The organism is Microcoleus sp. Pol10D4, from assembly GCF_036701555.1.
Classification (GTDB): Bacteria; Cyanobacteriota; Cyanobacteriia; order Cyanobacteriales; family Microcoleaceae; genus Microcoleus.
Map to the genome: position 1 here is coordinate 1 of NZ_JAUBRA010000022.1, position 57,671 is coordinate 57,671.

Annotated in this window: 54 protein-coding genes, 1 tRNA gene and 4 pseudogenes (1 of these 59 running past the window's edge); 31 read left to right on the top strand and 28 right to left on the bottom strand. The window is 44.8% G+C overall.

The genetic code is table 11. The annotated features are described in order from the left end of the window. The first annotated feature begins 253 nt into the window (after window positions 1-253). Together QUA36_RS13330 and QUA36_RS13335 are read left to right on the top strand one after the other, a co-directional pair. Window positions 254-1,024 (top strand): TerC family protein, encoded by a 771-nt coding sequence (locus QUA36_RS13330; RefSeq protein WP_333168514.1) that lies wholly within the window; start codon window positions 254-256, stop codon window positions 1,022-1,024. Window positions 1,025-1,169: 145 nt separating this feature from the next. Beyond that, window positions 1,170-1,341: pseudogene (locus tag QUA36_RS13335) on the top strand (Uma2 family endonuclease); the annotation flags it as partial. A gap of 113 nt (window positions 1,342-1,454) precedes the next feature. Here QUA36_RS13335 and QUA36_RS13340 read toward each other — a convergent pair. Then, entirely contained in the window at window positions 1,455-1,871 is a 417-nt protein-coding gene (locus QUA36_RS13340; RefSeq protein WP_333339595.1) for a hypothetical protein, read from the bottom strand. Between the two features lie 131 nt (window positions 1,872-2,002). Then, a complete protein-coding gene (locus QUA36_RS13345) occupies window positions 2,003-2,512 on the bottom strand; it encodes an HNH endonuclease signature motif containing protein (RefSeq protein WP_333457950.1) in 510 nt (169 codons plus the stop codon). Window positions 2,513-2,711: 199 nt separating this feature from the next. Here QUA36_RS13345 and QUA36_RS13350 point away from each other — a divergent pair, with 199 nt between their 5' ends. Both QUA36_RS13350 and QUA36_RS13355 read left to right on the top strand, forming a co-directional pair. Then, window positions 2,712-2,879 (top strand): element excision factor XisH family protein, encoded by a 168-nt coding sequence (locus QUA36_RS13350; RefSeq protein ID WP_333457952.1) that lies wholly within the window; start codon window positions 2,712-2,714, stop codon window positions 2,877-2,879. Next, the gene (locus QUA36_RS13355) at window positions 2,864-3,199 is read left to right on the top strand and encodes an element excision factor XisI family protein (protein ID WP_333457953.1); all 336 of its coding nucleotides are present in this window, start codon (window positions 2,864-2,866) and stop codon (window positions 3,197-3,199) included. The genes QUA36_RS13350 and QUA36_RS13355 overlap by 16 nt, the downstream gene beginning before the upstream one ends. Window positions 3,200-3,295: 96 nt before the next feature. Here QUA36_RS13355 and QUA36_RS13360 read toward each other — a convergent pair whose 3' ends face one another. Next, window positions 3,296-4,384, bottom strand: a complete 1,089-nt coding sequence (locus QUA36_RS13360) for an ABC transporter ATP-binding protein (protein WP_333457954.1) — start codon at window positions 4,382-4,384, stop codon at window positions 3,296-3,298. Window positions 4,385-4,510: 126 nt separating this feature from the next. On the opposite strand from QUA36_RS13360, the gene QUA36_RS13365 reads away from it, so the two are divergent. Further along, a complete protein-coding gene (locus QUA36_RS13365; protein WP_333457956.1) occupies window positions 4,511-6,232 on the top strand; it encodes an iron ABC transporter permease in 1,722 nt (573 codons plus the stop codon). Between the two features lie 29 nt (window positions 6,233-6,261). Further along, the gene (locus tag QUA36_RS13370) at window positions 6,262-6,783 is read left to right on the top strand and encodes a pentapeptide repeat-containing protein (RefSeq protein ID WP_333457957.1); all 522 of its coding nucleotides are present in this window, start codon (window positions 6,262-6,264) and stop codon (window positions 6,781-6,783) included. A 65-nt stretch (window positions 6,784-6,848) separates the two neighbouring features. Here QUA36_RS13370 and QUA36_RS13375 read toward each other — a convergent pair whose 3' ends face one another. The 3 genes from QUA36_RS13375 to QUA36_RS13385 all read right to left on the bottom strand — a co-directional run bounded on the left by QUA36_RS13375 (window position 6,849) and on the right by QUA36_RS13385 (window position 11,174). Then, on the bottom strand, window positions 6,849-7,898 hold the full coding sequence (locus QUA36_RS13375) for a Fe(3+) ABC transporter substrate-binding protein (protein WP_333457959.1): 1,050 nt from the start codon (window positions 7,896-7,898) through the stop codon (window positions 6,849-6,851). A gap of 767 nt (window positions 7,899-8,665) precedes the next feature. Then, window positions 8,666-10,141 carry a glycogen synthase GlgA gene (gene glgA / locus QUA36_RS13380; protein ID WP_333168507.1) on the bottom strand — a complete coding sequence of 492 codons (1,476 nt, stop codon included), beginning with the start codon at window positions 10,139-10,141 and terminating at the stop codon, window positions 8,666-8,668. A 304-nt stretch (window positions 10,142-10,445) separates the two neighbouring features. Further along, the gene (locus QUA36_RS13385) at window positions 10,446-11,174 is read right to left on the bottom strand and encodes an AIM24 family protein (protein WP_333457961.1); all 729 of its coding nucleotides are present in this window, start codon (window positions 11,172-11,174) and stop codon (window positions 10,446-10,448) included. 180 nt (window positions 11,175-11,354) lie between these two features. Here QUA36_RS13385 and QUA36_RS13390 point away from each other — a divergent pair, with 180 nt between their 5' ends. Then, window positions 11,355-12,851 (top strand): glycosyl hydrolase family 57, encoded by a 1,497-nt coding sequence (locus tag QUA36_RS13390; RefSeq protein ID WP_333457963.1) that lies wholly within the window; start codon window positions 11,355-11,357, stop codon window positions 12,849-12,851. A 201-nt stretch (window positions 12,852-13,052) separates the two neighbouring features. Next, window positions 13,053-14,424: pseudogene (locus tag QUA36_RS13395) on the top strand (IS4 family transposase). A 65-nt stretch (window positions 14,425-14,489) separates the two neighbouring features. Here the strand turns inward: QUA36_RS13395 and QUA36_RS13400 are convergent. Next, entirely contained in the window at window positions 14,490-14,789 is a 300-nt protein-coding gene (locus QUA36_RS13400) for a hypothetical protein (RefSeq protein ID WP_172191033.1), read from the bottom strand. Window positions 14,790-14,838: 49 nt separating this feature from the next. Beyond that, window positions 14,839-15,450: a DNA-3-methyladenine glycosylase gene (locus QUA36_RS13405; protein WP_333457965.1), complete on the bottom strand. Its 612-nt coding sequence runs from the start codon at window positions 15,448-15,450 to the stop codon at window positions 14,839-14,841. A gap of 20 nt (window positions 15,451-15,470) precedes the next feature. Here QUA36_RS13405 and QUA36_RS13410 point away from each other — a divergent pair, with 20 nt between their 5' ends. Beyond that, complete coding sequence (locus QUA36_RS13410; RefSeq protein WP_006633228.1) at window positions 15,471-15,593, top strand: hypothetical protein; 123 nt, start codon at window positions 15,471-15,473, stop codon at window positions 15,591-15,593. Window positions 15,594-15,763: 170 nt separating this feature from the next. Here the strand turns inward: QUA36_RS13410 and QUA36_RS13415 are convergent, their stop codons facing one another. Beyond that, entirely contained in the window at window positions 15,764-15,943 is a 180-nt protein-coding gene (locus QUA36_RS13415) for a hypothetical protein (protein ID WP_333457685.1), read from the bottom strand. Between the two features lie 121 nt (window positions 15,944-16,064). Beyond that, the gene (locus QUA36_RS13420) at window positions 16,065-16,250 is read right to left on the bottom strand and encodes a hypothetical protein (RefSeq protein ID WP_333457687.1); all 186 of its coding nucleotides are present in this window, start codon (window positions 16,248-16,250) and stop codon (window positions 16,065-16,067) included. Between the two features lie 284 nt (window positions 16,251-16,534). Here QUA36_RS13420 and QUA36_RS13425 point away from each other — a divergent pair, with 284 nt between their 5' ends. Continuing rightward, a complete protein-coding gene (locus QUA36_RS13425) occupies window positions 16,535-17,038 on the top strand; it encodes a hypothetical protein (RefSeq protein ID WP_333457967.1) in 504 nt (167 codons plus the stop codon). Between the two features lie 108 nt (window positions 17,039-17,146). Continuing rightward, entirely contained in the window at window positions 17,147-17,527 is a 381-nt protein-coding gene (locus QUA36_RS13430; protein ID WP_333168052.1) for a translation initiation factor, read from the top strand. Window positions 17,528-17,684: 157 nt separating this feature from the next. On the opposite strand, the gene QUA36_RS13435 is transcribed toward QUA36_RS13430, so the two are convergent. From QUA36_RS13435 to QUA36_RS13455, 5 genes are all read right to left on the bottom strand, one after another. After that, window positions 17,685-17,769, bottom strand: a tRNA-Ser gene (locus QUA36_RS13435). Between the two features lie 34 nt (window positions 17,770-17,803). Continuing rightward, on the bottom strand, window positions 17,804-18,721 hold the full coding sequence (locus QUA36_RS13440) for a TIGR04168 family protein (protein WP_333457969.1): 918 nt from the start codon (window positions 18,719-18,721) through the stop codon (window positions 17,804-17,806). Between the two features lie 265 nt (window positions 18,722-18,986). Next, a complete protein-coding gene (locus QUA36_RS13445) occupies window positions 18,987-22,304 on the bottom strand; it encodes an RNaseH domain-containing protein (RefSeq protein WP_333457971.1) in 3,318 nt (1,105 codons plus the stop codon). 2 nt (window positions 22,305-22,306) lie between these two features. Further along, on the bottom strand, window positions 22,307-25,720 hold the full coding sequence (locus QUA36_RS13450) for a pPIWI_RE_Z domain-containing protein (protein WP_333457973.1): 3,414 nt from the start codon (window positions 25,718-25,720) through the stop codon (window positions 22,307-22,309). Beyond that, window positions 25,710-27,224, bottom strand: a complete 1,515-nt coding sequence (locus QUA36_RS13455) for a restriction endonuclease-related protein (protein ID WP_333457975.1) — start codon at window positions 27,222-27,224, stop codon at window positions 25,710-25,712. Before QUA36_RS13455 ends, QUA36_RS13450 begins: the two co-directional genes overlap by 11 nt. A gap of 337 nt (window positions 27,225-27,561) precedes the next feature. Here QUA36_RS13455 and nadA point away from each other — a divergent pair, with 337 nt between their 5' ends. The 8 genes from nadA (at window position 27,562) to QUA36_RS13495 (ending at window position 33,922) form a co-directional block, all read left to right on the top strand. After that, window positions 27,562-28,530, top strand: a complete 969-nt coding sequence (nadA, locus tag QUA36_RS13460; protein ID WP_333261717.1) for a quinolinate synthase NadA — start codon at window positions 27,562-27,564, stop codon at window positions 28,528-28,530. Window positions 28,531-28,691: 161 nt separating this feature from the next. Then, window positions 28,692-29,309, top strand: coding sequence for a TIGR04282 family arsenosugar biosynthesis glycosyltransferase (locus QUA36_RS13465; protein ID WP_333261721.1), 618 nt, complete (start codon window positions 28,692-28,694; stop codon window positions 29,307-29,309). Window positions 29,310-29,731: 422 nt separating this feature from the next. Then, window positions 29,732-30,448, top strand: a complete 717-nt coding sequence (locus QUA36_RS13470; protein WP_333453448.1) for a TIGR04283 family arsenosugar biosynthesis glycosyltransferase — start codon at window positions 29,732-29,734, stop codon at window positions 30,446-30,448. Between the two features lie 114 nt (window positions 30,449-30,562). After that, window positions 30,563-31,072 carry a photosystem I reaction center protein subunit XI gene (locus QUA36_RS13475; protein ID WP_333168045.1) on the top strand — a complete coding sequence of 170 codons (510 nt, stop codon included), beginning with the start codon at window positions 30,563-30,565 and terminating at the stop codon, window positions 31,070-31,072. A 57-nt stretch (window positions 31,073-31,129) separates the two neighbouring features. Further along, window positions 31,130-31,246: a photosystem I reaction center subunit VIII gene (locus QUA36_RS13480; RefSeq protein WP_333042098.1), complete on the top strand. Its 117-nt coding sequence runs from the start codon at window positions 31,130-31,132 to the stop codon at window positions 31,244-31,246. 337 nt (window positions 31,247-31,583) lie between these two features. Continuing rightward, window positions 31,584-32,138 (top strand): hypothetical protein, encoded by a 555-nt coding sequence (locus QUA36_RS13485; RefSeq protein ID WP_333168043.1) that lies wholly within the window; start codon window positions 31,584-31,586, stop codon window positions 32,136-32,138. A 137-nt stretch (window positions 32,139-32,275) separates the two neighbouring features. Then, window positions 32,276-33,163 carry a hypothetical protein gene (locus tag QUA36_RS13490; protein WP_333168041.1) on the top strand — a complete coding sequence of 296 codons (888 nt, stop codon included), beginning with the start codon at window positions 32,276-32,278 and terminating at the stop codon, window positions 33,161-33,163. 186 nt (window positions 33,164-33,349) lie between these two features. Continuing rightward, on the top strand, window positions 33,350-33,922 hold the full coding sequence (locus tag QUA36_RS13495; protein ID WP_333261731.1) for a DUF2996 domain-containing protein: 573 nt from the start codon (window positions 33,350-33,352) through the stop codon (window positions 33,920-33,922). A gap of 242 nt (window positions 33,923-34,164) precedes the next feature. Here QUA36_RS13495 and QUA36_RS13500 read toward each other — a convergent pair whose 3' ends face one another. Next, a complete protein-coding gene (locus QUA36_RS13500; RefSeq protein WP_333168036.1) occupies window positions 34,165-34,986 on the bottom strand; it encodes an alpha/beta hydrolase in 822 nt (273 codons plus the stop codon). A gap of 85 nt (window positions 34,987-35,071) precedes the next feature. Further along, window positions 35,072-35,797: a lysophospholipid acyltransferase family protein gene (locus tag QUA36_RS13505; protein WP_333457978.1), complete on the bottom strand. Its 726-nt coding sequence runs from the start codon at window positions 35,795-35,797 to the stop codon at window positions 35,072-35,074. Between the two features lie 286 nt (window positions 35,798-36,083). Here QUA36_RS13505 and QUA36_RS13510 point away from each other — a divergent pair, with 286 nt between their 5' ends. From QUA36_RS13510 to QUA36_RS13525, 4 genes are all read left to right on the top strand, one after another. Continuing rightward, a complete protein-coding gene (locus QUA36_RS13510) occupies window positions 36,084-37,244 on the top strand; it encodes a pentapeptide repeat-containing protein (protein WP_333457980.1) in 1,161 nt (386 codons plus the stop codon). A 352-nt stretch (window positions 37,245-37,596) separates the two neighbouring features. Continuing rightward, complete coding sequence (locus tag QUA36_RS13515; RefSeq protein WP_333070018.1) at window positions 37,597-37,911, top strand: hypothetical protein; 315 nt, start codon at window positions 37,597-37,599, stop codon at window positions 37,909-37,911. A 129-nt stretch (window positions 37,912-38,040) separates the two neighbouring features. Continuing rightward, window positions 38,041-39,768 carry a succinate dehydrogenase/fumarate reductase flavoprotein subunit gene (locus tag QUA36_RS13520; RefSeq protein ID WP_333457982.1) on the top strand — a complete coding sequence of 576 codons (1,728 nt, stop codon included), beginning with the start codon at window positions 38,041-38,043 and terminating at the stop codon, window positions 39,766-39,768. A 315-nt stretch (window positions 39,769-40,083) separates the two neighbouring features. Beyond that, a complete protein-coding gene (locus QUA36_RS13525) occupies window positions 40,084-40,287 on the top strand; it encodes a hypothetical protein (protein WP_333457983.1) in 204 nt (67 codons plus the stop codon). Window positions 40,288-40,470: 183 nt separating this feature from the next. Here the strand turns inward: QUA36_RS13525 and QUA36_RS13530 are convergent. Continuing rightward, window positions 40,471-40,584: pseudogene (locus QUA36_RS13530) on the bottom strand (Uma2 family endonuclease); the annotation flags it as partial. 28 nt (window positions 40,585-40,612) lie between these two features. On the opposite strand from QUA36_RS13530, the gene QUA36_RS13535 reads away from it, so the two are divergent. Next, entirely contained in the window at window positions 40,613-40,837 is a 225-nt protein-coding gene (locus QUA36_RS13535; protein WP_096831014.1) for a hypothetical protein, read from the top strand. Continuing rightward, window positions 40,837-41,118, top strand: a complete 282-nt coding sequence (locus tag QUA36_RS13540) for a type II toxin-antitoxin system mRNA interferase toxin, RelE/StbE family (RefSeq protein WP_333457985.1) — start codon at window positions 40,837-40,839, stop codon at window positions 41,116-41,118. Before QUA36_RS13535 ends, QUA36_RS13540 begins: the two co-directional genes overlap by 1 nt. A 43-nt stretch (window positions 41,119-41,161) precedes the next feature. Here the strand turns inward: QUA36_RS13540 and QUA36_RS13545 are convergent, their stop codons facing one another. Further along, the gene (locus QUA36_RS13545) at window positions 41,162-42,025 is read right to left on the bottom strand and encodes a Uma2 family endonuclease (RefSeq protein WP_333457987.1); all 864 of its coding nucleotides are present in this window, start codon (window positions 42,023-42,025) and stop codon (window positions 41,162-41,164) included. Window positions 42,026-42,282: 257 nt separating this feature from the next. Beyond that, window positions 42,283-43,191, bottom strand: a complete 909-nt coding sequence (locus QUA36_RS13550) for a tetratricopeptide repeat protein (protein ID WP_333457989.1) — start codon at window positions 43,189-43,191, stop codon at window positions 42,283-42,285. Between the two features lie 580 nt (window positions 43,192-43,771). Between QUA36_RS13550 and QUA36_RS13555 the strand changes: the two genes are divergently transcribed. The 4 genes and pseudogenes from QUA36_RS13555 (at window position 43,772) to QUA36_RS13570 (ending at window position 48,433) form a co-directional block, all read left to right on the top strand. Further along, entirely contained in the window at window positions 43,772-45,016 is a 1,245-nt protein-coding gene (locus tag QUA36_RS13555; protein WP_333168015.1) for a hypothetical protein, read from the top strand. A 788-nt stretch (window positions 45,017-45,804) separates the two neighbouring features. After that, window positions 45,805-46,826, top strand: a pseudogene (locus QUA36_RS13560) (IS4 family transposase). A 76-nt stretch (window positions 46,827-46,902) separates the two neighbouring features. After that, window positions 46,903-48,030 (top strand): ISL3 family transposase, encoded by a 1,128-nt coding sequence (locus QUA36_RS13565; RefSeq protein ID WP_333458033.1) that lies wholly within the window; start codon window positions 46,903-46,905, stop codon window positions 48,028-48,030. Between the two features lie 37 nt (window positions 48,031-48,067). Further along, on the top strand, window positions 48,068-48,433 hold the full coding sequence (locus QUA36_RS13570) for a CHAT domain-containing protein (RefSeq protein WP_333458035.1): 366 nt from the start codon (window positions 48,068-48,070) through the stop codon (window positions 48,431-48,433). Between the two features lie 9 nt (window positions 48,434-48,442). Here the strand turns inward: QUA36_RS13570 and QUA36_RS13575 are convergent, their stop codons facing one another. Then, window positions 48,443-50,221, bottom strand: coding sequence for an SWIM zinc finger domain-containing protein (locus QUA36_RS13575; RefSeq protein WP_333457991.1), 1,779 nt, complete (start codon window positions 50,219-50,221; stop codon window positions 48,443-48,445). A 263-nt stretch (window positions 50,222-50,484) separates the two neighbouring features. Here QUA36_RS13575 and QUA36_RS13580 point away from each other — a divergent pair, with 263 nt between their 5' ends. Continuing rightward, window positions 50,485-50,727: a hypothetical protein gene (locus tag QUA36_RS13580; RefSeq protein ID WP_333457993.1), complete on the top strand. Its 243-nt coding sequence runs from the start codon at window positions 50,485-50,487 to the stop codon at window positions 50,725-50,727. A 60-nt stretch (window positions 50,728-50,787) separates the two neighbouring features. Here the strand turns inward: QUA36_RS13580 and QUA36_RS13585 are convergent, their stop codons facing one another. After that, window positions 50,788-50,973, bottom strand: coding sequence for a hypothetical protein (locus tag QUA36_RS13585; RefSeq protein WP_333451689.1), 186 nt, complete (start codon window positions 50,971-50,973; stop codon window positions 50,788-50,790). Window positions 50,974-51,279: 306 nt separating this feature from the next. Here QUA36_RS13585 and QUA36_RS31355 point away from each other — a divergent pair, with 306 nt between their 5' ends. After that, window positions 51,280-51,579, top strand: a complete 300-nt coding sequence (locus QUA36_RS31355) for a transposase (protein WP_445251243.1) — start codon at window positions 51,280-51,282, stop codon at window positions 51,577-51,579. A 303-nt stretch (window positions 51,580-51,882) separates the two neighbouring features. Here QUA36_RS31355 and QUA36_RS13590 read toward each other — a convergent pair whose 3' ends face one another. The 6 genes from QUA36_RS13590 to QUA36_RS13615 all read right to left on the bottom strand — a co-directional run. After that, a complete protein-coding gene (locus QUA36_RS13590) occupies window positions 51,883-53,367 on the bottom strand; it encodes a DUF697 domain-containing protein (RefSeq protein WP_333457995.1) in 1,485 nt (494 codons plus the stop codon). Window positions 53,368-53,565: 198 nt separating this feature from the next. Beyond that, entirely contained in the window at window positions 53,566-54,174 is a 609-nt protein-coding gene (locus QUA36_RS13595) for a Uma2 family endonuclease (protein ID WP_333457997.1), read from the bottom strand. A 279-nt stretch (window positions 54,175-54,453) separates the two neighbouring features. Next, a complete protein-coding gene (locus tag QUA36_RS13600; protein WP_333457999.1) occupies window positions 54,454-55,902 on the bottom strand; it encodes a slr1306 family protein in 1,449 nt (482 codons plus the stop codon). 31 nt (window positions 55,903-55,933) lie between these two features. After that, complete coding sequence (locus QUA36_RS13605) at window positions 55,934-56,098, bottom strand: hypothetical protein (RefSeq protein WP_333458001.1); 165 nt, start codon at window positions 56,096-56,098, stop codon at window positions 55,934-55,936. 54 nt (window positions 56,099-56,152) lie between these two features. Beyond that, window positions 56,153-56,575 (bottom strand): thioesterase family protein, encoded by a 423-nt coding sequence (locus QUA36_RS13610; RefSeq protein ID WP_333166772.1) that lies wholly within the window; start codon window positions 56,573-56,575, stop codon window positions 56,153-56,155. A gap of 275 nt (window positions 56,576-56,850) precedes the next feature. Further along, a protein-coding gene (locus QUA36_RS13615) for an ATP-dependent 6-phosphofructokinase (protein ID WP_333166770.1) crosses the window boundary here: on the bottom strand, window positions 56,851-57,671 show its 3' portion. 262 nt of this gene lie beyond the right edge of the window; the window shows 821 of its 1,083 coding nt (coding positions 263-1,083); its start codon lies beyond the right edge, outside the window — the gene reads right to left on this strand; the stop codon is at window positions 56,851-56,853.

The window sequence follows — 57,671 nt, forward strand, 5'->3', positions numbered from 1 at the left end:
TCAACATTAGAAATGAAGCCTTGCGGATTTTGGCGTTAGGAACTAGCGCTTCTGCCTGTGGAGGGGATGTAAGTCGATCTGGCAAAACTTCGGTTTTGTTGGACGCGCCGCCCCGTTGAATCAGGAAGCCAGCGCTGTACCAATGAAGTGGTCAGCGTCTGGTAGTTCACGTGAAGGTGACACTAATGTTAGACAGAGCGGGTAATTTGCGCTGCGCTCGACCCTTGCCAATCTTAGGTGCACAAAATAGTTAATGCTAGATCAATTTCTCGACGCTTCACCCAATTTTGGAGTTGACGGCTTTTTATTATTGTTGGTTTTGGTGGCTTTGGAGGCTGTACTTTCGGCTGACAACGCGATCGCCCTGGCCTCTATTTCTAAAGGTTTAGAAGATGCCAAGGAACAGCAAAAGGCTCTCAACTTGGGTTTGATCATTGCTTTTGTACTGCGGATCTTACTAATTTTAACGGCTACTTGGGTGATCCAATACTGGCAGTTTGAGCTGCTGGGTGCTCTTTACCTGCTGTGGCTTGTTTTCCAACATTTTACTTCAGATACAGACTCTGAAGGAGAACATCATGGGGCCAGATTTGCCACTGTGTGGCAAGCAATTCCCATGATTGCTTTTACGGATTTAGCGTTTTCTTTGGATAGCGTTACTACTGCGATAGCTGTTTCTGACGACACTTTTATCGTCGTAACAGGCGCTACTATTGGAATTATTGCCCTGCGATTCATGGCCGGGTTGTTCATCCGCTGGCTGGATGAATTCGTTCACCTAGAAAGTGCTGGTTACATCACAGTTGGGTTCGTGGGAATGCGGTTGTTAGTGAAAGTAATTAATCCAGATTTAGTTCCTCCGCAATGGCTGCTGATTTCCAGTATCGTCTTGATGTTTGTCTGGGGATTTTCTAAGCGTACTCCCGAACCAGTCGAGATTACAAAATCTCTAGAAATGGCTCTGAATCAGCCGGATTCAGAAGTTTCTGTGCCAGAAGCTCAAGGACAGAAGTCCGAAAATTAACATACTTTCCTTTGAATAAAATTAGCTTAAATCTGTCAAAACAACAAGATTGAAGGCTGGTCAAAACTTGCAAAAGCCTTTCATCCCGGTGACTTTAGTCTGGGGATGAAAGGCTTTTATTTTGTAATATTGTTTCCTTCACTAGCCGATCGAACTTATGGAACTAAACTTGGCCCTATGGGAAGGCAGTTACCAAAATCAGACTCAGCAATGGTGAGACTGGTGGGATAGCGAGGGGAATTGGTTGCTGACGGGGTTGGCGGCATATTGGCGATCGCGCAGAAGAGCAAACCCAACGGGATGCGATTCCCCTTTTGGAAAAAGCGATCGCGGCGATGGCAAAGAAAGATGAGGTTTCGCGGTTCAGGTTGCGGAAAGTTGAATGATGAAGGTTTTGGGGAGTCGGCAGATTGTTGAGACGGTTTTAATTTCAGTCTCGACTTACATTAATGCAACGAAGATATCCACCCTTCTCAAAACTGTACTCAAATTTATAAAAGCTAGAATTAAGAGCCTTATATTTAACTCCTTCCTTTTGACCATTAGCCCATTCAACGAAGTTATTCTCTACCCCTCGTCCGCCTGAAAAATAGAATGTGAATGCTATTTTTGCAATAAGCTTATCTCTACTAATTCGATCAGAAGCAAAAGTGTAGAAATTATTGTAAGTCGCACCAGCTCCACCAGCCGTCTCTAGGAGAAGTTCATAGCGTCCGGGCTTAAGCCAGATACCTTGAACTGTTGACTCACAATTTACTACTTTTCTCTCAACTGGCCTAGCTACTGCTCCAGTTACAGCATGAATAACCATGCAACTAGCGAGCGTAAAAATTTCTAATCTCTTCATTCTTCAACTTCTATCTATAATCATGATTTTCTACCATTGGCGTGGTTGGCGTTGGCAGCAAAGGAACAGCAGGAAGACGCTTCACCGTTCCGTTGCGGGAAAGTTGGGTTGCGTCAACGAACCTTATCTGTTTATTCAATGTCTTCTGCAACTTTCCATTTAGAAATAAACTGTTGTCCTTCTTCCGTTAATTCGTACCACATCCTTTCTCTACCTCTTGCTGACATTCTAATTGGTCTTTTGTCAGGTAGAGGAAGTAGTAGTTTATCTCGAATCAAAAACATCAATAGAATATCTGTATTTTTGTCATATGGAAGGTCAATGAATCGATCATCAGAATTATCAACAAAATCCTGTAAAATCCTACGCTCGTAATCACCATACCTGCTGTTTACGATAGAAAGATTATGCTTGTACATCTTGATTGATTTTCTGTCTATGTCACCGTCGTGCGCTTTTCTATGACAGTTAGGACACAGGGCTCTAAGGTTATCAAATTCGTGTTTTTGGCAAGTTTCCCAAGGAACGATATGGTGTATATCCACAGGTGTTTGTTTGCATGTAGTAATAGCGCATCTGTGTCCCGATTCCATCTTCACTTCTCTTTCCAAAGCTGCTGGTATTTTGGGTCTATTATTCATAATGCTTAGCCTAATTTATTCTAAAATTTACCAGATATTTTATTTCATGTCAATATCAACTCAAAAAAAAGGAGATTACGGCTGAAAACCTGATTATTTCGTATAGATTTGCAACTATGAGATGCGTCCGAGTTCGATTCACCATCAGTCATCAGCGAACCGGAAAAAACGATGTCTGCGTAGGCTTTTCCAATGGGCATTGGAAGGCCAAGAACCGGAGCGTCAGTTGTTTTTAGCTGTGAGCCAAGCCATCTACATTAAACACTTTCAAAAACCGATTTTTCAGTTAGCCGTCCAGCGAAATAAAATTAACTTATTAGTTTACGAACCAAGTCAAGAGGTGATTCTCCAATGGATAACTCACTAAGCTATGCAGACATCCTCAAAAAAACTCTGCAAGAAGCAACTCGCGCCCAACCGCGTTTACAGGCGATCCAGCTTTACCCCGTCTGTGATGTCGATTCGGGTCACTTTCTGATTCTGGCTACAGGCTGGGATAAACAGCGCTGGATTGACACGATTCTGTTTCATGCTCGTTTAGTCGATAATCAAGTTGTAATTGAAGAAGATAACTTCGAGGAAGGTCTAAGCCAAGCGCTGATTGCAGCGGGTATAAAAGCAGAGCATATCGTGACTACCCCCTTCCCTGACAACAGCGATAGACAGAAAACCTATCAGACAGTATAAGGAAGAAGGAAGAGGGAAGAAGGAAGAGGGGGAAACTGGGAGATGGGAAGAGGGGGAGGATTTTTTCCCAATTCCCAATTAGCAATTAGCCATTAGCTATGGCTTCGGCTTACCAACAAAGAAAGCTAAGGGAGAATTATCACCACAAGATAACCGAACTTTAGAACCAATGGGAAAAACATTTCCTGTGGTTGTGAGTGCATATAACTTTTCACCCGAAGGTGTTTTTAAACAATAACGATTTTCTCTGCCTAAAAATTGGCGATCGCAAACCACAACAGCCGAATCTTCATCTAAGTATAAACTCAAGTCTTCCTGCCGGATCATCAATTCTCCTTCAGTAGAAACATCACAAGGAACTTTTACAAATGAATCTTCTTTAACAGCAAAACAACCTACTTCTGTTTCCCAAAAATCCTGCTTTAGCGATGCAGACACAAAATTAGCTTGCGTCACAAACTCAGCCACAAATCGAGATGCTGGTTCTTGATAAACTTCCTCTGGAGTGCCAAACTGTTCTAATTCGCCTTGACGCATCACCGCTACCCAATCTGAAATCGAAAGTGCTTCTTCGCGATCGTGGGTGACAAATACACCAGAGGTTCCCGTTGCTTTGAGAATCTCGCGGACTTCTTGACGCAATCTTAGCCGTACTTGTACATCTAAATTACTCAACGGTTCATCTAGTAAAATAATCGCAGGTCTAGGGGCTAAAGCACGGGCCAAGGCTACTCGCTGTTGCTGACCCCCCGATAATTCATGGGGATAACGGTTTTCCAATCCTTCTAATCCCACCAACGCTAATGCTTCGGTGACACCTTTCTGAATATTATGCTTTGACTCTTTTCCTTGATGCGTCAAGCCAAAAGCTACATTTTTCGCGACTGTCAAATGGGGGAAGAGTGCATAGTCTTGAAACACCATACCAATGTCTCGCTGTTCCGGCGGCATTGACATATTAACACTCGCTACAGTTTTTCCTGCTAGAGCGATCGTCCCTGCTTGTAGCTGTTCAAAACCAGCAATTAACCGCAACAACGTTGTCTTCCCACAACCGGATGGCCCCAACAACCCCAGGATATCTCCCTGATGTAAGGTCAGGGTGACAGATGCCACCGCCGGTGATGCTGCTTGGGCATACTGTTTTGTTACACCATCCAAATGCAGAATTATAGGTCGAACCATTATTGCTATAAATAATCAACAACTTACTATTCTACAATAAACCAGTTTAGTGAGATAAATTGTCAGAAAGACTTGACAAATGTTTACACCTACTGATAAACTAGCAAGCTAGACTTTTTACTAGCGATGAAAAATTCCAAACAATCACTACAGCAAGCAGGAATCAGGACAATAGAATGGCGATCGACCTTACGCGGTCTATTCGCTAGTGGGTGGACTGTGGCAATTATCGCTTTAGCATTGCCGATCGCCATACCAGTTTTCAGTGTCTTATCCAGTATCTTTTTTGAAGCTAAAGATACATGGCAACATTTAACCGATACAGTTTTAACCCGTTATATCGTCAACTCTTTATTGTTAATGATCGGCGTAGGCTTTGGTGTTGTCGTGATTGGCGTAGGATGTGCATGGCTAGTAACAATGTGCCGCTTTCGGGCCAGTCGCGTATTTGAATGGGCATTACTGTTACCCTTAGCGGCCCCAGCTTATGTGCTAGCTTATACTTATACAGACTTTTTAGAATTTTCCGGCCCAGTTCAAACTGCTTTGCGTTATATTTTTGGCTGGAGTTATGGAGACTATTGGTTTCCTAACGTGCGATCGCTCCCTGGAGCAATCTTAATGCTAATCTTAGTTTTATATCCCTACGTCTACCTATTAACAAGAGTTGCATTTTTAGAGCAATCAACTTGTACGCTAGAAGCTAGTAGAATACTGGGCTGTAGTCCTTGGCGGAGTTTTATTACAGTTGCCTTACCAATGGCAAGACCTGCAATTGTTGCAGGTTTAGCACTGGCTTTGATGGAAACTCTCAACGATTATGGAACTGTTCAGTATTTTGGAGTTGATACTTTTACCACAGGTATTTATCGGACTTGGTTTGGTATGGGAGAACGAATTGCAGCCAATCAATTAGCGACGCTGCTATTATTATTTGTTCTGGGTTTGATTTTACTAGAACGCTGGTCTCGCAGTCGGACTAAATATTATCAAGCTAGCAGTCGCTATCGCAAACTGCAAACTTATCAACTTAAAGGAGTTAGGGAGATTTTAGCGGTAATGGCTTGTTTGATGCCGCTATTTTTTGGTTTTTTATTGCCAGCGGGTCTTTTAGTCAAGTTGACCTTAGCGAATTGGCAACTAACATTAGATGAACGCTTTTGGATATTTGCGCGTCATAGTTTAATTTTGGCAACACTGACAGCAATTTTAGCCGTAGTTATTGCCTTGATTATGGCTTATGGCTTACGCTTATATCCTAATTTAGGAGTGCAGTTAGGAACTAGAGTTGCGGCAATGGGCTATGCTGTACCTGGTTCTGTGATTGCAGTTGGAATTATGGTTCCCATTGGAAAATTTGACAATCTATTTGATAGTTGGATGCGTGAAAACTGGGGAATTTCTACAGGCTTGTTGTTAAGTGGTACGATCGCAGCTTTGGTATTTGCCTATATAGTTCGCTTCCTAGCTGTTTCTTTAAATGCGGTAGAGTCAAGTTTGAGCAAAATTAAGCCTAATTTAGATGATGCGGCGAGAAGTTTGGGTTATAGCCCGATGCAAACTTTAGTTACAGTTCATACACCAATGATGACGGGAGGTTTGCTAACTGCCATGATGTTAGTATTCGTTGATGTAATGAAAGAGTTACCTGCTACTATAATTATTAGACCGTTTAACTTTGATACCTTGGCTGTGCGAACTTATCAACTTGCCTCAGATGAGCGATTGGCTGAAGCTTCTGGCCCAGCATTGGCAATTGTTTTAGTGGGGATGTTACCTGTTATTTTATTAAGTTGGAAAATTGCGCGATCGCGCAAGTCTTCAACAGATTTAACGGTTAACAGTTAAAGGTTAACATTATCCCTTTACAAATCCAGATGATTAATAAAAATTTACCAATGTTTACCCGCACTACTGGCACAATCTTCTTATTACTACTTACTGTTTTTGTCACCTTTGGATGCCAAAAACAGGCGGCTGGTCCCCTCGAAACATTACAAAAAACTAAGCAATGTCCAGGATGTGATCTGACTGATACCAAGTTAAGTGACATTGATTTAACAAGCGCTAATCTCAATGGTGCTAAGTTGGAAGGGGCGATGCTAGAAAAGGCCAAACTTAATGAAGCCTTACTCGATAGCGTCAATCTCAAAGGTGCAAATTTAAAAGGTGCTTCTCTGGAAAAAGCAGGTTTATCTGCTGCTGATCTCACAAATGCTGATTTGAGTAATGCAAATCTCAAGGGGGCTTTTTTGCGAGGGGCAAAACTGAATAATGCCAATCTTAGTAATGCCGATTTAAGTGAAACTGACTTAAATAGTGCTGATTTGACGGGGGCAAACCTGACAGGGGCAAACCTGAAAGGCGCTATAATGCCGGATGGTAAAATTAAAAATTAAAGTGGATTGGATTCGGCGGTTTCAACCGCCGAATCACAAAGAGTAGCTTCTTGTTCAAAAAGCCTCTATTTCCATCCGGCGCGATCGGAAATCTTTAAAGCTTCGGGGTTATTTTTGCCATACACATCAGGGTTAAGAGGGTCAGATTTGAATGTACCAAAACTGGCAACTGCAGGATCGATCGCCACATTTGAAACCACAGGGTATTCGTAATTACTCCTGGCAAAAATTTGTTGCGCTTCGGGAGTGACTAGGTGTTCTAAGAATTTGATCGCGGCTGCTTTGTTACGGGAGGTTTTGACTACACCGGCACCACTAATATTGACGTGGGTACCGCGATCGCGCTGGTTCGGGAAAAATACACCTACTTTCGCTGCGATCGCCTGTTCTGCTGGATCTTTCGATTTCATTAAGCGAGCGACATAATAGGTATTAACAAGGGCAATATCGCCTACCCCATCAGCAACCGCCTTGATTTGCGCCGTATCATTTCCCTCTGGAGGACGCGCAAAATTAGCCACCAATCCTCGTGCCCAAGCTTCTGTTTTTTGAGCTCCATGAGCAGCTAACATAGCCCCAACCAGAGACTGATTATAGATATTAGTTGACGATCGCACTAAAACTTTGCCTTTCCACCGAGGTTCTGTCAGCGCCTCATAGGTTGACAATTGGGCAGGATTCACCTTGCTTTTGTTATAAACAATCACCCGTGCCCGGCGCGATAGACCAAACCAGAAACCTTGAGGGTCTCGCAAACTTGCTGGAATTGCCGATGTCAGCACTTTTGAAGAAACAGGTTGCAGGATACCGGCTTGTTTTGCCCGCCACAAACGCCCACCGTCAACCGTGAGGAAAACATCAGCGGGGCTATTTGCACCTTCACTTCTGATCCGTTCAATTAGTTGGTCAGCATCGGCTTCAACGAGGTTAACCTTGATCCCAGTTTTTTTGGTGAAGCTTTGGTACAACTCATTATCAGTGTCGTAGTGACGTGCTGAATAAAGGTTGAGAGTGCCGGTTTGGGCTGCGACAGGGGCTTTTTTGCTTAGTTCGCCCACTGCCACGACAGCCATTGCTGTACCGCTGGCAAGAAAAATACGCCGAGAAATGCTCATTGTTCTATAATGATAGATTTTTTCATCTGGTAATTGACATGATGGTCTATCTACAGCCATCTATAGTCATTGCTTTACTATATTAATGCAAGTAATTCTTATTTGATGATCAAAAGCGTAACTATTTTAGGGCTGACGCACTGGTGCCGAGAAATCCGGTCTCGACTTCGCTCCACCGGTAGTTTTTTCACGAAAAAACTTTGTGGTAGCCCGCAGATTAGGTAAAAAATGGGCTTTACACAATTTGAAGATGATTATTGTAGGGTGTCCGGCCTGGTCTGAAAATACACGCCTTCGGGCTCCTGGGCCCATCCCACAAAAAAATCAAAATAATGGCGTTATTATGCAACGCCAAAAAATTTATTTGCTTATGAAGGTTTTGATGCGTCCAGGACTGAATTTATGACACAGATTTTTGCTGACTAAGTATCACAACACTTGTTTGCAATAGGCATCTCCCAAAACTCCCCAGCCCTATCCCCTGTAGGTTTCTGACTGTCTGCTGTTTGAGGGCAGACAGTGCTTTTACTAATTGCGAGCGACAACAACCTCCAGAGGTTTTATTAGATTTAGCCCATAGGTAAATTTAAAAAGATTCCTTAAAAAACCTCGCGCCCTCAAAAAAAAGCAACAGCCATCTCCCAAGCGATTCGCGTCACCGCCATGTATCAACTACCCGAATTCTCGACCAGACTCAACAGCCACCAAGACCCTGGCTAGCAGTGCACACCCTACAGTTAGTAAGTTGCACACTGGCATCCTACGGATTATTTGTGTCTAATTAGCTCGTAAATTTCCACATAGTCTTTAGCTGGATAGTTCCACGAATTGTCACAATTCATGCCTTGAAGCATGAGTTTTTCAAATTCATCATGATAGTCATACCACAATCCGATCGCCCGATCGAGCGCCGACTCTAAAGCCGAGTAGTCGGTTTGGTAAAACACGTAACCGTTGCGTTCTTCCGGGAGGTGGCGGGTGTCGTAATCTCGATCGAACACAGTATTCACCAAACCGCCAACTCCCCGCACCACTGGAACAGTACCATACCTCAACCCGATCATCTGAGTCAGCCCGCAGGGTTCGTAATTACTGGGAACCACAATCATATCCCCACCCGCGTAAATTAAGTGCGACAGTTCCTCATTAAAACCTAATTCTAAATGGCAGTCTGGATTATCATTTAAAAACTGTCTTTCATGCTGGAAATGCGCGTTAATTCCAGCTTCCGTCGCGGAACCCAAAAGTACGAATTGCGCTCCCTTACTCAGAGAGTAATAAATTGCATGGTGGACGAGATGAACACCTTTTTGGTCGTCCAAACGACCGATAAAGGTAATAATAGGCTTGTCAGCATCGCGCAGTAACAGCCGATCGCGCAAAGCTTTTTTAGTTTTGGCTTTTCCTGCCAAATCTTCCTTAGTGTAGTGGTGCGGAATGTAGCCATCGGTCTCTGGATTCCACACATCGTAATCGATGCCGTTGAGCACCCCGCGAAACTTCTCTTGATACAAATGCAAAGTGTGGCCCAAACCGTAGCCAAACTCGCCGAGGTGAGCTTCCCAAGCGTGGTGCGGCGAAACTGTGGTGACAAAGTTCGAGTAAACAATGCCGCCTTTCATAAAGTTGATAGCAAAAGGGTTAAAGTTATCTCGCAGGCGATCGTACTCAAAATAATAATCCGGTCTGTGCAAACCCGTTGCTTGCAAAATATCGCTACCTCCCATGCCTTGATGTTTGAAATTGTGAATGGTATAACAGACTCGCTGATATTCCATCCAATTGTATTTGTAAATTTCAAACAGCAGGACTGGAACCAAACCAGTTTGCCAATCATGACAGTGAATCACATCGGGACGCTTGTTGCTTCTGAGCAAAAATTCCAAAGCGGCTTTGCTGAAAAATGCAAACCGCATATTGTCATCATTGCACCCGTAATAACAGCCGCGATTAAAAAAGTTATCTTGAGAGCGAGGTTCGATGAAAAAACACAACTGCCCGTGCACCCAGCCGCACAAGACATCACAGAGGATTTCGCCGCCGTACCAGGGCACAGCCAGATCCCGGTAGGCCTCGTGAAGTCCCCAAATGTGGTCATACCTCATGCAGTCGTACTTGGGTAGAATAACCTCGACGCAGTGGCCGGAATTCTCTAACTCCCGACTCAAACCGTAAACTACGTCGCCCAAACCTCCTGCTTTGATGACGGGGGCGCACTCCGAGGCAATTTGTACTATGTACATTTTTTTTTCTCGCTCCTGGATGAATCAAAAAAATATTTTCTTAACTTGACAAAGTATATGATTTCTCGGCAAATAAGCAAGTAGGCCATTGGGAATACAGGGAGATACGCGCAGCTAGCGAATGTTGAGATCGATTTGGGCGATCGGACTGTTGCTTAAAATACAGGTACGGACACGGCACTGCCGTGTCCCTGATGTGCCCAAGTGTAATCGCTCGCCTGTGTTTCCAGATTTTGCCAAAATCAAACTAATTGGTCAAATCCATTCCTTTTGAGCGATCGCATCTCCTGTCGCTGTCAATAACTCAACCCAAACCCATAGCATCATTTTCACATACTAATAATTTACCTTTCCCCTGATAATACCAAACATAACCCTCTCCACCGCCTTTGCCAAAATGACCTAATTTTCGATAATCTTCTTCAATCCCCTTGGTAAATCCTTTTACTAAATCGCAATCAGCTATCAAAGTTTCACCTTGTTTTAGTTCGACAATCTTAGCCGGTGAATTTGTAGCAGCTACAACAGTAGCTTGTTGCTCGCGCAAAGCTGTAACAGCAATTCTCCACCTACCGTCATTAGAAGCAGCCACTTGTCGGAATTTCAGTTTTTTAGCACCGATAACTACATTGTCCGAACAAAACTGAAATACACCATCATCAAATTCCCACTGCTCCCCATCCGACAGAGCGATCGGCATATAATGCAGGAAATGCCCTTTTTGTCTCGGTTCCAGTTTCACCGTACCAGTCCCTTGATATACGGGAGCGTTGTAATCCATTTCCGTTGTTAAAGATACCCACATATCTTTTAAACGGTTATCCGTTTTATAAACACCGGAAGTCAATTTTCCCATACACCAATGCAGCGCACCTTTTTGAATTATCACTCCCGAATTATTCAAGTTAATTTCCGCTTGCTGAACCAACGGAATATTTTTAGTGGGATGGTAAAATTTATTGGTTTCAGGATTGATGTTATTTTGGATGTACCACAAATCAGTCGGTTCCAAAACCTTGATTTCGTATTTCATAATTTACCTAGCCTATTTACGTGAAATGTGTTAAACATTTTACCCAAGATTAGGAGCTTCCGTACTCCCGGACTTATCTTGTGAAATTTATCTTTTGCAGAGATACTCTGCTACTGTTAAAGTATCTAGCTATCTTAGCAATAGCAGACAGCGCCCCTCCACAATTGTTGAGAAAAATTTATGCCTGCGATCGCACAATCTCCCAATTTACCCATTTTACAAGAAATCAACTCAGGATTACCCAATATTTGCGGCTCCGAAGCAGAAATTAATGCCGCAGCCAATAGCAACAAACCAATCTTTCTACCTACCACAAATCTGCGCCTGGAAAACATTCAAGCCGGATTCGCCTGCGCCCTGCATATGCACCAACCCACAATTCCTGCCGGTGCAAACGGCGAACTGATCTGCAATCTCCAGCATATGTTTGAACATCCCAACCAAGGAGATAACCACAACGCCGCAGTCTTTGCTTGGTGCTATTCCCGCATGGGAGAATTCATCCCACAACTGATTGCTGAAGGCTGCAACCCGCGAATTATGCTCGACTATTCGGGCAACTTATTGTGGGGATTGCGCCAAATGGGACGCGACGATATCTTTGATAATCTCAAGCGGATTACCTGCGATCCTCAATATCAACCTCACGTAGAATGGCTGGGGACAATGTGGAGTCACGCCGTCATTCCCTCAACTCCCATCCCCGACATCAAACTCCAAATTCAAGCATGGCAACATCATTTTGCAGCCATTTTTGGCATAGATGCCCTCAAGCGCGTCAAAGGTTTTTCACCCCCAGAAATGCACTTTCCAAATCACCCTGATACACTTTACGAATACATCAAAGCTTTGAAAGAATGCGGCTATCGCTGGCTGATGGTGCAGGAACATTCTGTAGAAAATCCAGACGGTTCGGGATTGTCGCAAGACCAAAAATATATTCCCAACCGTTTAGTTGCCCGCAATTCTCGCGGCGAAACAATCAGTATTACTGCTTTGATTAAAACCCAAGGTTCTGACACGAAATTGGTTGGACAAATGCAGCCTTATTACGAAGCAAAAGGATGCAATAAACAGCAAATTGGCAATGTCACAGTTCCTTCTTTAGTTACTCAAATTGCCGACGGCGAAAATGGCGGTGTGATGATGAATGAATTTCCCAGCGCCTTTGTCAAAGCTTGGCACGAAAACCGCGAACAAGGCGGGGGGAAATCCGGTGTTGTTGGTTTAAACGGCACTGAATATTTGGAGATAATTGAAGCGGCGGGGGTTAATCCTGATGATTATCCTGTTTGCCAGGGGGTTAACCAGCACAAAATCTGGCACCTAGTCGAGCCAGATAGTGCGACGCCGGAAAAAGTGGAAAGTGCGATCGCCCAACTCAAGCAAACAGACCACAATTTTCACATGGATGGTGCTTCTTGGACTAATGATTTGAGTTGGGTGAAAGGCTACGAAAATGTCTTGGAACCGATGAATCTACTCAGCGCTGCATTTCACAAAAAATACGACCCGCTGGTGCAGCAAGATGCCGCCGTTACCAAGCAGTTTGAATACCAGCAAGCTTTGCTTTACAATTTGTTGGTGCAAACAAGCTGTTTCCGCTATTGGGGACAGGGAACTTGGACTGATTACGCGCGCGAACTTTACAACCGTGGCGCTGCTTTAATGAAGTAGCAGAATTTATTGTAGGGTGCCCCGGAAACCAACTGTTTGAGCTTCCTCAAATATCAGCGTTGACGCACCCTACATCTAGAAAACTTTATTGATAAAGAGAGGACTAGAGTCCAATGGCACTGAAAAAGTGAGCAAAAAAAAATCTGTAAGGCAATATCTACATAGATAATTGCCTTACAAACCAAAATATCTCCCTCTAGTATGCCAAATCGTGCGTCCATTCTCAAGCAACAATTTTTACAGAGTGTCGCCTTACCCTGGAGAGAACTGCTACCAGACTCTCAAGTCCTTGAGCTGTTGGCCAACGAGAACGTGAGGTATTACAGCAGTGTCTACACACCGATAGTGACCTTATGGGCGATGGTATCGCAGGTACTAGATCCAGACAAAAGTCAAGCGTCAAGCAGTGAAGCGGATGAGTACCTGGCTGAGTGTAGCCGGAGTCAATCCTCCTTCCTCAGACACAGGGGCTTACAGTAAAGCTCGTCAACGACTACCCGAAAGACTCGTCCAACAGTTAGTACCTATAGTCGCAGAAGCTCTAGAAAAGCAAGTTCCAACAGAAAAACAATGGTGTGGATTGCGGGTGCGGGTACTAGATGGGACAACGGTGTTAATGAGTGATACTGCCGCCAATCAAGCCGAGTATCCGCAACACAGCAATCAAAAAACTGGGTGTGGATGGACGATCGCGAAAATGGTAGTGCTGTTTTCACTGCTGACAGGAGCAGTGGTATCGGCTGGTATTGCTTCGTTGGCGACGAGTGAGATTGTGATGAGCCGTTTGCTTTATGCAAATTTACTCCCCAACGATGTAATCTTAGCGGATCGAGCTTATGGTAATTATGTCGATTTAGTTTTGGTAAAACAGCAGGGAGCGAACGCTGTTTTTCGGAAAAATCATCTCCGTAAGACGGACTTAAGGGCGGGGAAAGAAGTTGGGAATTGGCGACCATCAAGTTGTCTGGGATAAGCCTCAACAGTGTCCGAAACACATGACTAATGAGGAATTTGAGGCATTGCCCTCTCATTTCATCGTTCGGGAAGTCTGAAGAGCGTATTCAACGCCGTGGCTTTCGAGAGGAACGTATTATTGTAGTCACAACATTGATGGATGCCAAACAATACAATGTTCAACAATTAACTCGGCTATATGGACTTCGCTGGTTAGCCGCTGAAGTCAATTTACGCTATCTCAAAACAACATTAAAAATGGAGATGTTAACAGCTAAAACTCCGGCAATGGTAAGAAAAGATATCTGGACACACTTATTGGCTTACACTTTATTGCGTACCATAATGTGGCAAGCGGTATCTTCGTCAGAAGATACCGCTTTTCAACTCTCATTCCAATCGACTCGGCAGCAGTTTAATCAGTTCTTGACGCTGTTGGCAACTACAGGAAAACGCCAACAGCGACAATGGCATCAATTGCTGTTGGAACAGGTGGCAACTAATTTACTCACGATGCGACCCGATCGTTCCGAACAAGCGAGTTTTGAAATGCAGACCGAAGCCGTATCCTCGAATGCAGGAACCTCGCTCTATCTTAAAAAGTAAACAGGCTAGGTGATTGAGACTTTTTCAGTGCCATTGGACTAGAGTCCTCACTACAAACACGAATTTATCAATTACTGTCTACATTTCCTGCATCAACCGCAAATAGTTTTGCCGCATTTGCGTCATATTTTCCATCATTCTATTAGCCATATCTTTCTCAACATCGCTCATTTGCTGCCAAAATAAAGCCGATCGCCTCGCCATAATTGCTTCTTCCCACAGCATCTCCAAAAGTTGCGCCGCCATTGGGTTTTCAGCATCGATAATCCCACACAATTGCTCGAAAGCCCGGTTGGCTTCGGTGTGACTGTTAACATCCTGAACCAGGCTTAGGCATTTTTTGAGTTGTACGATCGGATTTTCAGAAGAGTAAGCCATAATTTCACTAAGATAAGCGACAAAATTTACACTGATACCTTTGACATTACTAGAGTTGTGACACAGCCGTAGAGTTCCCTACATACCAGCGCCAAGGCAAATCCATTCCTTGAGAAATCCCGATCCGCGTAGTTTGCACAAAATTTATTGTACCCTCCTCCACAGCTTGCTGAAAGTGATCGCTCCGGTGTTCCAACCGCAGCGGTTGGTCTGCACCCAAGGGAAAACCGCTTAAAGTTCGATCGATCTGCAGTACCTTACACAGTTTGCCAGGCCCGGCGGCGAGGCGCGATCGTTTCTTCTCAGGAATTGCAGCGAATTCTTTGGGAACCACATCTACCTGCAAAGCTCGAATCAGCACACCACTAGCAACTCCCTCTGCATCCGTCACCACGTTAAAACAGTGATACATCCCGTAGATTAAGTAAACGTAGCTCATACCCGGAGGCCCGAACATCACCTCATTGCGAGGAGTTCGCTTTCGGTAAGCGTGACAAGCGGGATCTCCCGGGCCGTAAGCTTCGGTTTCGACAATAATTCCCCGAATCGTCTCGCCGTCAGGAAACTGCCGCACCAAAGTACAGCCCAGCAAATCTGGCGCTACGCTGGTAGATGGCCGCGCCAGCCAAAAAGATTCTACAATCTGAGTATTTGCACTCACTCAACAACAGCAGGTAAATTATGGACGTTAAGTTAGTTTTAGCAGTCTTGACAGCAGTTTTCACCGTTTGCTGTCTGTTCTTCGGTACAAAAAACGGATTCTACGATACTGACAAGTATCACGGTAACGGTTCTGCTCACTAATTTTAGGCGTGCAGTTAATTTATTAAAAAACCGCTGCCTGTTTTTCTGGCGGCGGTTTTCTTAGGAACCACAGAGGCCACAGAGGACGCAGAGAAAGAGACAAGAGAGAGCAGAAAGAATGAAAAGAAGTTGACAAATGATGAGACAGCAGATTGCTGTATTTGCTGCAATTAAGGATGAATTGTGCCATCTGGCATTTTAGCTTCTTGCAAGCTAGCATTCGAGAAGTCAGCGCATCCCATGAGGTTTAAACGCATTGTCGCTCCTCGATCCGTTGCTTTCATATTAAAACCAACTACTGCATTTTCTAGGTTATTCTGTTCTGGAACAGCGGTGACATTAAAATCCATATTTGCTTCTTTTTCATTAGCCTCAAGGTTGAAAGTAGCGACAATCCTGCACTAACTAAATTATTTAATTTCATAAATATCCGAAAAGCTGCGGCGGCTTTCTCTGGCTGTTAAGATAATTCTACAATAATAGTGCGATCGACCTCTCCAGAATTCCCACACTAAAATTGCAGGCATCTCCCACAAGCAGTCTGGCGCAATTAAACACCGCCGGACTTATAAATCCCGCCTCCTTTCCCTCGCCAGTGCTGCTTTGAGTTTCGGACTTGCCCCCTCCGTCTGCTTCACTTTGTTGTGAGCAGTCCACAAACGGAATTTATTCTTACCAGAAGGCGCGCATTTGCCTATACCTGCAGACTGAAATAAAAGAAACTTTATTTATATCCCTGGAATGAGCAAATCTTCGAGAGATTTGAGGATGATTAATATACAAACGCAATACCGTACCTGCGCTGTTAAGTTCTCAGCAACTACTTTGGTTAAAATTGCTTTGAGACAATTAATTTAATCTAAAAACGGTTGGCAGCAGCTCAGGTTCCTCAACCTCGCCAGAACACACCCTACCTATAATCCCGACAATTCGGAGCGGTAATGAACACAATCAAACCCGAACCCAAAAGATCGCGCTTCATGGCTCTGCTGCTGACAACGCTGCTGACCTTTCCCTTTGTGAGTGCTTGCGGTTCTGACGAGCGAACTTACGCTCCCCCGCCTCCTGTTGACGATACTCGCGCTGGAGGAGTGCAAACTAATCGCGCCCCCAATCCAACGCCCCAAGCGAGAAAAGGACTGAGCAATGCTCAAAAAGTAGGGATTACTTTAGCAGGAGCAGCCGCCCTTTACTACCTCTACAACCAGCACAAAAACAAGCAACAACAGGGGCCGCAGGGAAAATATTACCTTTCCAAAAACGGTCGCGTTTACTACCGCGATGCCCAGAATCGCGCTCACTGGGTAACGCCGCCGCCTGGAGGAATTAAAGTTCCGGAGTCCGAGGCAGCGCGTTACCGCGAATTCCAGGGGTACAACAACCAAAATACCGGTCGAGACCTTACTAGCTTGCCGGAAGCTACAAGTCCTGTTCCGGCACAGTAGTCTAAGCATTTGAGATTTTAGATTGCAGGTTCCGTGACTTTCAATTAAATCTGGGATTCCCAATCTAAAACAGTCGTTTTTCAACACATAAAAAAGAGGAACTTTATCATGGTAGACGGATTTTTGCGGAAGTTAAAAGATGCGATCGTCGGGCCAGACAGCGAGCAAGTCGATCCTAACGGGTATTACGAAGATGCCTCAAATCCCGGACAGTTCGGCAACCCGCGTCCGGCCAGCGAAGACCCCTACGGCGACCCGGCTGACTACGGAGAGTTCGGCAATGTGACTCCAGCCAGCGAAGACCCTTACGGCGACCCCGCAGACTACGCCGGTACCGACTACGGACAGTTCGGCAACCTGACTCCGGCCAGCGAAGACCCCTACGGCGACCCCGCAGACTACGTAGCGGACGCTGGAATGTTCGGCAACGTGAGTCCGGCCAGCGAAGACCCCTACGGAGACCCGGCGGATGAGGAAGGGTTTAGTTAACTCAGTTTGCTAGAAAAATTACCTGGTAAGCAACACCACCCCTGCGGGGGTGTTTTTTTGTTGCGAAATACCAAGAGTGAGCCAAAGATCAGCACAAAAGGGAACTCTTGAGGGGATAGAGAATCTGAAACCCTTAACGGACAAGAGAATTTTTAAACGGAGAGGGTGGGATTTGAACCCACGGAACCTTGCGGTTCACCTGATTTCAAGTCAGGCGCATTCGACCACTCTGCCACCTCTCCGGGCGCATAAATTTTATCATACCAGCAAATGTCTCTAACTACAAATAGCCGCAGATTCAGCGCGCCGATAAAGAATTTGTTCTCTTTCTACCGCGAAATCTTCGCCTACCCATACCAGAGACACTTCCGACACTGCTCCATTTTCGAGCAGGACGATCGAGAAATTCCGCAGTTTCGAGCACTCTCTCTCTACAATTCGCGGTACGCTGGCCGCATTCAAATAAACTGTACCCTCCGCACTCACCTCCAGCGACTTCCGCAACTCCTGCTTCGTGTGCCGCAGTTTGTGGTGCATATGACCAAAAGTTACCAGCGGTATGTGCTTTCCTGTGGTACGAGTTCGATCGATCGCCTCCGCAAAATCTGGGTCACCCCAATCCCCTCCCAACGGCTTCCAATCTCGCCCGCAGGGGTCTTCAGGAGCCTCTCCTAACCCCGTCGGGCCCGTGTGACCCAAAAAAATCACATTTTCGCAATCAGCCTCCGCCGCAGCCGCTGCAATGCGCCGCGCCGACTCCTCAAAACTTTCTACCCCAAACCACTCCGAGTAAAAATCCCCGTACTTCCACTCCGATCCCCCCCAAGTAAACGGGCGGCTTCCCACCACAGTTACGCCCAATTCGGGAAAATCCCGTTTCCCGTAACCGACGTGAGCTTCTCCCATTAAATCTAACTGCTGTTTTACCCAATTTTCTTGAGTGCGATCGTAAGGGCACTGACTCCGACCCCATTCTGTCGCCGTGTACCAAGCGTCGTGGTTCCCAAACACCGCTGCCTTCGGAATATCCAATTGGGCGATCGCCCGCACCACCTCCACCGACTCATTGCCAAAATCCCCCACAAACAGCACCAAATCAACGCCCAGATGCTTCAGGGCCTCGCCGTCTTCAGGTTCCCAGCGATCGTGAACGTCCCCCACCACCGCAATTTTGATAGATTTAGCTTTATTCATGTGATTTGTCATGTGCGATCGATCCCTAGCCCCTTCTTACTCAGCATAAGAAACAGCGACCAATTTTTGCACTCTCCCGCAGCATATTTTTGATTTGAGATTTGAGATTTTAGATTGGCTCCACTTTCTTCATCTTTTACTCCTAAGCGCAAAAATCCTCTCTCCCCATTGACATTGGAGGCGATTGCCCTGAAGTTAAGCCCGTTAATTACCGACTGCAACGCCCTAACACTCAACCGAGTAGGGACAGCAACCCTAGACTGAATTATTCCTCTAACTCTGGTTCCGCCTCCATTTGCTCATCTTCAATTGCAAATTCGCTGATATAGTCTCGCACAACTCGCTCGAAGAACAGGGTGGCCGGTAAGCTCGACCAGTCGCTGTAATGACCGAAACTATAGCGCAGAGATTCCACAAGCGCAGCAAGGCGATCGGGATTGTCATTTTCTTGTCGCAAGGTAACAACAATCTCAAGGGGATTGGGAGTTGTCCACTGACCCAAAAACGGCGGTTTGCTTGCGATTTGGTCAACTTTTAATTGAGCTTTATTTAAAAGTTTGCCTTGAGAATCATCACCTTTCTTGGCAGCTTCGTCAACTTTTAAATCAGCATTATTTAAAAGTTTGTCTTGAGAATCATCAGCTTTATTGGCAGCTACATTAATTTGTGTTGAGCGATAGCAACTTTGACCGCGTAATTTACCTGGTTTTTCATTTCTTACAGATAGATAAGCAACACAACCCGTTTGATTAGTTGCACTTAGTCGAAATAATCCCTTTACACTAGAGGCTGAAGGAATTTCAAGGGTTGAAGTCAGTTCTTTTTTTGTCCGCGTATCTTCCAGAGAAGTTTCTGTTAAATATCGGACTTTTTTATCGATAATTCCAGGGGCGAGGTCTTGGCGAATCCGAATCAGCCGCGCGCCTTTCCATTCTTGCTCCATGTGTTCGTACAAGGGGCTTCCCGACTTGGTTTCAAAATTAATCTGATTTGCATTCATCCTGGCATCGGCGAGCCAAGGCCAAAGTTGCGCGCAGTTGGAAGAATCAATCATCACTAATGGTTTATTTCCCTCGTCTACAGAATTGGAAATTATCTGCTTGACAAATTCCATGAAACGAAGTTGACGCGCCTCTTGTTTGTCAGCCAGTTTCACGGGAGAGATTTGGGAAATAAAGGCGATCGCATCAGAAAACTTGCTCCAAGGGCTGATTTGTAAATTATTACCCTTCTCATAGGCACAGCACAGTTCGCATTCACCTGTTTCCACCTTGAGGCGCATAGCAACTGGCAAAAATGTGTTGTCAATAAAACCGCGAGCGCGACCTTTCTGTTTGCGGACGATCGTAATTCCGATAATTTCTTTTGGTCTAGCTGCTACAGGAGTGTCTTTGAGCCATTTGTCAACCTTTTCCTTGACATCATCAATGCGGCCAGAATGAGCAGAAAGTAAGTCTTTTAGAGCAGCTTGCACTCGATGGGAAAAATCATCTAGTTTGAGAAGTTGTTTCTCCTTAGTTGTTTCAATCGGTAGCAGAAACTGCACGCAAGAACCAGCGATGTTAGCCAGTGCTTGACGGGAGGAGGGTTTATTCACCGAATCATCATGTTTCTTGTCTGGATACCATTCCCGCGCCATTACGACGCAAAAAGTTCGCTGTTTGCGTAAAGCCAGTTGTTTGACGATCGACTCCCAGGCTTCTATGCGGTGACGAGATCGCTCTTTTGCTGTCAAATTTGCACCGGGCAATGACTCTTTGGGCCCGTGAGTCTTTGCTGGCAAACGATTAGCCATGAGTTCGATCGTATCACCCCAGAGAACGCGAATCATAGCTTGCAGCATTTTTAATTCGGTTTGACATTGTTCTTCGTAAAAGACAACAAGCAACAGTTTTTCGTTAGGATATAGCCGACGCATAGCTTCTTGGTTAGCCTGAATTAAAGCTTGGAGTTCTTTTACCTGACACACCAATTCAAGGGCTTTTCTACCTTGGTAAATATTCTCTAACCTAAAATCGAGGTGTTTATTCAGCAAGCTATTTAACTCATCGTCCTTAAAGCTTTTTAGGTATTTGGGAGTAAAATCAGAACAGTCGTTTTTTTCGATAATTTCTAAAGCCGCACCTAACAGAGTAGGAAGATTAATCATGCGTGAAGCAGCTTGATTCTTTTTTAAATTGTGAGCTTCACCCTTCTTAAATTCCACTTCCGAGTAACTATCAAAAGGTTGAAAGCCAATAGGCTGGAGAATTTCGGCAATCTTTTCAAAAGCTTCTAATTTATCAATCTCCGGTACGCCTACCTTAATCCCATGTTTCCCTTCTTGCAATCCGTTGCGGTAAGTTAGCACTATTTGGCAGCTATCCGTTGAAGCTTTCCCCAATGCAATCTGAGAACCAATGTTTTGATTATCAGATATTTTCATCGGGAGTTTGAGCTTGCCGCGCAATGCTTCAAAATTCTTATCGATCGCCCAAAACCAATTTTTCTTTTTGTTCTGTGGATTTTTATCCTGTTTTTCGGATTGAGAAAGCACCGTGTAGCGAAAGGTGCGATCGCTGTACTCTTGAGAAAAGACAAAGCCGCTAATATTTGCTGAGTTATATTGTGCGGGTTTTAAGTCACTTAACCAGCGGCGTTTGGAAACATCTATCTTCAATAAAGGCTGATGCAAAGAAGGATAAGTTGCCACTTCTAAGGATACCACCAGACTGAATTTTCCCGTATGTTTTGGTAAAGTAATGGGATCGGTAATCAATTCTGCCGTTCCAGTTGTGAGACGCGCGCCGCTAGAGATAACCCGCTTCATTTTTCCTAGCCCCTGAAAAATCTCTTTTCCCGCGATCGCGCGAGCTACATAATCGACTAACACGCAATAATCATAAGTCTTTGTTGCCTGAGTTGTTCCTGTTGTTGCTGACCATTTCCAAGGTAAAACTTGAGACTCCAACGGCGTAATTGTTAACAACTCATTTCGATCGTGCAAATCTTCCAAACGGTCGATAACTTCTGAGAGTCCATCTATTTTTTTAGCAAAAGGTTTGATAAAATTGGTTATCCAATCATTGAGAATTGGACGTAAATTTTTCTGGGTCTCTTTTATTTTTTCGCTATTTAAGTAAGCAAATGGTTCGGGAGATTTTTCGATTTTGGAATTCAAATGAGACTTACTCAAACCTACATTCGACTGAATCCGTGCTGCGCTGTCAATTCCCAATTCTAACAAACCTAGCAGCGAGCAATAAGGGAGATTTTTACTAGCTGAATCGCCCTTAGCAGTAGCTTTTTGGATGGCTGAAAGCTCGTGCAAAGCAGTTTGCGTCCAAGCTAACGTCAAGCCTTTGACTATTACGGGCTCGATATTATCTGGCACGGTAAAAGCTAGGGTAATTTCTTTCAGACTCTTATTTGCAAGAGGAACGTAAAGAGTGTCTGAAAGCACAGGTGCTTCTGTTTCTTCGCCATCATATGATTCAATTTCATCAAACATTTCAGAGTTCATGGTTTCATCTCCAGTAATATTAGTTTCCTTTGCTTCAGCGTCGCGATCGAATTCAATTTTCTCAAAAATTTCGTCGTTCATGGTTACATCTCCAATAAAGGTGAAAAATCATCAAAATCGTCTTCTTCCTCTGTCAAACCTTCTGAATTCCGTAAACTTGGCGGGTAAACTATGCCATCAATGCGCCGCAGGGGATCGAGAAATGCACCGTAAAGTTCTTGATATATTTCTCGAATCACTGGATCGGGATGCTTGACGCATTCTTCTAAAATAATTCGCATCTGAACTAGCATACTGTCCCGCCCGGAGTCAGGTTCATTTTTAGTAGATTTAATTGCCCAAGCTGCATCGACAAAGTAAACTTGTACCGGACACCCATTTCGCATCCCGCGCCCGATCGTTTGCAAAATTCCCACCATCTGATTTGCCGTAAACGGTTTGAATAAATCTTCACCCAAGCGGCTAGCCATTAGAGGTTCGCGCAACAGTCGATTCGCCGTTTTCCATAGTTGTTTTCTCGACTGTTTCCAAGCATTAGAAATTGCAGGCAAGCCTTCTATTTCAGTAAAAACTCGACTGTCAAATTCTTGGGTAGCTTTGCCGGCGAGGCTGTACAAAAGTTGCGTATCGTCAGTGGTGGGGTGGGGACGGGTGAGGAAATAAATTGTGCCAATCGCTGCATCGAGTTGCCTATCTCCTTTGGTAAAAACAATATTCACGCCTCTACCGATCGCCAACATCGGAAAAATGATAATATCGCAAGTTTCATCATCTCCTAAAGCCTCGCACTGAGCCGTGGTAACGAAATCTGTGGGTTGCTCTCCAGGTTTGAGAAAATTAACAACTGCTTTGGTTCGTTTGCCGATTTCTGGATGGTAATCGTTGATAAACTTCTTAATGTTCCGAGCTTGTTCGTAGCTGTTAACAATTAAGGCAGCTTTGCGGTAAATACCATCTCGCACATCAAAATTGAGGATGGATTTGTAAATTTCAGATTTCTTGGTTCCTCCGCGTACCAGCAAGTCTACCATTTTTTCTAAATTGCTATCGCGCAGGTCGCCTGCACCGCTATATCGGAGAGGTTCATCGCCCCTTTCGCGATCTGGCAGCCATTTGAAGCGATAAATGCTCTTTTTGGGATCGTGTTCTGTTTGGCGCGGTTTCAGGAGATAATCCGGCCCAGAGTTAATGTGATAAGCAGGACTTGCTTCGAGAAATGAGGTAGCTGAAGTCATTAAAACTGCCGGTCCTGTCAGTTCGCCATCTGCCTCAAATAACTGATGAAAACGGTGCATTAACATCCGAGGCGCGCCCACAAAAATAATATAAGACAGTTCCACATTTCGGGCTTGAATTCGAGTAGTTTGTGCCGATTGGAAACTGTATTTTACCCCAGAAAAAGACCCTAAAATATTCTCAGGAATCAGTTGTCGCAGTTCCGCTGTTGCCGTTGATTCGACAATCGGTTCCCGAATCAGTCCTTCTGCTACCATTGTTCTAGTTTGCGGTACGATCCGCTGATAGCCTAAAATTACAAAAGTGACGCAAACAAGTAAGGTAATTGTATCCTGAGCTTCGCCTGATGCAGTGCCATCATTAAAACACAAAGGCAAAAACAATTTGGCAATTTCTTTGACAATATTGTCGCGCCGTTCGATCAGATTCTCTGCTAAATAGCGGCGAAAACAACGAATCTGAGTTTCCCACTGCTGTTTGAGGCTGTCGCAGTTTATTCCCAGCCTTTGAGCGCACAGATCCAGGTTGAGCCGATCGTGCGGTTCAATGCCAGTGCGATCGTAAAAAGCATGGTAAGCAGCCGTTTCCCAGAATTCTTTCAAGGCTCGACTTTTGCTAAATCCCTGTTTGACTTCCTCTTCGTCAAGGCGATCGCGTTTAGAAGTTTTCTCATAGCCATCCAACAAATCGCTGACAATTCTCAGAACGGTTAATAACTGATTCTCGTAGCGTTTGCCGACTGGCGATGAGGGCATATTTTGAACGGCAGTAATTAACGATGTGTTGTGATTGCCAAATTCTGCTAGGTCGCGGCTATAAAGTTCTACATCTCGATCGAACAATCGATAATTTTCGCCACGAGCAAAACGATTGTGAATTTGTTCTTGAATGACTAAATGGATAGATTCTTTCGCCCCGGAAAGTTTTAAAGTTGCTGCACCGTAAGCATCCAGATTTGATTGCACCATATCTGCTTCGTCAAAAACTACGACATCGAATGTCCGGGCAATTAATTCAAAATAACGAATGCGATCGCGAATGGCATGGGGTGGTACTGCCGTATCCATTGAGAGAACGTGGCCGACCCAAATATCGGCATCTAGCAAATCGCGGGGTGCTTTGTGGCGGCCGCACATCGTCCAAACCGGACAAAGATACTTTTTCATTTGCCCTTTTTTGCCACCGCTTTGTAAAATTTCATTGCAGGGTGCTTTACCAAATTCCCACATCGAAGTATCAGCAGTTGAAAAAGCAGGCAAGACGCAATTTAAGGCAAAAGTTTCTGCCTGTTCCAAACTATAGCCAAAGCCGCCATTTCCGCCTGATGCTGCGATCGCCTCGGCAATATTGTTAGCGTGTCGGCGACGAGTTCCATCGCTTTGACCGACTAGCATTCCCACTTTAATTTCATGAAATGCCAGTTCTGCCATGTACTGTCTGGCAACTTCAATAGAGGGAAACACAAACATCGCTTTATAACCGCGTTTTCCCAACCACACAGCTATTAATACGAGCAAAGTTGTTTTGCCCGATCCAGGCAGTCCAATTAAGTGCTTGATGCCTTCTAATTCGATGACTATTTCTTCCCGCAAACCCTTACCACTTTCTGGCACCTTAAGTGCAAAATGTTCAAACCGTTGTACCCAGCTCCCCCGTCTTTTTTCAGGGTGATTTGCTTCGCGTTCATCCATCTCAACTGCTAACTCGTACAGTTCCGCAAGGGGAATGCGGATTTTTGCTTTCGGGGCGCGATCGAGGGAATGAGTGCGACGCGGCGCAAGTGGGGCTGCGATCGGCCCAATTGGCACTCTCGCGGCTGTTGTTTCTTCACCTAAAGCAACGGCCATTGGCTGGCGGGGATCGGCAAAGGTGGCGCTGTAAAATTGGTGTGCCAAAGGCTGGCCCAGAATTTGACGTGCTTGGGCAATTAAAGGGTCTTCTAGGGGGTCTGTGCGTTGAAAGTGAAGTGTTTCTAAGTTAATTTTATAGGTTCCTTGAGTTTTGTTGCGGTAGTGGCGATCGTTATAAATAGCAACTGCGTGTTTCACTGACTGTTCTGTTACGTAAGCCAGCGACATCAGGCGCATATTGAAAATGGCTTGGCGGGCTTTTGCCAACGCGGGTGCATTGATGATACTCGCCATTCCCGATATCGTTAAAGGGGCATATTCTAGGGAATTAGTCTCGATAAATTCTGCCATCAAGACACACAGCCAGCAAATGCGATCTATTCCCGTCCAGAAATCTGGTTTAATTCTCATATTTGATTTTCTTTAACAACTGTATGACTTGTGAAACCGACAGAATTTCAAGAGTAGCAGGATCGCCTTTTTTATCGATCGCAGACTGGAAAGTAGAGAGGTAATCTGGCCGCTCCTCAATTAATTGGTCGCTAACCGCAATAATGCGACGGCGGTAGTGAATCAGCCCTCCGATGCCAGTGCGGTTGAGGCGCAAAGCAAGGGAGACAGGACTGGTGTATGACTTAGCATCAATGCCGATATTGCGACCGTTAATTGCTACATCGCACAGGTCTGATTCTGGGTAAAGTTCGGCATCTAGTCCGTTTTTTATGGCTGCCTTAAAAATTGCTAATTCGTCGATTCCCGGCCCAGTCCAATAGGTTAAAATCTGGGGTTTGGCAATCAGCAATCGGTCTTGGTTTGGGTCTAATTTCTCCGAAACTTTTGCTTTTGAGGAGTTGTGACCGAGGCATTGGCGAATCGGACATCGCCCATCGGAAAAAAGTTCTCGATCGGGATAGGGGCGCATCAGCGTACCGCAATACGCGCAGCGATGAGCGTGTCCGTCAATTAACCAGACATCCGGCACGCTATCAAAAAAGGTGTCAACAATCATTCCCTGTAAAGGCGTTAAATCGTTGTCACGTAAATAGTCTAAGAGTTGGTGTTCTCCGATGAGCGATCGGCTGCCAAATAGCGATCGCAAAGCCGTATAAGCTTTGTGCTGGCGGCGAATCCCCAATCGTTCAGTTGCCTCGCGCAACCGTTCGTACAGGCGGTGTTCGATGATATTATCTTCGCCAAAAGTACCTTTACTGTTGGCAATTACTGCACAATCTGGGGTTGGCACTCGCAAGTCGGGATCGATGAGAATTACTTGACCAGAGTCAAAATCGGCGTGACAAAAAATATCTAATTCCCACTTATTGAGGGGATATCTAGCACGTTCCAAAACGGTATGCACGCAAGCCGCGCGATCGCTTTGTCCGGATTCGATATACAGCCTGCCCAACTTGCACATAGCCCGATAAAGTTCCGATGGCATACTATCATCGTCTTGGCGAACGATGTCTCGATTGAGAATTCTTGTGTATTGTCGCAGAATTCCCTGGGCCAGCAATATAACAGTATCTTCAGCGAAATCGATCGTGCTGGCGTGTCCTGTGGGTAATGGCAATGTCGTTGTTTGCATTTGTGGCAACCAGGTTGGGTCTTGACGATCAGCCTCGGCAAGAATTTGTTGCTCCAATGTTGCGTCGGGGAATGAGGGTAAAACTTGAGCGATCGCGGCCAGCGTCCAGCCTTTCTTGAGCAAAAGTGCTGTTGCCAGTCCTTCTAAAATCTGCCGAAACCGAAATTCTTGACCTTTCGGCTGTGACAGGAGTTGCTTGGCTCTCCACGATCGCACAGTTCGTAAGGCTGGTGGTTCCACAGATAGCCCAAGCTGCTCAATCCGTCGTTTTAGTTCTTTTGTCAGAAACTCAGCAGTTCCCTGCCACTGGCGATCGTCTTCAAAGTACATAGATGTATAAAACCAACTTATTTACATTGTATAGTGATTACAGTAAACGATGTAAATAAAGGATGTCAATAGAGGCTACTCAAAATACTCGTGGCTCAAGGTAGTCATTTACCTGTGAATATCTTGCTGGATAAAGCTTTCAGTCTAATTAGAGTCAGGTAAAAACTTAGCTGAGTCCACTCTTGGATCGCAAAATCTTGCTCCCACTGCCAGTCAGTCGGTTAACCTATGGCAAATTTTCTACCTCTGGCCCAACTCCCCACCGTTTTTGGTGAATTCAACTATAATTCAAAATACACTTGAGTCCAGCCCGCACCTTCCCCGGAATATTCTAACTGTGTTTACCACCGCACCTGCTCCGAACTTTACTCAAACCCGACTGCCCAACGACTTGTTTGCAGCCATTAACGCCCTCAAACAAGAGTTGAACGCCGTCATTCTCGCCCACTATTACCAAGACTCCGAGATTCAAGACATCGCAGACTTCATTGGCGACTCCCTAGAACTTGCCCGCAAAGCCGCCAACACCAGCGCCGATGTCATAGTTTTTGCCGGAGTTCATTTCATGGCCGAAACCGCAAAAATTCTCAATCCCGACAAATTAGTATTGTTGCCAGACTTAAATGCTGGGTGTTCCCTCGCCGACAGTTGCCCTCCCGAAGCCTTTGCAGCTTTCAAAGCCGATCGACCAGGACATTTAGTAATTTCCTACATTAATTGTACCGCCGCAATTAAGGCAATGAGCGATATAATTTGCACCAGTTCTAACGCGGTTAAAATTGTCAACCAAATTCCCGAAAATCAGCCGATAATTTTTGGGCCCGACCGTAATCTCGGCCGCTACGTCATGGAACAAACCGGCAGAAACATGGAGATATGGCAAGGAGCCTGCATCGTCCACGAAAACTTCTCAGAAAAAAAGATAGTTCAACTAAAAATCGAAAATCCAGAAGCCGAAATAATTGCCCACCCAGAATGCGAACCTCCCGTGCTGCGCCATGCTAATTACATCGGCTCCACCACCGCTTTGCTCAAATATTCTCAAGCTAGTTCCAGCCAAGCTTTTATTGTCGCGACTGAACCGGGAATCATTCACCAAATGCAAAAGCAAACTCCGCACAAACGCTTCATCCCCGCTCCTTCAACTAATAATAACTGTGCTTGCAACGAATGCCCGCACATGAGATTAAATACCTTGGAAAAATTGTATCTCTCCCTAAAAAATCAAACTCCTGAAATTACCATGCCCCTAGACATTCAACTAGCAGCTTTGCAGCCCATCCAACGAATGCTAGAAATGAGCTAACCGCTGGCTATTTTTCAGTAAACACATTGTATGCTGGGTTGGGCGCGGCGATTAAATTCAGTCCTGGCCTAACCCACCAACATCGATCGGCAATTCGTGAAGCAGAGGTTAACTCTTTCTCTTCCTCTGCGGTTCATTCCTTTAAAACTCATCAACAATAAATGATGCCAGAAAAACTGATTGTTTTCACCCGCTATCCCGAACCGGGGACAACCAAAACTAGACTAATTCCGGTGCTGGGAAAAACAGGCGCTGCCAACCTTCACCGTTTGATGGCTCAACGGACGATCGCCTGTGCTCTCTCTCTCGAAAAATCCCGCCGATTATCGGTAGAAATTCACCGAACCGGCGGCAGCCAACAACTGATGCAAGAGTGGTTGGGAACTGATATTAATTTTCAAGATCAAATAGACGGCGATTTGGGCGCAAGAATGACAGCAGCTTTTCAAAACTCTTTTAATTCAGGGGTTGAGAAAACAGCAATTATCGGCACTGATTGTCCGGATTTGAAAGCAGAAATCATGGCACAAGCTTTTGAGGAACTGAGCCAGCACGATTTAGTCTTGGGCCCCGCAAAAGACGGAGGTTATTATCTGATCGGGCTGCGGCGTTCGATACCGGAATTGTTCAGTGGCATTCACTGGGGAACCAGTGAAGTATTTGCTTGTACGCGGGCGATCGCCAAAAAACTAGACCTCAATATTGCTTATCTTCCCACACTTGCAGATATCGATTTACCAGAGGACTTGCTCGGTTTAGATATTAATCTATTGAAATAACTAAACTATATTGAATGGGCATAAAATATTATAAATTATCATAACTAATTATAATAAACTACTTGATTGTGAAACCATAACGTCATAATATAGTAAGTGTATTTGTCTAACCAAATGCTGAATATCAGTACGAGTTAGACAGCGCTTGGGACAATAGTCCCAGGCGCGAGAAAAAGCCATAAATTAGCTCATCAATGAGCAACTAACAACTCTGCTTTGTACGAAACTCGCCCTTCCAGATGAAAGCCCAATGTAGGCGCGGGCCCGGCGTAAAAAATTAGCAATTAACAGTTTTGTTTTGTAGAAAACTCGCCCTCCCACGTCAAGGCCCAATGTAGGGGCGATCGCGGCGTAAGAAATTGGCCAGATAACAGATAAGCTTGGTACAAAACCCCTCTCTCTCACGGGGTGCTTAATTCTGTATGTCGCCAGAAAATCCCAATCTCAAAATTTCCATTATCATTCCAGTTTTAAATGAAGCATCTACAATTGCCCCAGTCATCTCCACCGCCCTTGAGGCAAAAAATGTCGAAATAATTGTCGCCGACGGTGGCAGCAGCGACGGTACTGCAGATATAGCAAAATCTTTGGGTGTCCGAGTTATCTCCACCGCCCCAGGCCGCGCCACCCAAATGAATGCAGGTGCCGCCGCAGCTACTGGAGATATCCTGCTGTTTCTCCACGCCGACACTCTGTTGCCTCGCGGGTACGACTCTGGCGCGCGTCGGGTACTAGCTAACCCGTCTGCTGTAGCGGGGGCCTTTCAACTCAAAATTGACGCCCCCAGTCTCAGCCTGCGGCTGGTAGAAACAGGGGTAAACTGGCGATCGAACTTTTTGCAAACGCCCTACGGCGACCAAGCTATTTTCCTCCACGCAGTTACCTTTGACAAAATCGGCGGTTTTCCCTACTTGCCGCTGATGGAAGACTTTGAATTCGTGCGCCGATTGAAAAAACAAGGCCGGATTGAAATAGTACCCCACCCTGTGCTGACATCCGCGCGTCGGTGGCAGCAGCTTGGGGTCATCAAAACCACCGCCATTAATCAAATAGTAATCATCGCTTATTTCCTGGGAGTGTCGCCCGATCGACTCGCTTTCTGGTATAAGAGGCAAAAGAAAAATTCTTCCAAAAACTAAAGAATAGTGAACTTTTCTAAAGCTCGTCGTTAATTATGTAAATAGGAAACACGTCCCTGCGTAAAATATGACTTGAACGCCTCAAATTTTACGCACAGCGAGGACAAACAGAATATGGCCGATCCCAGAGATGCAGAGCTTATTAAACCCTTTAACGGCGACCCGTTCACGGGTCATCTAGCAACTCCCATCAGTGCTTCTGATTTCACAAAAGCATTTATTGGGAACTTGCCCGCCTACCGCAAAGGACTCTCGCCCCTAATTCGAGGCCTAGAAATCGGTTTGGCACACGGTTATTTCCTCGTCGGCCCCGAAATCGTCTTCGGACCCCTGCGGGATTATCCAGAAGCAGCTAATCTCGGGGGATTATATACAGCCCTCGTCTTAGTTCTGCTGGGCACACTAGGTATGTCTGCTTACGGTTTAGTCTCTTTCAAACAAGACAACACCAGCTACCCTAGCGCTAATCCCATGACCCCTGATGCCCTCAGAAATGCTGAGGGGTGGAGCCAGCTTACCGGGGGTTTCTTCATTGGTGGAATGGGTGGTGTCTTTGTTGCCTACTTCTTACTCGAAAACTTTAACGGCGTTGATGCCATTTTCCGGGGTTTAGTCAACAATTAGACTCGACTCCCAAATATCCCTGTTGGAACACACTAACTTTAGTTTGGAGAATTTGATATGACAGGTTCCTACGCTGCCTCTTTCTTGCCTTGGATTTTGATTCCCCTAATTACCTGGGTGATGCCGGTGGTGGTAATGGGTTTGTTGTTTATCTACATTGAAAGCGACGCCTGATCCTTACCCCGAAAGTAAGACCTAAGTTGCAAAGCCGAAGTAAGACAATTGATCAATAATTGCTCTGACATTTCTAGATTTATCTAGGGAAAATCAGCAAAAATTGTTTTGAGATTGCTGGCTATCAGAAAACTTAGTTTCTTTACCCCCATCCCCAGAATTTATCTGTGGAGCAATCTTTCAGTTTTCTTCCTTCAAAACTCGTAATTGCAAAAAAATCCTCTGCCTGCAGGCAGAGGATTTTTTTGCAAAGAAGACAAATCATCCGCTTAGAACACACAAATTGCCAAATTCTAAGCCACAATTGTTATGGAAACCTACTAATGAGGAGACAGCGATGCAATTTTTCCCCGCACGCCGCATCTTAGCTCCATTCCTGATATCGGTACTGCTGCTGGTGACCGCCTGCGGCCAAACCCAAGCCCCATCACGCTGGGACAAAGCCCAGGAGGAAAGCACCCAAAAACCTGGTAAAGCACAGCAGACAACTGCTGATAAATCAAGTGCTAGTAATCAAAACCTTCCCAATAAGGCAGTTGCAGGCGGTAAGTTAAATAAATACTTCCCATCTTCTGGGGCTGGATTCGATCGCGTTTTTGCTCAAGAAAAATCCGGTTTTGCTGAAGCTAAGTTGAACAAAGACGGTAAAAATGTCGCGGTGCTCTCGATTAACGACATCGCCGGCAACCCCAGCGCAGCTACAAAATTTAAGCAAAGTACCAAGCAAATTGCCGGCTATCCCGCCGTTAATCAGGGTGCTAATATCACCGCTGTTTTAGTAGCAAATCGCTATCAGGTGAAAGTTCAATCCCGCAATCCCTCTTTTACCGCCAGCGATAGGGAAGCTTGGCTGTCAAAATTTAACCTGGGCGGCCTCGCCCGCCTCAAGTAGCAATGTCTTTTGTCCAACTCCGCGCCCGACTCAAGTCTGGCGGTATCAGAACTAAGTCTGCCACAATGAGGCTGTGAAGTTTTGCAATCTGCCAAAAGTAATACCTTTGATTTTCGTTTCAGCATAAGGAGTTTTTTGTGAGCAAAACAGTCTTTGAATTAGTCGATCAACTGCCTCAAGACAACATGACTGTCAAAGCGCTGCGAGCGCTTGACTTTGTGGTTCCCGGCGAGTGGAACAATTTAGTTGGCTTTGAAAATACCATTCGCACCGTTACTGGGGAAACAGACGAAGAACTGATCCAGCAAATTGGCGAGCGTGCGATCTACCTCTACAACGATAAATCTGAGGGCTACCAGCGCGCTCTCTGGCTCTACCAAACTATTGACAACGCCGACAAGGCTTTGGGCACTGCCGCCCTCGCTAATAAGGTTGCGGAAAATGTCTCGTTTTTGTCGTTCCTTGGCAATATCACTCCCAAGGCTGAAAAAGCTCAAACGATCGACCTTTCTCTGAAGTTAGTCACTGAGTTGCTCGCTTTTTGCCAAATCAACGGCATTCCCGGCGACAGCATCGGCGATTTTGCCGCATCCTTGGGCGACTACGGCGGCGAATCCCTGATGCGGATGGCTGCTTTGGTTTGCTTTGATGGTTTGATTCCTTTGGGCCCAGACTTTATCATGGCAACTCAGTCTTGGATTCAAAAGCTCTCTCCTAGTGATTTGCAAGATAATTCGGCCTTTAAGTCGATCGGTGGCATGATTCCTGGGGGCTCTCCCGCAGGCCAACTCGGCTTTATCGGCGAAAGCTTTAACTCGGTTTCCGGCTGGATGAGCTCTTTTGTGGGCGATCGGGGTTTGACTCCCCAAAACGTACTCGGCCACTTGCAGAATTTTGTAGAAATTTCTGCTGACAAGGTAGACTACGTGGGCGCATTCCTCGACATGACTACCAACTACTACGAACACACCGGTGTTCAAACTCTCGCCCGCCGTTTGATTGAACGAGCTGTCGCTGAGATTTAGAATAACCAAAGGAGTTGTGATGTTTGCCGGCGATCGCCCTCTGAGAGTGTTTTGAGTTCAAATTTTTTTGACTAGCAATTCTCTCTCTGTTGGTTTTCGATAAAAAGTGTGCGCCATCAAGAAAGTCGATCGCCCGCTTGCTCAACTCCCAACTCCTTACCGGATCATTTTTAACAGGAAGCCTTAATGTCAGAAGAACCGAAAAATCCTACTGCTGGCGAATCGGAAACTCCCAGTGCGTCGATCGATCACGCCCCGAGTTCCGACACAGCCGAGACAACCGACCTTCCCAGCACTGACAAGCCTGAGCCGGCTGCTAAAAAGCCCGCCGCCAAGGCCGAAGGCGACAAGCCCCCAGCTAAAGCTAAAAAGGAAAAAGCACCTGCTGTTGAAGACAAGCCCTTTGCGGAATTTATTCAACAAGATTATTTACCGGCCTTGCAAACTGCTTTGACTAAGCAGGGCGTTAAGGATTTAGAGGTGAGTTTGGCAAAGCAAAAACTCCCAGTGGCGGGCATGAGTTCCGCCGGGGATTGCTGGCAGGTAATTGGGAAATTCCAAGAAGGTCAGCGCCAATTTAACCTATATTTTCCTCAAGAAAATATTCAAAGTCAACGGGCGTTTTCCTGCGCTGAAAATAATACCAAAACAAGCACTTTAGAGCCTTTTTTGATAGATGAGCGCAAGGTAACACTAGACCTCATGGTGTTTGGCGTCGTCCAGCGGCTTAACGCTCAAAAATGGCTAAATCTTAATTAGTTAATTGGGAATTGGGAATTGGGAATTGGGAATTGCGAATCGGGAATTGGGCATTGGTAATTGATAACATCATGTCCGGGTAATCCTGATAATTATTGTCCAGTGCGAGCGTCTCGCTCGCGAGCTAGAAGCTCGCACTGTAGCCGTAATCGATTGACCGGACATAATATAATGGGTAATTGCTGATGCCAATAAGATGGTTTTTCGGAGATGCCCAATACCCAATTCCCAATGCCCAATGACTATTGACTGCTGACTAATGACAAATTTTCTTCGGATTTTGTCAAAAAATTGCGAGCTTGTATAATCCCGTAAAGGTTAACATCGGTTTCTAACAAACAAGCATGACCGCTGTTAGCCAGCAACACCATTTCAGCTTTGGGAATTACCTTGACTAAAAGCTTCGCTTCTACTAGGGAAGGCAGAAGCCGATCGGCACCGCTAGCAATTACTAGCGTCGGCTGCTTGATGCCACGCAACTGATTTTCGTCAACATTAAACGATCGCACTAACGCCAATCTCCACACAGACGTATTTTGCGGTACTGCTTGCATCGCTTCTAGCAAAGCTCGCCGCTCGTCGCGCCCAATCTTTCCTAATGATGCTAATATCGGCAATAAACCGATTACTGACAGCGGATAAAGGTTAGCCGGCAGCCACTGAGTCAGGTACGATCCCCACTGTACCCAAGGCTGCTGTCGAAACGAAGAAGCTGGATTGACTAAAATTAATCTATCGCACAATTGAGGAGCTTCTAAAACAGTTTTCATCGCTAAACAGCCCCCAAATGACTCGCCGCACAGATAAACCGGCCGCTTCGGCTTTCCGGCTTGCTTTTCTGCTTCTATTAAGGCAATTGTTTCGCTAACCAGTACGTCCCAACTAGCCATGTCGTCAGCCGGTACAGTTAAGCAGCGAATATCGAAATGATTTGCTAATTTAGAAATTTGCGACCGCAGCAGCAAACCGCTGCCATCCATACCGGGCAGAAATACAAATAAAGGGCGATCGGGTTTCGGCGGTTTGGGGGTTAGGAAACGAATCTTGTTGTTAGCATTTGCCATGATTCAAGTCAATCGATTTTAGATTTTAGATTTTAAATGGGAAATCTGACACCAGCCAATAGTCAACAGTCAACAGCCAACAAAGTTACAAACAACGTCGTTGGAGTAATTCTGCAATTTCTCCCTGACAGTGGTTCGTGAGTTCAGCAACAACAGCTTTGGCTTTTTTGCCTCGATATTGCTGCTGTCGATCGACCGTAATCCAGTAAGGCCGACCGATTAAAACATTAACTCGTTGATAAATTATCACAGGATGCCACCCCGATCGATCGAACAGCGGTTCCGAAGGATCGAACAAACTCAACAACTTGAGCGGTACACCCGATCGTACCGAGTGTTCCTCAAAAGAACTAATCGCCACAGGCAAAACCGCCAAATCCCGCACCGGCGCCCGCAACGCCAAATGAGCAAATCCCCGCTGAAACTTCCCCACAGTATAGGGTCCAGTAAGCTTCACCATCGGTTCTGCACCCTCTGGAAACACCCCCACCATCTCCCCGCTTTGCAGCAGCGCTGTCGCTTGAGAGAAAAAATGCTGCTGTCGGTGCTCCGGTGCTTCCAAGGGGAAAGCCCCGAAAGTCGTGACAATTTCTCTCATCACCGGAACTTGACCCATGTAATGATGACAAGCAAAGCGGATCGATCGACCCAAAGCCGCCGTCAGCAGCACAGGATCTAAGAAACTGCGGTGATTACTCACCACCAGAACCGGACTCTCTTGCGGAATCCGGTCTTCGCGGTACATAAACATCTGCGTTCCCAAACCAGCCAGGAAACAGCGCGAAATCAGCAATTTGCTCTCTGAAGACATGGGTGAAAAGACAGGTGCGACGCTATAAAGGTTGATTCCATTCTTGTGCAGCTTAACATTACTTTACCAAGTCGGGGTTCCCTCAAAAAGTAGACTTTCCCATCTACCTGGGCTTTATAGTTCAGGACGCATGGGATAATCAGACACTGAGTTTTTTCAATAAAAATTGCATTCGCTCCTTGAATACCGATCGAAAAAACCCAGCTTCTTTGGTATAGCAACTCCTCAGACAATTGTGGTGTAAACTAAGAACGATCTTTTTTGTTGCAGAGCGATCGCACCACTCATGGCAAAACCCTACAGCTACGATCTACGCCAGAAAGTCATTCCAGCAATCAAGCTCGATTGCTTAAAAATTATTGCCCTATGGCTAAAGGGACAAGACCAAACAGGAAGCTTTCTAGCTTGGTTGCCAGTAGCTACTTCTCTACTTGTGGCTTCCCTGACTTTGACAAATCCAGCTCATGCCGCCAACCCGGAACACATCAAGCAACTGTTAGAAACAAAACAGTGCAAAGGTTGCGATTTAACAAACGCTCAATTAAGGGGTGCGAGTCTGGAGGGGGCTAATTTGGCAGGAGCTAACTTAGAAAATGTATATTTGTACAAAGCTAATCTTGTCAATGCTAATCTTAGCGGTGCTAATGTCAGATCTGCTGACTTAGGAGATGTCAACATGAAAGGAATTAACCTGAGCGGTGCTGACTTGACAGATACCAATCTTAAAGGCAACGATATGACGGGCGCTAACTTAGAAAATGCCAACTTATCTGGAGCTATTTTAAAGTGTAATAAAACAACTCGAACTAGACTGACTTATGCCAACCTCAAAAAAGCTAACTTGACTAAAGCCGATCTCAAGGGAGTATCGCTTATAGGTGCAAATCTCGCAGATGCCAACCTTAGCGAAGCAAATCTGAGTCCTGACAGTTATCGTGCGGGGAACATAATCTATATTTCTCGTTCCTATCTCAGCGGTGCTAACTTGAGAAACGCCAATCTTAACAAGGCTACGTTAAATCGCGCTAATTTATATAGAGCTAATTTGAATAATGCCATTTTAACTAACGCTAGGCTGAACGATGCTAATTTATATAGAGCTAATTTAAATAATGCCATTTTAACTAATGCTAACGTTAGTTATGCTAAGTTGGAAATGGCTCAATTAACGGGAGCCGATCTAACGAATGCTTCTCTAAGGATGACCAACCTGGAAGGAGCAAATTTAAGTAATGCCAACCTCAGTAATGCCGATCTTGTGAAGTCCAAACTGGTTGATGCTAACCTAACAAATGCTATTTTAAAATCAGCCAGATTGGTAGATATCAACATGAGTAGAGCTAACTTAATGGGGGCAGACCTCAGCGGTGCGGAAATGAGTAAAAATAACCTCTGTGATGTCACAATGCCAGATGGCACAAAAACTAAAGAAGGTTGTGGCAACTGATATCGAGATCTAACTGTCGCCAAAAGAGAAAAGTTAAGTTGATTCATTTGATTTGAACTTGGATGGAACAATGCCGATATTCGCCCAAAAGTCGAATTCGTAAACAGCTAGATGAGTTTGATTACTTACCCCCTGCGATCGCAGATGTCTTACGCCTTGCGTCCTAACACGGGCGGTTGCTATATTGAGGGAAAGCAACAATTTATAAAGTCTTGTTGCGACTTCTGTAAAAATGCTTAAAATAGCCCCCAAACCAAGCTAGGGTAGCTAAACTGATAAATCTACAGTGGGGATTGACGCACTGTCAAAGTATTTTTGCACAAGTCTTAATAGCAATCTCGCCAGGAGCAAAATGAATAATATCCAAAACTATCGCCTTAGATGTACGCTCACCTTTGGCGACATTTACGGTCAAATCATTGTTTGGCTGATAGTCATCTTCCTAAGTCTAGCGTCGGCACTCGCCTTGTGGAGTAGCGCCCGCCAAATCTACGCCTTGGCTACCGTCGGCTTGATTTTAGTGCTGTCTCTGCCCTTCTTGCTGTTTGCTTTCGTTACAACTTTGCTAAATAACATTGAAGTGCTTGCTGTAGAACCCGGTACGGAACCTCAACCTTCTGCAACGGGAAATCAGTCGCTTCAGAACCCTGCCGAAAGCGCCGGCTAGTCCAATTTGAAATTTTAACTTTTGATTTTCCATTCAAATCAAAAGTTAAAAAACTTCCCCCTCTTTTGGTAGGAAGTTTTTTTTTGCGTCACCATAAGTTGAGCAGAACACTCAAAAAAATTCAAAAAAATGCTAGAACACGACGTAATCATTGTAGGCGGCGGTTTAGCAGGTTGCCGCGCCGCAGTAGAAATTGCTCGGACTGACCCGAGTTTAAAGGTAGCTGTCGTCGCCAAAACTCACCCGATTCGATCGCACTCCGTCGCAGCCCAAGGTGGCATGGCCTCCAGCTTACAAAATGTCGATCCCGAAGACAGTTGGAAAGCCCACGCCTTCGACACAGTAAAAGGTTCAGACTATTTAGCCGACCAAGACGCGGTAGAAATCCTCACCCGCGAAGCCCCCGGTGTAGTTATAGATTTAGAACACATGGGAGTCCTCTTCTCCCGCCTCCCAGACGGCAGAATTGCCCAGCGCGCTTTTGGCGGACATTCCCATCGCCGCACCTGCTACGCCGCCGACAAAACCGGTCACGCCATCCTCCACGAATTAGTCAATAATCTCCGCCGCTGCGGAGTTCACATCTATCAGGAGTGGTATGTCACGCGCCTGATTTTGGAAGAAGGCCAAGCCAAGGGGGTAGTTATGTACCGCCTACTAGACGGTCAAATTGAGGTTGTCCGTGCTAAAGCGGTGATGTTTGCTACGGGGGGTTACGGCCGAGTTTACAATACCACGTCGAACGATTACGCCTCGACGGGAGACGGTTTGGCGATGACGGCTTTAGCGGGATTGCCGCTGGAAGATATGGAGTTTGTGCAGTTTCACCCGACGGGTTTGTATCCCGTGGGAGTGTTGATTTCGGAGGCTGTGCGGGGCGAAGGTGCTTATTTGATTAATTCAGAGGGCGATCGATTTATGGCCAATTATGCCCCGTCGCGGATGGAATTAGCGCCCAGAGATATCACTTCGCGGTCAATTTCCATAGAAATTCGCGCCGGCCGAGGAATTAATGTTGATGGTAGTGCCGGCGGCCCCTTTATCTACCTCGATTTGCGGCACATGGGACGCGAAAAAATTATGAGCAAAATTCCTTTTGCTTGGGAAGAAGCCCACCGTTTGTTAGGAATTGATGCCGTAAATCAGCCGATGCCCGTGCGCCCTACCGTTCACTATTCAATGGGGGGAATTCCTACTAATGTTAGCGGGCAAGTTCGCAGCAGTCCTGACAGTTTGGTAGACGGTTTCTTTGCAGCCGGGGAAGCAGCTTGCGTGTCTGTTCACGGCGCCAACCGTTTGGGCAGCAATTCACTTTTAGAATGCGTCGTTTACGGCAAAGTTACTGGCGCAACCATAGCACAATTCGTACAAAATCGCAAGTTGCCTGCCGTAGACGAACAGCGTTATATTACGGAAGCAAAAGAGCAAATTCAGGCACTTTTAGAACGTCCGGGAAAATACCGCATCAATCAAATCCGGCAGCAGTATCAAGATACTATGACTGAGTATTGTGGCGTATTTCGTAGCGCCGACTTGATGCAGGAAGGTTTAAAGAAATTGGAGGGTTTAGAGCGACAATATGAGGAGGTTTACTTAGACGATAAAGGCAAGTTGTGGAATACGGAAATTGTGGAAGCTTTGGAGTTGCGGAGTTTGATAATTGTCGGAAAAATGATTTTAACTTCTGCTTTGAACCGGCAGGAAAGTCGGGGAGCTCATTCGCGGGAAGATTTTACTGAGCGCGATGATGGCAATTTCTTGAAGCATACAATGGCGTATTATTCGCCTGCGGGGATTGATTTGGCTTATATGCCGGTGGCGATTACGATGTTTGAGCCGCAGGAGAGGAAGTATTAATTTGTAGGGTGGGCAATGCCAGCCCTGTTAAGGTAGTGAATAAATCCCTCAAACGCTTGAAATTGCGTAGGGGGCGATCGTTAAATCTGATTCTTTTAACAGGTGATTACCAATAAACTAGGTTTATTGCCGATCGCCACCGCCTAGAATGACGGAAATCAGTTGATCGCACCTTGACAGGGCTGTTAGACCAGGCTCGGCAGTCACCTTGACAGGGCTAGGTGGGCATTGCCCACCTTACAAATTCAGAGACAATTCACCATTCACCATCCTTGGTCGGTGCAACTCATATAATTAAAAGAGGTAATATTTACAATGGATGCCATTAAACGTCAACGTTTAGAAGCAGCAGGTTGGCGGGTGAAAGATGCCGCAGACTTTCTAGAACTTTCAGCCGAAGAAATTGCTTTTATTGAGATGAAGCTGTCTCTAATTAAACGCTTGAAGCAGCTTCGCGTTAGTCAAAATCTTTCTCAAGAAACTTGGGCTAATAAAATTAAATCTAGTCAGTCACGGTAGCTAAAATAGAAGCTGGCGATCCGTCTGTTTCTCTTGATTTGATGGTAAGGACAATGCTAGCGCTGGGAGCAACTCGCGAGGATGTGGCACTTGCTATTACTTCTTCCAAAAGCTAAGAAGCAGACAGTTGACATTTGAGAATTTTCTAGAATTTGAAGTTAACTTTATCCGGATAAAATTATCTCAGCCGTGATAATTCTGGGTAACTTCCTCCACGGATAAACTTAACGCCTGCGCCACTTGTTCGGCACTCAAACCTATTCCCACCAATCGGGGAATTGCATCCCTTTTTGCCTGAAATTCAGCTTACAGTTCAAAATAATATATGAGTAAAACCACACAGACATCTCAATTCCAGCAAGCTCTTGAAGCTGTAGAAGTTTTATCATTAGAAGATCAAGCCATGCTTCTAGATATTCTTCAGAATCGTCTGCGACAACAGCGACGAAATGAATTACTCAAGGAAGTTGCAGAAGTTCGTCAAGAGTATGCTGAGGGCAATGTTAAATTTGGTTCGGTAGCCGATTTTATGGCGGAGTTAGATGATTGATGAAAATTGGTTGGACTCCCAAATCTCTTCGTACTTTCAAAAAGTTAGTTCGTAAAAATCCTCAGCTTCGCCTTTTAATTGAAGCTACGCTTGAACTTTTGTCTGAAGACTGCTTTAACCCCAGCTTGCGAACTCACAAACTGACAGGAGATTTATCGGGTATCTGGTCGTGTTCAATAGATTATGATTATCGGATTTTATTTGAGTTTGTGACCGATCCAGAAGATGAGGAGGAAGCTATTTTATTGCTCAAAATGGGTTCTCATGATGAAGTCTATTAAGACCGATCGCCCTTTTCCTCAATTCTTTCTCACTATCTCACTCTCAAGCATTCTCCGTCACTTCCTCCACAGATAAACTTAACGCCTCCGCCACCTGTTCGGCACTCAAACCCATTCCTAACAACCGGGGAATTGCATCCCTTCTTGCCTGAAATTCAGCTTGTCGTGCCTGTTCTGCACTCTCAGCTCTTTCCCGCTGTTGTTCCCCTCGCAATCTCTCTAATTGAGTTCTTTCATCGCCAATCAACAGCAAATTACCTTCCTCGTCCCACCAACGCAGCCAAAGCATGGTTTGATTTTGATAACTGCCTTGCCAAAGTCCCAATTCTACGCCTAAAGGTGCAATGGGAAAATGACCGCGCTGATTCAGTTCTAACAGTTGATAATACCCGTCAATCAACCGATAAACTTCTAATCTGCCATTATTAACTTGATAGATGCCGTAATAGGGAATTCGCATCACCCGCTCGTAAACCCAAAACTTTCCAGGTTTAGTGACTAGCCCTTCATCGGTGCGAGATAAAGGAGTACGATCGCACTCTTCATCACCGTTCCCGCTCGCAAATTCCAAAGCAATTAATGGTGCTATGTGTTCCCGCCACAGCACGTAGGAACGCCGAATTTTACCGTCTAAATTAGGAGGTACATTGGGAACATAAAACCAATCAGGAGCTTCTGCACCTTTTTCCGGTGGCTCGGTTTCTCGCCAGTAAATGCCGCAGTCTTGACCGATCGCATATTGTCCGTCAGGATGCCGCTGTTGCAAAATTTGCCCGATCGAATCAGTTAAAATTAAACTTTGCGGATGCTCCTGAAAAATTTTTACAAAAGTACCGTCGGAATCGGGTAATTGAGTGTGGTCGCCAAAAGCAGGAGGTAGAACAACGCGGTCAACGCTTTGGGTCATAATTCCCTCCGAGGTCTTACCTAATTGGTAATTAGTAATTGGTACTCGGTAACAGGACGCTGGGCGCGAGGACTTAGAAACCCGGTTTCGACCTGTATCTGTCGTCGTTCAACCAAGATTTCTCGTAGAAACCGGGTTTCTTTTCCTAAGTCCTGCGTAATGAAGAAGAAAGCGAATAGTTTTGATTTTAAACGATTAAGTTTTTAACTTCAAACTCTTTCACTGACCACTCAAAACTATTTTACTTAAAACTTTCCTTAAGGTTTCGGTAGCGCACCTTCAGGACTAGGAGAAGCAGCCGGTTCGGGAGTCGTCGTAGCCGCCGGAGAAGGCGAAGGAGTACCACTAGCTAACTGATTAATTTGGTCTTTATAGTTAGGAGGAGCTAACTCAGTAGCTCGATCGAACAGCGTTTTTGATTCATCTGTTTTACCCTGTTCCTTCAGCACGATCGCCTTTCCTAAAGTCGGGCGAAAATCTTTGGGATTAGCCTTAGCAGATTCGTCGTAAATTGCGATCGCCTCCTCGTAACGCTTCTGCACAGCATAAACCTGTCCCAAAATCAACTGCACTGAAGTTACATCCACACTTTCCGGTTTCGCCAGATTCTGCGCCGGAGCAGCTTTTAGCGTATCTTGCAGCAGTCCGATCGCAGCTTCGGGCCGCTGCTGCACCAACAGCAAATTCACCAACCCCTGCAAAGCCTTAATTTCCCCAGGCTTAGACGCTAAAATTGACCTGTAAGCCTGAGCAGCCCCTTCGCGATCGCCTGTGCGTTCCTTAGCCTGAGCCAGCAAAATCCCGTATTCAGTAGTCTCAGGATTCAGCGAAGCCAACTTTTCCAAAGGAGCGATCGCATCCTTAATATCGCCCACTCCTTGGCTGATTAACTCCAGTCGCACCTGCAACAATCCCCGCAAAGCCGTTACGTTGTCAGGTTCTCGCTGCAAAACCAATTCGTATCCCCTAGCCTGAGCTTGCAGCAACTCTGATTGCTTCTCCCCAGACTGCGCCGTTTGAGTAGGCGTTGGAGTTGACCGACTTTGCGCTTGGCTGGCCTGGAGAATACTGTTTAAAATTGGCACAAGGGAAAATCCCAAAAAAGCGATGAGCGACAGCACCACCACGACAGTAATCAACCCACGACGCTTGTTTGCTTTTTCCATAATTCAACTATCCCAACTTAAATCTACTATTTTCTAAGAATTAACGCATCGCCCAGGGGCGTCTGCCATTTAACTAGATCCATGCAACCATAAAAGTTCTTAACTTCAAAGTCCCAACGGACAAAGCAGCCTTTTACTTGCAGCTAATATGGTAACAGACCCACAACTCCATGCTAGCTAAACAATTTTGGACACTCAGACCCGCAGCCCCAAGGACTGCGGTGTCTGTCCAATTTAGTCTGGTCAAGCTAAAAATTACCGAAAATATGGCGGATCAGGCCGTTAGGTAATTGGATTAAGTAAAATAGGCAAGCTGAATATCCTAAATGCTATTAGCCAGCAACTCCAGCTCAGCGCGATCGGCGATCGATCGGTCAGCAACTGCCAAAGTCCTTGCTCGCAAGGATTGTAACAGCCAGCGAACCGATCTGCACTCGTAGCGTTGAAAGTTGGCGTTGACGGGTCACAACCAGACCTCCGGGCGCAAGCCCCAAGTCAGGTGCTAGTAGTTTTTAAAGCAGTTTCTTCAGTTTATTCCTAATTTCCCTTAAGGGATGTGTCTCCGCTGCAAGGAGTTTTTATGAACCCCTCTCCCAACCGGTCTTCCAAATCGTCCAAATCTACTTCAAATCGCAAGGCTCAGCCCAGCGAACTGGCCGTCAATCCGCCTAATGATACAGATTCCATTCCTGAGACACCAGACGAAAGTTCGGTGCCTTCGGCGTTGGCTGCACCTGTTGACCAAAATCAACCGGCAACGCCAACAGACGCCCCAGCGTCCAAGGATAGGCTGCAACGACCACGCTACAGTTCTGTCCTCGAAAAGGACAAAACAAAGCCACAAGACCAGCCCAGCAATGCTCCTGCACACCCGGCTCCTGCAGCGTCTTCGACACCTGTCAGCGATACTCCAGCCCTAGCAGTCGCACCGCCGGCAAACGCCGAGCCTGCAGCTAACGAAAGTCAGGCCGCTGAGGACATACCCTCCGTCATGCGCCAACATCCCATTCCCCCCCCTAGCGAACCCAGACAGTACCGAGCTGTTGGTTTGGTGCGGGGCCGCTACACGCCATCAGAAGAGCAATTCACCCGGGGTATGCTGATAGCTGCCGACGGAACTGCCATCGACGCAGTTTTGCTGGGTAGAGTCATGAGTTTAGTCAAAAATCACCTGGATCTGGAACAAGAACACCTGTGGGTGGTCTATCCCCGCACCAGGCAAGAAGACGGCAACTTGCACGCCCAGATTATGGGGGTTTGGGAGCCGGAAACGCTCAAGAAACCTCTCGAACCGTCCTCTGATGAGGAAAATCAGGAAGCAGCGGAGATTGAGGCTAGCGGCGAAGCATCGACCACATCTTTGCCTCCCTCGGAACCTGATGTTGAAGATGGCTATTTTTCGATTAGAGGTGAGGTGATTTATCAATCCCAAGACCAAGAAAAGTATGTTATCGTCAAAATCAAGCAAGCTCCCCGCAAGAATGACGACAAGATGAAGTTTTTTAAACTGAAACTTAAGGGAGATTTAGGAACAAAGGCGATCGGGTTTTTTTGGGATTTCCACGTCAAATTGAAAGCTGACAGTCTGATGATTGAGCAGGCTAATAATATTGGTGCCCTGCCGATTAAAAAGCGGAAATTCCCCCCTGGCAGCAAGCCGCCCGGTGGCTTCAAAGGAGGAGGGAAGCGTCCGTTTACTCCTAGGCCAAGCGGTGACGGTTTTCCTGTAGGGCGTCCTACCATCAAATCAGCAGCCGCACCACCGCCTGTCCCGAAGGAACCTCTTCCTAAGCCGGTTAAGAAGCCTAAGCCGATCGAGGAATAAAAGATAGTGAAAGTAAAAATGCAAGATTAAAGCTTTAAAAAAAAATTAATCTTGCATTTTTACCAGAAGAGTTGAATAACCATTAATAGGAACAGAAAAATAGATACACTAATCCTGTAAATCGCTAACTTTAGCAATTAAAATTAAGTTTCTTAAACAGTGAACACAGCTAATTTTTTTACCCATAAAAGCCTGTAAATAGCGTAATTTATTTAGCAGCTTATCACCGATTACAGGTGGAACATCCACTAATTGAACAAGCAAGTAAGGACTGAAAAATAAATAAATTGATGGATTGTCGGATATAACTGAGATCTTGCACCATTCTCAATTAGCCATACTGCCAACCACTAACAGTGATGTCAAAACGGCGTTGCTGAATCAAGATATGAATGCCCCAGGAATGGGAATATCGTCAAATTTCAAGTAATGTATTAAGGCTCTACCGAACCTAGTATGTAAAAAAGTTAATAATTTTTATAAAAATTAACTATAAAATATAAACATTAGGCGCTCGTAAAGCAGTTATATATTGACTTACAGGGCTTTTTGTAGTCTAATAAAGTTAGATTTTAGAGAAATTAAGATAAAAATTATACCTATGGCTTCCAATCCTCAACTTCATCTAATGACGAAACTCCTTAATATTGAGGGAGTGACCGTCAAAAGTTATCAGATTATTGAAAATATAGGAATCACGCAGAAGTGTTGAATGATAGGAAAAGATTGCTAAAATTTGCCCAACAATGTATAATTGCAGAGTTATAAATTATTAATAATCAACTGAAATGCTATTTTCTAACTTCCCCAAAATTGTCAAACGGTATCTCGCCCATTTACCCAAAGATGATTATCCAGTTTTAGATAGCTTCACATTTGTCTCCTGCTGGCTAGGGTTTAGTTTTGACCAAAGTCTGGATACTATGCGTTCCCTATTTTGCCGTTTAAACAGTCGAGATATTTCCCTAGATATATCAACTTTTTCCAAGGCTAGTAAGCATAGAGATATTGATGTTTTTGTAAAAATCTTTGAAAGATTACAAGCCGATATAAAACGTCAATTAATTAACAAAAATTGTCTCAGCTTATTCCCTTTAGATTCAACGATAGTTACCTTGACAAGTAAATTACTCTGGCAACAGGAATACCATCAAGTAAAATTATTTGCTGGAACGGACAATGAACGGGGAATAATTGATGGAGTACACATTCATTTTGGCCAAGGTCATGACGCCGTGAGCATGGAGATGAAACTATAGCAGCCACACCTCAAAATGGAGTCGCTGTAATGGATAGAGGTTTTTCTAGCTCTGAACGCGTTCAAGAATTAATGAAACAAGAAAATCAATATTTTGTACTACGAATTAAGAATAATTCTACTATCAACATGAAGGAGGATGGAACTTATGAAGTGTGGAGTGACAAACGAAAAGTTCAAGTAAGATTAGTGACTTTTTCAGATTTAGAAACACGAACTGAATTTAGGTTTGTCACTAATTTACCTGAATCAGGAGAATTAGCATACACTAAGGTCGAAATTGGAGAAATTTATCGCAGACGATGGCAGATTGAATTGCTGTGGAAATTCTTAAAAATGCATTTAAAATTGGCTCGTACAATTACTAAAAATACTAATGGAATCAAGATCCCAATCTATGCCTGTTTGATTTGTTATTTGTTGCTTCAGTTAGTTGAAGTTCCTGATAAAATTGGAAATAAACTCTTAGACAAATTACGATATTTACAGGCTTTTATGTGTGAGAAAATTAGCTATATTCACTGGTTTAAGGAACTTGTTTTCACTTGCTGAAATCAGCATTTTATAGGATTCGTATGTCTATTTTCAGAATCCTATCAATAAGCGTTCAACACTTCGGGGAATCACGATTTACTTAGATAATAACAACAAAAAAGCCATTTGTCCCGACTGTGGGAAGAAAACTGATAAACTCCATCAAAATCATTATTATGTAGTGAGGGATTTGCCGTTTGGAGAGCAAAAAGTATATTTACAAGTTAATCGCCGTCAGATGAGGTGTGAAGGTTGCCCAAAAAAATTTAGTGAAGACTTAGAATTTGTTAAAAAAACTCGAACCTATACAGAGAAGTTGAAAAAAAAGATCTTGTCAGAATTATTAGAAAGCGATATTAAAAATGTGGCTCAAAGGAATGGAGTCAGCGAACAAGAAATAGAAACCATGTTAAAAGAATGGGGAAAGGAATTGATCGGACAAAAACCATCAGGATTAAGAAGGCTAGGAATTGATGAAATTGCTCTAGTAAAAGGAGAGAAAAATTATTGTGTAGTTTTAGTAGATATCGATAAAAAAATTATAGTAGGAATGGTCAAAAATCGAACTCAAGTGGAAATACAAAAATACCTAGAAGCCTGGGGAGAAGAGGTTTTAGACCAAATTGTAGAAGTCAGTATAGATATGTGGAAACCTTATAAAAATGTCTCAGAAGCTTTAATGCCACAAGCAGAAGCTGTGGCCGATAGATTTCATGTTATGAAGCAAGTAAATGAAGAATTAGATGGAGCTAGAAAAAAGATTAAGAAAGCAGCCGTTGCCTTAAAAAATAACTCGGAAAAAGATCGACTACTCTCCGGAATAAAAAAAAGTAAATATGTCTTACTAAAAAATGAAGAGGATCTCACTGACCTCGAAAAAGAGCAGTTAGAATCACTTAAAAAAGTTGCTCCTACATTACAAAAAATGCATCAAATGAAAGAAGAGTTTAGACAAATTTTTGAAGCCCCAAAAGATTGGGTAGAAGGATTATTTAGTTTAAGTGATTGGTTAAAAGATGCAATTTCCGTTTCCCCCAAAAGCTGTGGGACAATTATTAGGTGGATTGGAGAAATTATTGCGTATTTTGATCGGAGGACTACTCAAGGAGTTGTGGAAGGAATTAATAACAAATTAAAGCTCATCAAAAGAAAAGGCTATGGGTTTAGAAATTTTGACAACTTTATTCTTAGGAGCTTCTTACATTGGCATTTTGCTAGTTAGTTTTACATACTAGGTTCGGTAGAACCCCTTATTTTCAATTTTTTATCACAAACTTCGGCAGCAAGGAAGTAGCCGCCCAAAAGCATTGCAGCAAGCACAAATAAATTTGCGATCGCTCTCTGGATCAGAATTTGTCGCTTGCTATTCTCCCCAACTTGGTGATTTATTAGAACGCAAATTTGAAGAGGCGGAGGGCGATCGCCAGTTTGCCGAAAACCAGCGTAATTCCTATTCAGAAGGTTCTGCCGACTATCTGCAATGGCTACAAGAGGAAGAAAAGCGGGCCGAAACAGCAACACGCAATTACAAAACTTTGCAACGACTGGAAATAATTAGTTGCTTAGATTTCCCTTTTGCTGACCCTTTTTATTGGGCCGCTTTCACTTGTTCCGGTTTACGGTAAACTTCAGCCTCAATCTAAATCTGGACTCTTCAGCATCCCCATTAATTTCCGCTTCCGATGGTGTATTTGCATAAGTTGAGAACGATAAGCACACCACTGAAGATTTTGCCCCATTTGTAAATAGGCAGCGCGGGCTTTTTCCAACCACTTAATTGCACGATCGTAGTCCTCTGATTTCCCCTGATCCATAATCGATTCAGCAAGCCGACAAGCATTGGCGATCGTCCAATCAGGGCGGTGGGCGATCGCAGCCCCCATTACTCGGTGAATCAGTGCCGATTCGTAGCCACTCAAGCCATCAGCAACAGCGATCGCATCTTCAATAAGTTGCTCATAGAGAAAAATATCAACCTTTGCTTCAGAAACTCCCCAACTTCTATCACTTCTCAGAGTTGCTAACAAATTTGCTTTCACAGTTGACCAACTGTCTCCTGCAAACTCCTTCACTAAAAGATAATCAGCAAAGGATGGTTTGATTTCAAAGACTAGCATTCTAGAAGTTAATGCAACTTCGTTTTCTCCCAACTCAACAGCCAACTCACTCGTCCAAATTGCCAGTTTATAAAGGCAATTGCCTGACAAATTCAACCCAGTTTGAGCAATTTTTAGAGCTTCAGCTTTTGCTTCCTGTGCTTGTAAACTTTGAGCAAGAGCAAAAGCATCTTCCGCTGATTTTATCTGAGTAGCAGCAGCTTCCACTGCTTCTTCTATTCTCCCCAAACGACTTAACATCGTCAAGTATTGTTGAGGGCAGTTTTCTGCTTGCGCTAAGTATAAGTATTCTTGATAGCGTTCCTGGCGATCGAGGATTTGCAAGCGAATTAATGCTAAGCTTTTAGCACATTCTGGTGCCTCATTAGCTCCTATTTCTTGCCCCGTAATATTTCCTTGAAGTACCTGTTGAATTAGGGGGTCATCCCAACCTTGGCGTAATGCTTTCAAGCTCATGCTGAAATCGCAATCCCATTCATCTTGCCAAGCTTCTAACATCCCCTGAATATCGATCTCTTCTTCAGCAGTTAGTTCAGCCGTTAAAATGGCTTCTGTCCAAGCTTCATCCAAAGCGTTAGCTATATCAGAACTTTCAGCGCCATATTCTTCTACGTCATCCCAATCTTTAACGCAAGCTGCGGTGATGGCTTGTAAAATTACTAAGGCGTTGTTACCATCTCCCTCTGCGATCAATTCCTGCGCTTGCTGAATCACATCGCAAAGTTCTTCTGTAATGGGGTCTTCTTCCCCCCATCCCTCGTCGAAATAACGCACAGCATTTCGCAAAATTTGTCGTACTTGTTGTCTAAAAGGAGCCGGATTAATGGAGGTACGACGGGGTACTTTAGTAGGTTGCTGTGGAGGCGTAGGAATAGCACTTAAGTTAACGTATCGTTCGATCGGATCAATGAGTGAGGGTTCCTTTTCTACTAAATTTTGTATTAATTGCTGGGTTTGTACATCGTTGAGGCGATCGAGTAACTGTTCCAGTGTGGGGCGCTGCTCAATTATTTGTGGTTGTCGCAGACATAATAACATGGTAGCAACAATATGTTTACACCACCCAACGCGATCGTAAGCACAAGTGCAATTTGATGATGCGACATTAGCGTCATCAAAGTTTATCGTAATACGGTAAGGTTGCACAGCAGAACCCTCCACTATTGCTTGCACGATATTGCCACGCAGGACAGCGCTAGTAACATTACCCGCTAAATAGTAAGTTTCACCGCGCTTGAGGGAGGCGGCAGAGGTATTATGCTGGATCGTCGCTTCACTGAGTTTGGGAATTGGCATGAGACTATGCCTGAGCAATTAAAGGATTAGACTTGATTTTACCTCAGAGATGTACTCTGTCTAGGATTTAATTGCGTCTCAATGTAAGATTTACAGAAAATTTAATAATCCGTAAAGCAAACACTGAGAAGATTTGGAGCTTGATGAGGGGAAATTTTTTCTGAAAATTTTGCATAATTGTCTCCCTACCCCCTGGTTAATAATAGAGCGCAGTTGGCCAACTAGCTTCTCCCTTATCCCTTTCTTTGACGGAGAAACGAGCTGTGATACCTATAGTTTTATCTACCCCCCTGACATTATTAGTAATGGGGGTTCCCCATGCTGCCGGAGAAATAATTGCCAATGTAGAGGCAAGTTTAGTGTCAGCAGTTGGTAGTTATCCCTTGATGGAAATTGCCCAAGCTGAGCGCAGAACAAAATGCAGTTCTGGAGAGGACGATCCGATAGTTCCTCCGAACAAAATAACTTTAATTGTTAGCGAGCTTTCAGTAGGGTGCGTCAGCTAGTTAAATGGTTAAGTAGGATAGAAAAACTGAGAACTACTGACGCACCCTACTGTAATTTAATTAATTAGGTTCTCTGCCCGAAGCACTGAGCCTCTCGCGGGCAAAACTCTTCCAAATACTTAATTCTGGAAGTTTCCACGCCACACCTTCTTGTTGTTGGCCTTGGGCAGAGCAATTCAGGCATTTTTGCCAGCAAGAAAAAGCTGCTGTTGTCTCCCCTTTTGCTTCGAGAACTTGTGCTAGCAAGCAGTGTGCTACAGTATAGGATTTCTTTAGTAATAGAAGAATTAAAAAGTAAATTTAAAATTCCCAGACCTCGCAGTATTTCTCAGAAATCTACGGTAATTAATGAATTTTAAAATAGCTGGCATCAACAGATAAAAGCTCTACTAGACAAAGCTTTACCTCAAGCAAACACATATAAAAAACTCATCTTTTGGTGCAGTGATGAAATGCGGCTAGGACTGCATACAATTCGTCGGCGCAAGCTGACGCTTTCAGGCGTAAAGCGCGTCGGGAAGCATCAATGGAAATTTGAGTGTTTTTGGCTGTATGGGGCAGTATCGAGCGCAGAGCGTAAAAAGTTTTTTTTGGGAGTTTTCGCATTTAGACAAAGTTTGTTTTGAAGCATATTTACAACTTTTGTCAAAACAATATCCTCATGAATTACACATCATTCAAGTTGATAACGCACCCGCTCATAAGCTGGACTCATCTGAATTACCAGACAATGTTATTTTACTATTTCAGCCTCCGGGTTGTCCGTTCGTAAATCCGACAGAAAGAGTGTGGGAATATCTGAAAGATTTTTTAGATTGTCGGTGTTTAGTAATCTTGACGAACTCCGCATAAAAGTCCAGGAAATTTTGGCATCTTTCACGCCCGCGTATCATTGGTCTTCTCACCGGATCGTCTTGGATTTTACATTCTTTATCTCTAGCACATCTTTAGAAAAATGGTATAAGGCTTCATCATTTAAATGATAAAGATATCGCCGCCGAATTAAATTGAGAGCGGCTTTATCGACTTCTGTAATTTCGGGTAAATCTGTATACCATTCTGGGAAAAATCCCTCCGATTCAGTTCGCGTAATATTGAATCGAGATTCAACATCGGCTAAAGTTTGAATGATTTAAGTAAGGGCTGTTGTTTGTGTCATATTTTAAACTCTTGCTGCAAGCGATCGATAATTGTATTACGCTCGATGGTGGCGAGAATTTCTTGAATTACCGTATCTTGTCCCAAGGGGCCCCAGGTGCAGCCTTTTTCTAAGTAAACTTGGGCGGCGCGACCGACAGCGTAGGTTCCGTAAGCTGCTAGACTAGCTTGAGTTACAGCGACTCCGGCAAAAGTAGAAAAGCCGATGTGCGGGGCCGCAGCCGCCGCACTTTTGCCAAATCCCAACAGAAAACTGCTACCCAATTCTCCCAAAAGTACGCCGCCAGCACTGGAAAAAATAGTCTGCCAAAGTTTCCCCGCTTCGTAACCAGTCATGGGTAAGCCGTAAAGTCTGGATAAAGAGCGAATTAAGGCTAAATCTGCGACACTTGCTCCCATTACATCCAAGAATGCCACTGGATTTAAACCGACAGCCAAAGCTTTATATTTTGCAAATTGCCAGATTAAATCTTCGGCTTCTGTTTGTCGCAATTTGAGAACGTGACGGGCAATGTTTGCTTCGGCATCTCTAGCTTCAACTAAAGCATTTAAAGCGAGGAGCGATCGACCTTCTCTGTTAAGAATTGTGAGAATTTTATGTTTGAGTTCGTCTATCTGCGCGGGCGGCGACTCCCATTCGTTAGTGACTCTTCCGTCTGACCATTCCACCCGCACTTGCACCGGCGCTGGTTCGGCGGCTACCATGACTATTTCTAATGATTTGGAAGTTTTAGGGGGTGATTTTGCAGTAGATTTATCGGAGGAGTTGTTTGGGCGATCGGACAAATTTTCGCTATCTGTTTCCTCTGTTACCGCAGCGGCTGCTAACTCTTCAGAATTTCCCAGCGCTTGCAAACTTTGGTAAATAGCTTTTCTGTCTAATTCTGGATACAGGTCAATTTTATTAAAAACTAAAATTACTGGTTTTTGAGCTGTTTGCAATTCGCACAGCGCTTGATATTCTGTGCGGGTGATATCGCCTGCAACGACAAACAGAATTAAGTCAGCTTGGCGAGTTACTTGTTTCGCCATTTCGCCGCGCACTTCGCCACCAACTTCATCAAGTCCGGGAGTATCGATTAATTCTACTTGCACCGCTCCTTTCCCCCCCTTGGCAAGGGGGGCTTGGGGGGATTCCTCGCTGTCAAGGAAGGATAAAGGCACACTCCAGCGCACGGAACGCGGCCACTGAGTCACGCCGTTGAGAGGGCCTGTTTGCAGAATTTTGTGACCTAAAAGCGCGTTTAATACGGCTGACTTGCCGCGGCTGACTAGGCCGAAAGTAGCAATGCGGATTATGTTGTGGTCTAGTTTTTCTGAGGTGGAAGTTAAGATATCTAACTGATATTGCAGCGCCGCTTCTAATTCTGTATTATTCGAGTTTTTTTTGCCTTGGCGCAGGTGGGAATAGCGCGCCAGGGCTTCGCGCAAACTGGCGCGGGCAAGGGATAAGCGATTTTCTTGAATAGAATTGTCAGCCATTGGCGATCGGCTTTTTTAAGCAGGTATAATTGATCGTCGAATTATAAATCCTATTTCTTATTTTAATACACTTTTTCATAAATTTATAATTTTTTAGTTGTGAGTTTTCCAAAAAATATTTAACGGGATACCCCGCCCGTTTCACAATAACAAAAAATTTTTGTGGGACAGGTATCTTGCCTGTTCTTTTCCCTAACACTAGGCGCCGCCTCGGAAAATTTGATTGACGTTCAGCTCCATATTGGGAAATGTAGGTGAAATAATGCGATCGCTCCCTCTGAACTGTGTAATCCTATACTCTTCGTCCACAAGGTGACAAACCGAAAGCGTGGGTTGTTTGGGGTCGCCAATATGACGTATACCGCCGAATCCAGCATAATCCGCAATCCAATATTCGAGGATGCCCATCATTTCGTAATCTGCCAACTTTTTGAGATAATCGTCGCGCCAGTTGGTACTGACAACTTCAACAAGTAGCGGGATAGAGGTTCCTTGGGTGATTGTTGCTGACTTCAACCATAAGGGTTCAGAGGCTAAAGCCTGACGGTTTAATAGCAAAACATCAGGAATATATCCTGTATCTTTAGCTGGGGGCTTAACTAGCGCTTTCGAGGGAATGCGGTATGGAAGTTGCAGTTGGGTGTAAAGCAGCGTAAATTCTTGAACAAGGTATGCTGTGATATCTTCGTGTTCTCCTGTGGGCTGCATTTCAACCATTACCCCATCGTGAAGTTCGTAGGATTTGTTATCGGGTTTGTCTTCTATAAATTGTTCAAAGGTTACTATTTTTGGTTGAGTTTGTATCATCGTGCAAACTATCTTTGATTGTATAATAGAAGGAAGAAGCTAGAAGGAAAATATTAACTGGTTTCCAGCCTCTGCCGGGGAACAGGCATCTTGCCTGTTCCACAACAGAAAAACTGTCTTGTGGCACAGGCATCTTGCCTGTTCATTTACAGCACTTTTCAGGTAAGTGAAGTACAGAGAAACCGGGTTTCTTGAATAAAACCGATTTCTGGCGAGAAATCCAGGAGAAACCGGGTTTCTGGGGTGTACTTCATAAACCTGGAATCCGCTGTATTTTACTTAATTGACCGCCGACTTAACAGTTTCGGGGCCAGATACCTGAGATGAAAGGCGACTCGCCACTTGGTTGACGAAAGATTGCAAGAAGGAAACTTGCTGATTTTGTGTAAATACTGCTTGCAAAGTTTTAGTCAACTGGTCGATATTTAAAATGCCTATTGCAGCATTCTCCCCTTCTCGACTTTGGAAATATTCAATTAAACTCAGTCCAGCTATTCTGGTAAAATATGCTGCACTAATTCCCTGCACCGCGCCTCCGGCTACATAGGTGACAGCATTGCTTTTCAGCAGTCCAGTAATAGTTTGGGTAGACAGTTCTACTAATCCCAATTTGAACATTTGATTAGCCAAAGTTGCAGCTACTGTCTTAGCTTGGTCTAAGGAAAACTTTTGCTGGTAGATAGCGCCGAGATCGATTACGAGTTGGGTGCTGATGGCGGTTGTTGCTAGCAAGTCTAAAGCTGGAACCGGGTTAGTAAAGACGGCGGCGGCGGCGATGTACTGATATTGTTCGATAATCGGAATTGCCCGATCGCGCCTGACCGCATTTAATAAGGTTTTTGCCTCTAGCTTGATACTTGCAGCCTCGCGGACTGCACTCGCCCAGACCAACTGTTGCCGTTCTTCAGTTAAGATTTTAGTCAATCTTTCCGTCAGCCCGTCGAGTTGAGAGACTTGATTTTCAATCCGTTCTTTAAATGTGCCGTCCGCTTGGTGCTGGCGCACTTTAATAGAATTGGGAGAAGCTGCGATCGCAATTATCTCTTCTGTCCCCAATATTCCTTGCATTTTCTGCTGCAAAGAGTTCAAAACCTGCGACTGCTGTTCTGGCAAATATTGGTCTTGTTTGTTCCAGACTAGCAGCACGCGCTGACCTGCCGAAGCTAGCTGAGATAATGTTTTAAATTCGGAATCGGTGATATCGCCCGCTGTTACAAACAGCACTAAATCACCGCCGATTTTGGCATCGGCATTTGTATTAGCAAACAGCGCTGCTGTTTCTTCTAAACTAAGCTTTTGCGGGTATTGAGATGCCCAATTAGAATTTAAAACTTGAATTAAGGCAGTTTTGCCGACAGCTTTACCGCCAGTTACGGTAATCCGCAAATCTTGTCTGTCTAATTCGGTTCTGAGCCGATCGAGCTTTGCTGTTAGATTCACCGGATCGGCGGAGTTTGGAGCTTCTGAAGCCAGCAATTTAATGGCGGCTTCGGAAGTCGCGATCGCTTTTTCGGCTGCTTCCCGGTTCGCCAGGGGTTGCGGGAGTGCGAGTTCGAGTTTGGGGGATTGTTGCTTCCACCACCAATACCCCGCACCGGCAGCAGCCAAGCCGATGAGTGCCGTTTCGCCCATTTCTGAACCCGAATGCTGTAGAGTTTCCAGCAGCCACAGCGCTGCTGAAAGTCCTATTCCGCCTATTAAAATCGGTCGCCGCAAGTTAAGTGTCATTTTTTCCTTCCTGTGGGTATTGTCACCAAGCTTAACCTTCGCCGGCTTGGCCTCCCTCCCTATATTCCATCGTACCTCTGCGGCATCCAAACTGGCAGGCGGGCGATCCGACTTTTTGCGATCGGAATTTGCTGTCTTGGCGACAATCAACTTTTTGCACTTCTACAAACGGGGAATAGGGGACTGAAGTTCTCACTACAAACCAATATATTTTTACAGGATTTTGCAAATAAAATATTTATTTTTTTCTCTATGTTGGTAATGCTTGAGATTGTGATTCAAAAATATCAATTATTTGTTTGGGAATTGCTCGCGGGCGCATGGTGGTAACTTCAACCCAAACCCAAAGCGCCTCTGCTTTTAACAAGATTTCGTCACTTCCAGCTAAGCGAATTTCGTAGCGGCGGACAGCGCGCGGGCCGCGCATTTGTTCGATCCAAGTGGATATCTCCAATCGATCGCCCGCGGCTGCCGATCGCAAATAGTCAATCTCTATCCGTCGCATTACAAAGACGCCGCCCAATTCCCGGTAGCGATCCAGTGTAAATCCCAAGTGTTCTAAATGTTCGATCGCAGCGTGTTCTAAATAATGCTGGTAAACAGCATTATTTACGTGACCGAGGGCGTCCATTTCGTAATGGCGCACTCTAATTTGTGCAGTAAATGGTGCCAATTTCTCACCTTTCCACTTGTTGCGGTATTTTGTAGTTCCGAGTGCGATCGCACTCTGGGTCGATACTCGCTCGGAACTGATTGCAAGTTACACTAATATAGTTGAAACGTCACTGCTTCCAGGTTAATCTTAGTCCTGGAAGCACAGACGGTCATCACCTTGGTTTTTTACGACAATACACTGGCTTAAAACCCTAAGTCTCGGTTGAAAAACCCAGTTTCGTGGTTCTGAGTGCGTCCCCGACTAAACCTTTGAGAAATCAGACGGGTAATTGTTTAGTCTCCCAGACAAATCCCTAAACCACGGGCCGTTTTAACCAGAGTACCATTGAACTCTACAGGTCTGTATTTGGCGATCGCATCTTCCAGAGGAACGCTCACAACTTCCCGCTTTTGCCAAGATACCATGCAGTCGTATTTCTCTTCGGCAATTAAATCCACTGCTGCGACGCCAAAAGCCGAAGCAATTAATCTTTCTAGCGATGAAGGAGTTCCTCCGCGTTGAATATGTCCCAAAACAGTGACGCGAGTTTCTGCACCGCTGCACTCAGAGATTGTATCAGCTAAATACTGACCAATTCCGCCTAATCGACTTTGACCTAAGCGATTTGTGTGCATTACTAACTCGCCTTCTTCAGTGCGAACCGCCTCCGCTACTATAATTAAACAGTAGTTTTTTCCCCGGTCTTGGCGTTCTTGGATTTGGGCACAGATATTGGAGATTTTGTAAGGGATTTCGGGAATCAGAATTATATCAGCTCCCCCAGAAATTCCGGCACTGATCGCAATATGTCCAGCGTCGCGTCCCATGACTTCAACAATTATGACGCGACTGTGACTGGCCGCAGTAAAATGCAAGCGATCGAGTGCTTCAGTCGCAATATTGACCGCAGTATCAAAACCGATGGAACGCTCGGTAATTCCGACATCATTATCAATAGTTTTAGGAATAGCAACTAAATTCAAATTGCCGTGTTGAGCAATCTTCCTGAGAATGGCGAGACTGCCGTCACCACCAATGCCAATTAAGGCATCCAAACCTAGTTGATGATAGCCTTCAATAATGTCGTCAGAACGATCGCGTAGAGTCCCATCTG

What these genes read in the sequence shown, in the direction of transcription:
- QUA36_RS13330 (WP_333168514.1), top strand. Translation starts at nt 254, where the DNA reads ATGCTAGATCAATTTCTCGACGCTTCACCCAATTTTGGAGTTGACGGC.
- QUA36_RS13340 (WP_333339595.1), bottom strand. Translation starts at nt 1,871, where the DNA reads ATGAAGAGATTAGAAATTTTTACGCTCGCTAGTTGCATGGTTATTCAT.
- QUA36_RS13345 (WP_333457950.1), bottom strand. Translation starts at nt 2,512, where the DNA reads ATGAATAATAGACCCAAAATACCAGCAGCTTTGGAAAGAGAAGTGAAG.
- QUA36_RS13355 (WP_333457953.1), top strand. Translation starts at nt 2,864, where the DNA reads ATGGATAACTCACTAAGCTATGCAGACATCCTCAAAAAAACTCTGCAA.
- QUA36_RS13360 (WP_333457954.1), bottom strand. Translation starts at nt 4,384, where the DNA reads ATGGTTCGACCTATAATTCTGCATTTGGATGGTGTAACAAAACAGTAT.
- QUA36_RS13365 (WP_333457956.1), top strand. Translation starts at nt 4,511, where the DNA reads ATGAAAAATTCCAAACAATCACTACAGCAAGCAGGAATCAGGACAATA.
- QUA36_RS13370 (WP_333457957.1), top strand. Translation starts at nt 6,262, where the DNA reads ATGATTAATAAAAATTTACCAATGTTTACCCGCACTACTGGCACAATC.
- QUA36_RS13375 (WP_333457959.1), bottom strand. Translation starts at nt 7,898, where the DNA reads ATGAGCATTTCTCGGCGTATTTTTCTTGCCAGCGGTACAGCAATGGCT.
- glgA (WP_333168507.1), bottom strand. Translation starts at nt 10,141, where the DNA reads ATGTACATAGTACAAATTGCCTCGGAGTGCGCCCCCGTCATCAAAGCA.
- QUA36_RS13385 (WP_333457961.1), bottom strand. Translation starts at nt 11,174, where the DNA reads ATGAAATACGAAATCAAGGTTTTGGAACCGACTGATTTGTGGTACATC.
- QUA36_RS13390 (WP_333457963.1), top strand. Translation starts at nt 11,355, where the DNA reads ATGCCTGCGATCGCACAATCTCCCAATTTACCCATTTTACAAGAAATC.
- QUA36_RS13400 (WP_172191033.1), bottom strand. Translation starts at nt 14,789, where the DNA reads ATGGCTTACTCTTCTGAAAATCCGATCGTACAACTCAAAAAATGCCTA.
- QUA36_RS13410 (WP_006633228.1), top strand. Translation starts at nt 15,471, where the DNA reads ATGGACGTTAAGTTAGTTTTAGCAGTCTTGACAGCAGTTTTCACCGTT.
- QUA36_RS13415 (WP_333457685.1), bottom strand. Translation starts at nt 15,943, where the DNA reads ATGGATTTTAATGTCACCGCTGTTCCAGAACAGAATAACCTAGAAAAT.
- QUA36_RS13425 (WP_333457967.1), top strand. Translation starts at nt 16,535, where the DNA reads ATGAACACAATCAAACCCGAACCCAAAAGATCGCGCTTCATGGCTCTG.
- QUA36_RS13430 (WP_333168052.1), top strand. Translation starts at nt 17,147, where the DNA reads ATGGTAGACGGATTTTTGCGGAAGTTAAAAGATGCGATCGTCGGGCCA.
- QUA36_RS13440 (WP_333457969.1), bottom strand. Translation starts at nt 18,721, where the DNA reads ATGAATAAAGCTAAATCTATCAAAATTGCGGTGGTGGGGGACGTTCAC.
- QUA36_RS13445 (WP_333457971.1), bottom strand. Translation starts at nt 22,304, where the DNA reads ATGAACGACGAAATTTTTGAGAAAATTGAATTCGATCGCGACGCTGAA.
- QUA36_RS13450 (WP_333457973.1), bottom strand. Translation starts at nt 25,720, where the DNA reads ATGAGAATTAAACCAGATTTCTGGACGGGAATAGATCGCATTTGCTGG.
- QUA36_RS13455 (WP_333457975.1), bottom strand. Translation starts at nt 27,224, where the DNA reads ATGTACTTTGAAGACGATCGCCAGTGGCAGGGAACTGCTGAGTTTCTG.
- QUA36_RS13465 (WP_333261721.1), top strand. Translation starts at nt 28,692, where the DNA reads ATGATGCCAGAAAAACTGATTGTTTTCACCCGCTATCCCGAACCGGGG.
- QUA36_RS13470 (WP_333453448.1), top strand. Translation starts at nt 29,732, where the DNA reads ATGTCGCCAGAAAATCCCAATCTCAAAATTTCCATTATCATTCCAGTT.
- QUA36_RS13475 (WP_333168045.1), top strand. Translation starts at nt 30,563, where the DNA reads ATGGCCGATCCCAGAGATGCAGAGCTTATTAAACCCTTTAACGGCGAC.
- QUA36_RS13480 (WP_333042098.1), top strand. Translation starts at nt 31,130, where the DNA reads ATGACAGGTTCCTACGCTGCCTCTTTCTTGCCTTGGATTTTGATTCCC.
- QUA36_RS13485 (WP_333168043.1), top strand. Translation starts at nt 31,584, where the DNA reads ATGCAATTTTTCCCCGCACGCCGCATCTTAGCTCCATTCCTGATATCG.
- QUA36_RS13495 (WP_333261731.1), top strand. Translation starts at nt 33,350, where the DNA reads ATGTCAGAAGAACCGAAAAATCCTACTGCTGGCGAATCGGAAACTCCC.
- QUA36_RS13500 (WP_333168036.1), bottom strand. Translation starts at nt 34,986, where the DNA reads ATGGCAAATGCTAACAACAAGATTCGTTTCCTAACCCCCAAACCGCCG.
- QUA36_RS13505 (WP_333457978.1), bottom strand. Translation starts at nt 35,797, where the DNA reads ATGTCTTCAGAGAGCAAATTGCTGATTTCGCGCTGTTTCCTGGCTGGT.
- QUA36_RS13510 (WP_333457980.1), top strand. Translation starts at nt 36,084, where the DNA reads ATGGCAAAACCCTACAGCTACGATCTACGCCAGAAAGTCATTCCAGCA.
- QUA36_RS13515 (WP_333070018.1), top strand. Translation starts at nt 37,597, where the DNA reads ATGAATAATATCCAAAACTATCGCCTTAGATGTACGCTCACCTTTGGC.
- QUA36_RS13520 (WP_333457982.1), top strand. Translation starts at nt 38,041, where the DNA reads ATGCTAGAACACGACGTAATCATTGTAGGCGGCGGTTTAGCAGGTTGC.
- QUA36_RS13525 (WP_333457983.1), top strand. Translation starts at nt 40,084, where the DNA reads ATGGATGCCATTAAACGTCAACGTTTAGAAGCAGCAGGTTGGCGGGTG.
- QUA36_RS13535 (WP_096831014.1), top strand. Translation starts at nt 40,613, where the DNA reads ATGAGTAAAACCACACAGACATCTCAATTCCAGCAAGCTCTTGAAGCT.
- QUA36_RS13540 (WP_333457985.1), top strand. Translation starts at nt 40,837, where the DNA reads ATGAAAATTGGTTGGACTCCCAAATCTCTTCGTACTTTCAAAAAGTTA.
- QUA36_RS13545 (WP_333457987.1), bottom strand. Translation starts at nt 42,025, where the DNA reads ATGACCCAAAGCGTTGACCGCGTTGTTCTACCTCCTGCTTTTGGCGAC.
- QUA36_RS13550 (WP_333457989.1), bottom strand. Translation starts at nt 43,191, where the DNA reads ATGGAAAAAGCAAACAAGCGTCGTGGGTTGATTACTGTCGTGGTGGTG.
- QUA36_RS13555 (WP_333168015.1), top strand. Translation starts at nt 43,772, where the DNA reads ATGAACCCCTCTCCCAACCGGTCTTCCAAATCGTCCAAATCTACTTCA.
- QUA36_RS13575 (WP_333457991.1), bottom strand. Translation starts at nt 50,221, where the DNA reads ATGCCAATTCCCAAACTCAGTGAAGCGACGATCCAGCATAATACCTCT.
- QUA36_RS31355 (WP_445251243.1), top strand. Translation starts at nt 51,280, where the DNA reads ATGGGGCAGTATCGAGCGCAGAGCGTAAAAAGTTTTTTTTGGGAGTTT.
- QUA36_RS13590 (WP_333457995.1), bottom strand. Translation starts at nt 53,367, where the DNA reads ATGGCTGACAATTCTATTCAAGAAAATCGCTTATCCCTTGCCCGCGCC.
- QUA36_RS13595 (WP_333457997.1), bottom strand. Translation starts at nt 54,174, where the DNA reads ATGATACAAACTCAACCAAAAATAGTAACCTTTGAACAATTTATAGAA.
- QUA36_RS13600 (WP_333457999.1), bottom strand. Translation starts at nt 55,902, where the DNA reads ATGACACTTAACTTGCGGCGACCGATTTTAATAGGCGGAATAGGACTT.